Source organism: Bradyrhizobium ferriligni (assembly GCF_056837965.1).
The window spans coordinates 1-54,860 of record NZ_JBXEJO010000045.1 but is presented as its reverse complement, the minus strand read 5'-3'; the positions used below and the strand labels follow the sequence as shown (position 1 = coordinate 54,860).

Here is a 54,860-nt window from a genome sequence, read left to right as displayed (position 1 = left end):
CCTGTCTCGAACAGCGCGAGATCACCTTCCTCATAGGTCGGAATCTGGCCGAAGGGATGCAGCGCCAGATGCGCCGGCTGCTTCATCGCCTGGAACGAAACCAGGCGAACCTCGTAAGGTTGGCCGACTTCCTCGAGCGCCCAGCGAACGCGGGTATCGCGCGCCAGTCCCTTGCCGCCATCGGGCGAGCGTTCGAAGGCGGTAATGATGGGGGTCATCGCTTCTCTCCATGTCTTTGCGTCCCGAGGACGAGCGGGCGGCACGCGCCCCGACAGCCGATCCTGGAATCTTTTGGCCAAGCGTAGCCCGGATGATGCGAAGCGAAATCCGGGACCGGTCCTGCCAAAGGGGAGAACCCCGGATTTCGCTGCGCTCCATCCGGGCTACAGGCTCGCGCATGCGTGTCACGCAGTCGAGTTGCCTCGACGCAAATCAAATCCCTTCGCGCCACCTGCGACAAATCACCCCGACGGGTAAATCAGCAAAACGTTGTCCATCCCGCGATAAGAAAATATTCCGCTTGGCGTTTGACTGGTCATTGTTGAGCGATGCCAGAACGACGAGTCCTGTTCCCAACCCCGGCCGCGGCGTATGGGTCCCTGCTTTCGCAGGGACGGCAGCGTGCTTGCGGAAGGGTTGCGGCCACCGCATCGCGCGGCCGGACCGGACAGGAATCTTGATCGTGATGGCGGTGTGCGGTTTCTCCAACCACCCTATGCAAAAAAAGAAAGACTGCCGTGACCGGGGTCGTGACATGCCTGTGGTTCGAGCAGCGTCAGGCGCACGGCTGCGGAGTTTGCGCCGCAGCCGTTCCTGGTAGCGGTGTCCGCGGGGCATGTCTTCGCTGACCCTCGCTACGAGTTGCAGAACAAAGTCGGGTGAATGATGGGCAATCAAGGCCGCGGGTTGCGACGAATGCGATTGCTTCGTCAGATCAAGCAAAGCCACCTCGCTGAATTGATGGGTGTGGATCAGGCGACCGTGTCGCGCTGGGAGCGCGGCATTCTCGATCTGTCTGAAAGCCAGTGGATCTCGGCGCGCCGATTGCTCATGGGTCCGTTCGAGCCGGCCCAGGATGCCGCCCTGAAGCGTCTGGTCGAATCCTCGACGCGCAAGGTCCATCTGGTTTGCGACCTGACGCATCGGTTGCTTGCCGCGTCGGCGCCCAGGCAGGCCGAATGGCGAACCGGCTTGTCCGAATTCCTGGGCAAATCGCTACGTGGCTATGCCTCGCCGGAAATCCTCGCGGCTGACACCGCCCTCAATGATCTCGGCTGGTATGACGGGCAGCTGAGCTCGCTCGAGGTCAATACGGGTCCGAACTCCGATGCGGACCTCGTGATCCTTCCGGGGCGCATGCTGTGGGAGCGCCTCATGCTCGCCGACGGTGCCCCCGCACGGCTGGTCACCACCATTGCCTGAAGCTCGGGGAGGCTGCCTCAGCCGGATAACGCTCGCATATTTTATGCGTGGCGACCTTTCGACAAAGGCTGCTAGGTCGGGCTCGTATGGCAGATGAGCTTGGCAAGCGCATCCGTTTGGATGCGCGTGAAAAGACTCTGAAGTGGAACACGCCCGAGCCCAGAGATCGCGTTCAATGAATTCCGTTCCGTTGTTTGACATCAAGGCCGTTCCGAAGGCCGAGCTTCACGTGCATGTCGAGGGAACGCTGGAGCCGGGCATGCTGCTCGATTTTGCCCGCCGGAACGACGTGGCGATTCCGTACCGCTCGATGACCGACGTCCTCTCGGCGTATCGCTTCTCCGATCTCCAGTCATTTCTGAAAATCTACTGGGCCGGCCTGACCGTGCTTCGGACGGAGCGCGACTTCTATGAGCTGACGCGCGCGTACCTGACCCGCGCGCGGGAAGACAATGTCGTTCATGCGGAAATCTACGTCACCCCGGCCGACCATACCGAGCGCGGCGTGCCGTTCGATGCTGTCATGGACGGCATCAGCGCCGCTTATGCAGACGCGCGATGCGATATCACCGGAGGCATGATCCTGTGCGTTCGCCGGCATAAGCCTGTTGAAGAAGCTTTCGCCGCGATCGAGGCGGCGGGCCGCTGGCGCGACGGCGTGCTGGGCCTCGGACTCGGTGGACCGGAAAAAGGCTACCCGCCCAGGCCCTTCGACGAGGTCTTCGCCCGCGCCCGCGCGCTTGGCTGGAAGACGACCGCACATGCCGGTGAGGAAGGGCCGCCGGATTATGTGACCGAAGCGATCGACAGGCTGGGCGTCGACCGCATCGATCACGGCGTCCAGTGCGAGGCCGATCCGGCACTGATGCGGCGCCTTGCCGACGAGGGGACGCCGCTCACGGTATGCCCGCTGTCGAATGTGGCGCTGCGGATCTTCCCCGATCTCCAACGTCACAATCTGCGCCGGCTGCTCCACGCCGGCCTCTGCGTCACGATCAACTCCGACGACCCGGCGTATTTCGGAGGTCACGTCAACGAGAACTTCGTCCGCACGGCAGCGGCGTTGGGCCTGACTGCCGAGGAGCAATTAAGCCTCGCCGACAACAGCCTCAAGGCTGCGTTCATGGATGAAGCGCGGCGTCAGGACTATCGGCGCGTCATCAGGGATATGGCCGCTCGTCCACGCCGGTCACCTGCATGACGACTGACCGTTCCAGTCCCGGGCTAAGCGTCTGGCTCGCCGTCATCGTGCTCGGCGTTGCTTCGTTCACGATGGTCACGACCGAGTTCGCGCCGGTCGGGCTGTTGTCCCAGATCGCCCACGATCTTGGTCGAGACCAAGCCGCCGTCGGGCTCACGGTCACGCTCTATGCCTGGATCGGCGCTGCCAGCGGCCTGTTGTCCGCGGTTCTGCTACAACGTTTTCCCCGCAAGCCGCTGCTCGTTGTTCTGATGCTGGTACTGTCCGCGAGCAATCTTGCGGCGATGGTTTCCGACAGTTTCACGGGGTTGTTGCTGGCGCGGGCGGTCGGTGCCGTCGTTCACGGCTTCTTCTGGGCGATGGCGGCCGCGATCGCAACGCAGATTGCACCGTCTCATCGCATGGGTGTTGCGACAGCGATCGTGTTCGGCGGAATCTCGATGGCAACCGTCATCGGCGTGCCGCTCGTCAACCTCATCGGACAGAACAGCGGATGGCGCGCGGCATTCGGCGTGATCGGCGGCGTCGGATTGTGCACGTCCGTCCTGATGGTCGGGGTTCTTCCGCGGCTCCGAGCCGGATCGCCGGCGGGATGGCAAGCGCTGGCCGCGGTGGTTCGCCGACAGGACCTGCGCAGAATCTATTCCGTAACGGCGTTGATGGCGGCGGCGAATTTCGCAGCCTACACCTTCATCGAACCCTTCCTCGGCGAGATCGCGGATGTGCCGCCCTTCATGATCGGCGTGATGCTGTTCGGTTTTGGCGGAGCAGGATTTGTCGGCAACATCCTGACCGGTGTCCTGATCGATCGCTTCATGACATCCGTCATCACGTGGGGACTGCTTGCCCTCGCGGGCGCGCTCGTTGGGCTTGGATGGTTTGGCCCGCAACTCGGGACCGGCACGGTCGTTGCCTTGCTCGTCGTCTGGGGCGCCGCCGTCGCGGCGCTGTTCGCGGGCCTCCAGACCTGGATCTTGCGTGCGGCCGGTTCCATGGCAATGTCCGCGGCCGCGATCCACTCGGCCGTCATCAATTCGGCGATTGGCGTCGGAACCATTCTTGGTGCCCGGATGCTGAATCTCTCGGATCTATCCGGAGTGATGCTGATGGCGGGAGTGATCGTCATCGTGCCGCTCCTGATCATGCGCGTGAGCCGAAGTGGCGAAACATGATCCGCGATGGCGAAACAGTTTGTGGAACGATAACCTGCGCCGCGTCGAACCAGGACCATAATCACGCATTATGACCGCTTCACCCCGCTCGATCATCCCTGCAAGGAGACTGCCATGACTGATCTCGTCACATGCCTCTGGTTCGATCAGGGCCGGGCGCGCGAAGCCGCCGAGTTTTATGCCGCGACGTTTCCCGACAGCCATGTCGGCGCAGGCCATCAATCGCCGATACCGGGCATCGGGCAGGGCGAGGAGCTGACGGTCGAGTTCAGCGTGCTGGGCCGCCGCTTCGTGGGGCTGAACGGAGGCTCCAACTACACGCCGAACGAGGCGGTCAGTTTCATGGTGCTCACCGACAGCCAGGAGGAGACCGACCGCTACTGGAATGCGGTCACTTCTAGCGGCGGCAAGGAATTGCCATGCGGCTGGTGCCGGGATCGCTGGGGCTTTGCCTGGCAGATCACGCCGCGGCGGCTGCTCGAGCTCGTCAACAGCGCCGACCGCGCCGCCGGCAAGCGCGCGATGGAGGCGATGTTGACGATGAAGAACATCGACATCGCCGCGATCGAGCGCGCGGCGGCGGGGTAATCCGCGTGCCGGAATGATCTGGCCCGGGCTCGATAGTCAGGTGTCCGATCGAGCTGGTATCTGCGGCGCGCGGCCATTCGCGTTGCGGCGTGTGCTCGCCGCGACGGTCACCCCGGCGCAAACGCGGGATGTGCGTGGTGCTGTCGCGTGATACGAAATTCGCATTCGCAGCTCTGGAGCCAGCCTTGATGTCCGTCGCAGCCGCCGCCGCCAATCAACAGCAAAATCTCACCGCCGCCGAATCCGATCCGCAAACGCTTGGCTGGATGCAGGGCTTTCCGCCGCCGCAGGACAGGACCATCACCTTCCAGAACGGCTCGTTCCGCAGCTTCCCCGAATTGCGCTGGGCCTGGAGCAACATCCGCCAGCTGGTTCCGACCGTGAATGTCTGGCGCGGGGCAGGGCCGGCGTCGGTGCTGCCGCGCGAAGACCATGATATCGGCGCGTCGGCATCGGTGACGATGGACGGCCGCCCGATGACCTTCGCGCGCATGCTCGATGAGACCTATGCCGACGGCATCGCCGTGCTGCACCGGGGCAAGCTGATCTACGAGCGCTATTTCGGCGCCTTGAGGCCGCACAAGCCGCACATCGCGATGTCGGTGACGAAATCGTTCACCGGCACGCTCGCCGGCATCCTGATCGCGGAGGGCAAGATCGATCCGCAGGCCCCGATCACCGATTATGTGCCGGAGCTGAAGGCAAGTGCATTCGGCGATGCCCGCGTGCACGAGGCGATGGATATGACCACCGGCCTCAAATACACCGAGGTTTATACCGACAAGAATTCCGACGTGTGGGGGCTGCGGCGCGCCAACGGCATGGCGCCGATCGAGCCGGGCTATGAGGGCGCGACCAATATCTTCGACTTCCTCTGCGCGCAGCAGAAGCAGGGCGAGCACGGCAAGGCATTCGCCTACAAGACCGTCAACACCGACGTGCTGGCCTGGATCTGCCGCCGTGCCAGCGGCATGACCTTGTCGGATTTGCTCTCCGAGCGGATCTGGGCGCCGATGGGTGCCGAGGAGGATGCGCATTATCACGTCGATCGCATCGGCACCGAAAGCGGCGGCGGCGGATTGTCGACGACGCTGCGCGACCTTGCCCGGTTCGGCGAGACGATCCGCAATCACGGCCGCTTCAACGGCCGCCAGATCGTGCCGTCTCAAGTGGTCGAGGACATCGCGCGCGGCGGCGATCCCGAGAAATTCAAGCCTGCCGGCTACACCACGCTGCCAGGGGCGTCCTACCGCAATCAATGGTGGGTGACGCACAATGCGCACGGCGCCTTCATGGCGCGCGGCGTTTATGGCCAGGGCCTCTATATCGATCCGAAAGCCGAGATGGTGATCGCGCGCTACGCCTCGCACCCGGCTGCCGGCAACGCCGCGAACGATCCCGTGACGCTGCCGGCCTACATCGCGCTGGCGAAGGATCTGATGGCGGGAGGGTAGGACGAAGACAGGTTGGTTCGCTTGCGCAAGACGCGTAGCCCGGATGAGCGCAGCGATATCCGGGGCTTTTCCGTCTGCTGATCGCGGCTTGTCCCCCATGTCGCTTCGCTCATGCGGGCGACGATCACGTCCGCGAGATTTTGTCGTATCGCTTGATCAGGCGCTCCCGCTTGATGCGGGACAACCGCCTGATCCAGAACATGCCGTCGAGCTGATCGATCTCGTGCTGATGGCACACGGCGCGCAGGCCGTCGGCTTCTTCGGTCTGCATGTTGCCGTCGAGATCCTGATAGCGGATGCGGACGCGGGCGTGGCGCTCGACCTCGTCATTGACCCCGGGCATCGAGACGCTGCCCTCCTTGTGCAGGATCATCTCGGGCGAGGTCCGGATGATCTCCGGATTGACATAGGTCCGGGGCCCTTCGCGGGCATCGAGCTCGAGCACCACGACGCGCAGGGACACACCGATATGCGGCGCGGTGATGCCGATGCCCGGCGCCGCATGCATGGTGTCGAGCAGGTCCCGCGCCAGTTCGCGCAGCGCCTCGTCGAACATGGTCACCGGATCGGCCGGCAGCGCAAGGCGCGGATCGGGATAGCGCACGATGGGGTGAATGGTCATGCCCGTGTTCTTAGGCCAGCGCATCGCGCCGGACAACATGCTGATGCCGGGCACCGCGTGCGGCGCGCCGTTCAGAGATGCTTTTCGAAGAACAGATCGGGGTAGGGGTCGTCATTGAAGCGCGGGATCTCGGTCCAGCCCGTTCTCCGATAAAGCTGGCCGGCTTCCGGCAGCGCGCTGTTGGTGTCGAGCCGCAACACCGCGATGCCGAGCTCGCGTGCGGCCTTTTCGGCTGCGTCCATCAGGCGGCGGCCAAGGCCGAGGCCGCGTGCGCCAGGTGCGACCCAGAGCCGCTTGATCTCCGCGAACGCGCTGCTGCTGCCCTTCAGCCCGACGCAGCCGATCGGCAGCCCATCCGACATCGCCACGATGAAGCTGCCGCGCGGGCGCACCATGTCCTTGGCCTCGGGGTCGCGCGACAGCTTGACGTCAAAGCCCGTCTCGAAGCGCCGTGCGAGCTCGGCGTAATATTCGCCGAGGCAGTAGCGCGCCTCGTCGCTGCGCGGATCCATCTCATCGAGGGCGGTGCCGTCGCGGCCGAGCGCCGAGGCGATCAGGTCCATCGCCGCCAGCAGCGCGTCGCGTTGGCTGTGGTGGGCGAGAAAGTCCTTGGCCTGCCGGTTGGAGATCGCCTCATAGGCGCTGAACTCGCGCTTGCCCGTCGCCGTCAGCCGTGCGATGCGGCGGCGCGCATCGTCGCCATGCGCCGTGGTCTCGATCAGTCCCTCGTCCTCGAGGCTGCGCAGCAGGCGGCTCATCAGGCCGGAATCGAGGCCGAGATAATCCCTGATCTCGCCGACATCGGCGCGGCCATGCCCGATCGCGTTCAGCACGCGCGCCGCGCCGAGCGGCCGGCCGCGCCCGAGGAACGAGGTGTCGAGCGCGCCGACGGCGGAGGTCACGGCACGGTTGAAGCGGCGGACGCGGGAAACGGGGTCGAGCATATATCTGACTTTAGTCAGATATCGTCGCCACGTCAATTGGCCGGCGATCCGGACCGAATGAAGCTTAGCGCCTAAGTGCTGCGATAGGCGACGCGGATTAGCCTGGGACGCAGCGGAACGAAATCGCCGCTGCGTCGTCTCGTGTCGTTTCTGCGGTCACGCCGCGGCCATCTTGGCCTTGATCACGTGCGGATCGACGAAACCGCCAAAGCCGACCGCGATCCGGTTCCAGCCGTTGATGATGTTGATCAGCAAGGTCACCTTGACCTGCTCCTCCGGCGTGAAATGCGCCTTCAGCGTCTCGTAGGCCGCGACATGGGTATGCTGCTCGCAGATCCGCGTCAGGGCCTCGGTCCAGCCGAGCGCGGCGCGCTCGCGGTCGGTGTAGCAGGGCGCTTCGCGCCAGGCCGACAGCAGGTAGATGCGCTGCTCGGTCTCACCCTCATCGCGGGCGAACGTCGTGTGCAAATTGATGCAATTGGCGCAGCCGTTGATCTCCGAGGCGCGGATCTTCACGAGCTCGGCGAGCTTCGGCTCGAGGGTGGAGGTGATCGCAAGCGACGCGTCGAACCAGATCTTCATGATCTTGGGGGCGGCGGCGAGCGGATCAAGTCTGACAGTCATGGTCGGTTTCCCTGGTTTGGTTGACGACATCATGACGAACGAGGAACGGCGAATGTGACATGCCGGCGCGATATTTTTTATCTGCCACGGCAGGGGCGGCTCTTACAGGAAGCCGGCGATCGGGCGGATGGTCTCGTCGGCCAGCGTTCTGACCTCCTTGGCGGGAAGGCCGACGGGCGCGCGCGGTCTTGCTGCGCGCTGTTGCGAATGGAATGACGCGATGATCGCGATCATCAGCGGCGCTACCGGGGCGCGAGATCGCTCGCCGCTTGCCGGAGTTCTTGCAGCAGCTCTGTTTCCCATTGCGAAGGATCCGTCAGGAACCGCGCGAGATTGTCGAAACAATAATATCCGAACTCCGACCTTGATCGGGCGGCGGACGTTGCGGCTGCACGCGCCAGCAATCGCGCGGCATACTGCTGCGGCGTCATCAGGCTCGCCGCGTGCTCGGCCATCTTCGCCATGCGCCAAAGCACCGAGTGGTCGATGGCATTGCCGAGGTCGCTGAAATAGAATCGTTCCGCGAGCTCCAGGCGAGCGCTCGCGCTGCCAGCGTTCTCCAGCATCAGCGGAGCGATCTTCTCGAAGAAGAAGTTCTCGTGATCGGTATCGACCAGCCCGTAGTAGCGCAGCAGAACCTCGTTGCTCGACTTGTCGAGACGCGCGAGACACCACGCGGCGTAGCCGAACAGTGCGGTCGGGATGTCGTCTCCGTAAGGGTCGTACCAGGCGTTGGTGTGCGGTCCGATGTGTGCGCACACCGTATCGATCAGCCTTCGGATCGCAGGCGCGGCGCCGGGGCAATGCCTGGCGACATGGGTGAAGAACTTCTTCTCGTTGAGCCGCTTGCCGTCGCAACGGAACACCGCCTGCAGGTGGTTGTCGTGCGGCCGCTCGTTGATATCGGGACCGATCTGCGCCGTCAGCGCATCGATGGCCGCGATACAGTCGGGCTCGCTCATCGAGGCGAGATCGACGGTGTAGGTGCTGTACCGCTTGGCGAGCGCCTCGGCCTTCTTGGCCCGCGCGGCATCCTCTTCTTGCGACTCGGGTGGAGCGGGCCTGAAATGATCCTCCTTTACGGGCACGACCCGGGCGCGGTGCACCGGATCGCCCGGCGCTCCGGAGACCGTCACCATCCCCTCCGTGAACCGCATATCGAGACGCCGGTCGTGCAGGGGCGTCGCCCTCGACCAGCCGCGGGCGCGCGCCAGCCAAGGACGGTCGTCCATCCCGAACCGCTCCAGCATGATCTTGGGCGAAACCGTCCCGTCCACACCGACGCAGGCGACGAACTCATGCCGCTTCAACCAGAAAGCCTGGCTATCGCCTTGCCAGCCGATCACGTCGCGCTCAGAGAGTTCGAAGTCGCGGAGATTGCTGCTGACATTGGCGTAGTGGCCGTTCGGATCCGGCCACAGATCGGGGTGCGATTTCGCGTTGATCTCGTTGGTCGTCAGCGAGGCCTCGCGATCGAGCAACTGCGACACCTTGCGGTAGATCTCGCCGCGTCGTGGCGGCAATCCCTGCTTCCGCCTGTCGAGGTCGAGCTGGGTCGTGTCGGGCAGCCCTTCCGCCTGCATCCACATCGGCGCGACGGAGTGCAGCCGCCGCAGCGGAAAGGCCTGCCAGATCTCGACGGCAAAGCTGAAATACTCCCGCTGCGCCGTGGTGTCTCTGCCCAGCAACCGGGAGACGAGCGAGCTTTCCTCGGTGATCATGGGAAGCCGGGAATTGTCGCCGCGCAGCCAATAGCGCCCGCACGGGCTCGAGCGGATCAGAAACGACTTGGCGCGCGATCCCTCGCAGCTCGACACCTCGTGATGGCCCGTCTGCGGATCGATGCGCAGCAGCAGTGCAACGATTCCATTGTCGTGCCGGAACGCCGAAACCAGAATTCGGCCATCCTGGTCCAGAACCGGCGGGCACAGCGAGTTGCCGCTCGGCATGCCCTGAACCGAGCGGACGATCGCCCTGCGCGCGAGGTCGATGACATGCAGGTCCGTCGCGCGCGGCGTGATAAAGCAGGAGATAGACGAACCGGCCATCCCTGCTCTGGAGAAATCCGTAGCTCAGATAGTCGTCGCGCGCGTCCTTTCCGTCGTGTCCGCGCGCCCAGGGCGTCTGCAGCCGATCGACGAGTCGGCGACGCGCGAGATCATAGAAGACGAATCCCGCGTCGGTGTTGAAGAACCACGCGATGCCATCCGGCAGCAGCCCGGCATTTCGCGCGAGCCGCTTGCCGAGGGCAGGACGCATGATCCAGTCATCCTGGCCGTCGACCTGGATTGCGTAGTACTCGGTGTTGCCGATTCTGCGGATGGAATTCACGATCGGGTAACCCTGCGAAGCCGCCCCGTGTCCCGAGGTGCCTCATTATGCGCGAGCCGGACAACATCCGATTAATGCGATCGGGAAACATGAGGTTGACCGGCCGGCGACCGCCGGCGCGGGACAACTTGCCGCATCCCTCTTGCTCTGCGCCGACAAGGCGGTTAGGCGCGCGCCAGCACCAGCACGTTGCCGGCAAGGATCGCGGCGGCGCCGGCGAGCACCGGCCAGCCGAGCGCAAGGTGCTCGAACAGCGCCGACAGCACGAGCGCGACGAGCGGCACCAGCGCGAGCGTATAGGCCGCGCGCCCGGGACCGAGCCGGCGCACCAGCTCGAAATAGAGCATGAAGGTGATGCAGGAGGCGGCAATCGCAAGATAGAGGAAGCTCGCCACGTAGGAGAGCGAGATGTCGGCGGCAAACGGCGTGCCGGTCGCGACGGCCCACAGCGCGCTCGCTGCGGCTCCGACGAACGCGCCCCAGCCGAGCACCGAGACGACGGGCAGTCCGGCGCGCTGGTTGCGCGCACCGACCGTTGTCCCGGCGCCGGTTGCGATGGCCGCGGTGAGCGCCCAGGCGAAACCCGCAAGCGGCGTGGCTCCGTGCGCGGCCGCGCCGGGCAGGAAGATGATCGCGAGGCCAAGAATGCCGCACAGCGCACCCCACACGAATCCGGAGGAGATCGGCACGCCGAGCACGGCGCGCGCGATCACGGCCGCGAACAGCGACGATGTCGACAGGACGAGCGCCGCAAGCCCGCTCGGCATTCGGGCGGTCGCCTCATAGAAGGCGATGAAGGCAATGGCGAAGAACAGCAGGCCCTGCAATGCGACCGCCGGTCGATCCTTTCGCGGGATCGCGAGCGGCACGCCGCGCAGCCGGCCGTAGCCGAGCAGGATGACGCCCGCGAGCATCATGCGCAGCGCGACCGACCACGGCGCGGGCGTTACGCCGGCCTGCATCGCCGTTGCCAGCGCGCCGCCGCCCCAGAGCAGCGCGGTCAGCGCGAACAGCAGGGCTGTCATGGCGCGCTGGCGTCATCGCGCAGTGCGCGCCAACCCTCGGCATCGATCCGCGCGCTTTCCCCCTCAAGCCGGGTGAGGGCGGAATCGAGCGTGGCGCGTTCGCTCTCCGACAGCCGCGCCAGCAGTCGCGTCTCGATCGCGCTGCCGAGTGCGGCGATCCGGTTGAACGCGGCCCGGCCGCTGCGGGTGATGCTGACGGCGGCGAAGCGCCGGTCGGACTTGCCGGGCCGCCGCACCGCAAAGCCGAGATCTGCGAGCTGGCCGATGCCGCGACTGACCGCAAACGGGTCGAGGGCGCAGGCGCGGCCGATCTCGGAGGCGTTGGCGGCGTCGCGCTCGGCGATGACGGCGAGGATACGCCAGCCGGCCTGGCTCAATCCGAACGTCTCGCCGTAGAAGCGCTCGAGCGGTCGGGCGACCTGCGCCGCGACCAGGAACAGGCGGTAGGGCAGCCAGGCACTGAGCTTCAGCCCATCGTCGGACGCAGGCGCAGTCTGTTTCATGGGGCGAGAGGCTCGCACACATAATTGCAAAGTGCAAGCATATCGCAATGTTGCGACCCGGATCGCATGCGTGAAAATCCCGACACACTTGTCACTCCCACTCACTGCTGCCGCGGCGCCAGATTGGGGCATGACCAACGGCGAACGGCGGGCGGCGATGGAACCGCGCTGAGGTCCCGGAGTTCGTCCAAATCGGAGATGGAGAGACCATCATGAATAAATCAGCTGAAAACGATCGCGGCGGACTGACGGCGATGCAGACACCGCCGGTGGTGTCGCGGGAGGCGTGGGAGGCGGCGCGCCTCGAGATGCTGGTGAAGGAAAAGGCCCAGCTGCGGGCACGCGACGCGCTTGCGGCGGAGCGGCGGCGAATGCCCTGGATGGCGGTCGAGAAGCCGTATGTCTTCGAAGGACCGAACGGCAAGGCGAGCCTGCTCGACCTGTTCGAGGGCCGCCGGCAGCTGATCATCTACCGCGCCTTCTTCGAGCCCGGCGTGTTCGGCTGGCCGGACCATGGCTGCCGCGGCTGTTCGCTCGGCGCCGATCAGGTCAGTCATCTCGCCCACCTGAACCAGCGCGACACCACGCTCGCCTACGCCTCGCGCGCGCCGCAGGCCGACATCGCGCGGCTGAAGGCGCGGATGGAGTGGGACATGCCGTGGTACACGATCACCGACAGTTTTGACGCCGACTTCGGCGTCGCCGAGTGGCACGGCCACAACGTGTTCATCCGCGACGGCGAGCGGATCTTCCGCACCTATCTCGTCAACAGTCGCGGCGACGAAGCGATGGGTACGGTGTGGAGCTATCTCGACATCACGCCGCTCGGCCGCCAGGAACTCTGGGAGGACTCGCCGAAGGGTTATCCGCAGGGCCCGACCTACAAATGGTGGAACTGGCACGACAATTACGACGCCGAGGCGGCGCCGAACGCAAAATGGGCGGCGGTGACCGATGCCGGCGAGGCCGCGTTCCGCAAGATCGCGGAGCAAGAGCGCAAGGCGACGTAACGGGTAGAGCAGAGCGCACGCGCGGCGTGCTTCCGAGAGCTTCGGTTTTGATGGCATCAGAACCGAAGCTCTCGCTTCTTGTCTTGCCTGCTTTCCCGACGCGGACCGACGTCCGCTTCGCTCGACGCTCTAGCGGCCGTTGTCCCTGGCCGAGAGTGCCTTCAGCGCCGACAAGGTCTGCCGCAGCCCGCGATCGAGGCGCTTGTCGCGGCGAATCACCACCGCGAGCCGGCGGTAGAGCTTAGGTGACAGCGACCGGACGATCAGGTCGCGTTGCTTGGTGCTGGCGGGAACGGCCATGCCGGGCAGCACCGCGCAGCCTAGCCCGGCGCGCACCATCTCCTTGATCGCCTCGACGCTGCCGAGCGACATCAGCGGCTTCAGCGAAACGCCGCCGCGGGCCAGCCACTCGTCGGCGGTGCGCCGGGTGTTGCCGCCCGGCTCGAACAGCAGCACGGGCCTCGTCGCCAGCACCTCCGGCGTGATCCGCGCGGGCAGTTGCATGTCGCGGGGCGCGATCAGCACGAACTCGTCGTTCACGACCGGCGTGATCTCGAAGCTGCGCCCCGACACCGGCAGCGTGACAAGCGCGATGTCGATGGTGTTGTCCTCGACCGCCCGGGCGATCTCCGCGGTGTTGCCGGTCGTGACCGTGATCTCCAGCGAGGGCAGCGCGGCGCGCAGCTCCTTCAGGATCGGCGGCAGCAGGAAGATGCAGGCGGTCGCACCGGTGCCGAGCCGCACGCGGCCTGCCGTTCCGGTTGTCTGCTGTGCAACGGCGTCGACCGCCGATGCCACCGCCGCATTGATCTGATGCGCGTGCGAGAGCAGCGCGACGCCGGCGGCCGTCGGTCTCGCCCGTCGTCCGACCCGCTCGATCAAGGTCGCATTCAGGCTGCGCTCGAGCTGGCGCACCTGCAGGCTCACCGCGGGCTGCGTGAGCTGTAGCCGCTCGGCCGCCGCCGAGAAGCTGCCGCAGTCGATCACGACAGCGAAGCTTTCGAGATAATCGAGGTTGAGGTTCTTCATCAAAGAATCTCTTATGCCACGCATAAGCTATCAAAGCTTCACTTATATAACGCCGCGGCGCATAGTCCGGCAAGCGACGGCTTCGGCAGACCGGGAGCAGGCATTGTCCGGCCTCAAGTCCATTGGCGGTGTCATCGTCGAGCTGGGGCGCTATCTTGCGGTCTCTTCGCATTCGCGCATCCGCCGCCGGCAGGCGCTGCGTGAGCTCGACGATCGCCTGCTGGCGGATGTCGGACTGTCGCGCAGCGATGTCGAGATGAGCCCGTGGCGCCTGCAGCATGCGCCGACGCGCCGTCGAAGCACAGGGATGATGCCGCAAGACGAGGCAAGGATGAGCGACAACGAAGACACCGTGATCCGCGACGCCACAGAGGTCGACATGGCGGAGGTGCAGCGCATCTACGCGCACCACGTGCTCAACGGGCTGGCGACCTTCGAGGAAGTGCCGCCGACACTCGACGAGATGCTCGGGCGCCGTGCCGCCGTGCTGGCCGCGGGGCTGCCGTATCTGGTGGCCGATATCGACGGACGGGTGGCCGGCTACTCCTACGCGACAGCGTACCGACCACGGCCGGCCTATCGCAACACCATTGAAGACTCGGTCTACGTGTCGGAAGCCCTGCGTGGCCGCCGCGTCGGCGCGGCGCTGCTGCGGGCGCTGATCGAACGGTCGGAGGCGGGCCCCTGGCGGCAAATGATCGCCGTGATCGGCAACAGCGGCAACGCCGGATCGATCGCGCTGCACCGTCGCATGGGCTTCGAGATGGTCGGGACGCTGAGGTCGGTGGGCTTCAAGCTCGGGCAATGGGTCGACACCGTGCTGATGCAGCGGCCGCTGGGGCCGGGCGCTGCCACGCTGCCGTCAGACAGGGAAACGGCCCGGTGATCGCACGCCGGGTCGTGATTGCCCTCGGGCTGGCTCAACTGATCTCGTGGGGCGCGACCTACTATCTGATCGGCGGGTTCGGCGAGCAGATCGCCGCGGATCTCGGCTGGAGCCGCGACATCGTCTACGGCGGATTTGCCGCGGCGCTCTTGGTGATGGGCGTGACATCGCCCCTTGCGGGCAGGTGGGTGGACAGAAGCGGCGGCCGGCAGGTCATGGTCGCGGGCGCGGTGATCAACGCGCTCGGTTGCGCCGGTCTTGCGGTCTCGCACCAGATCGGCAGCTATTTCGCATCGTGGATCGTTCTTGGCCTCGGCATGCGGCTGACGCTGTACGATGCCGCCTTCGCGGCGCTGGCCCGGATCGGCGGGCCGGAGGCGCGCCGCGCGATGTCCGGGATCACCTTGCTTGGTGGTCTGGCCGCCACCGTGTTCTGGCCGCTCGGCCACACGCTCTCGGACCATTTCGGCTGGCGCATCGCGGTGCTGGCCTATGCCGGCATTGCGCTGTTGGCGATCCCGCTGCATCTGCTGATTCCGAACCAGCGATTTGCCGGAGTGCCGGGCTCTGCCGCGGTGGCATCGAGGCAACCGCGCGCGGCGGGGCGGCGGCAGCTTGCGGCTGCGAGCGGGCTCTATGCCGTGATCATGACCGGCGCGAACTTTTTGAACGCCGGCATGTCCGCGCACATGATCGCAGTGCTCACCGGCCTCGGGCTCACCGTCACCGTTGCGGTGTGGATCGCAACGCTGCGGGGGATCGGGCAATCCGCCGCGCGTCTCTGCGAAGTCCTGTTCGGCGGACGGATCGATCCACTCGGGCTCAACCTGATGGCCTGCCTGATCATGCCGCTCTCCTTCATCGCCGGCCTGTTCAGCGGATCAGCGCGGGAGATGGGGATCGCGTTCGCGCTGCTCTACGGCGCCTGCAACGGCATTCTGACCATCACCAGGGGAACGCTGCCGCTGATCCTGTTCGATCATCGCAGCTATGGCACGCTGGTCGGCCGGCTCATTGTCCCGAGCTTCATCCTGCCCGCGGCGGCGCCGCTGATCTATGCAATCGTGATCGACCGGTTCGGCGATGCGAGCGCGCTCTATCTCTCCACCGGTCTTGCCCTGGTGACGCTGCTTGCCGCCATCCTGCTCAAGCTGCTGTTTCCGCCGCCGCACGCGGCCGCGAAGCAATAGCCGTGTCGGCGGTGTCGATCTCAACTCGCCGGCTCGCGCGGCAGCCACAGCGAGAGCCAGCCGCCGAGCGCCAGCAGCGCGACATTGCAGCCGAGCGCGATCGTGAAGGCGTGCGCGTAATCGTCGGCTTGTGGATGCGGCCCGAGCAGGCTGTAGAAGACGCCGCCGATCACCGCGACACCGAGTGCCGCGCCGATCTGGAAGGTCGAGATCATCATCCCCGATGCCAGCCCGGCATGGCGCGGATCGATGCTGCCGATCACGGCCTTGATCACCGACGGCATCACGGTGCCGAAGCCGAGCCCGCCGCAGATCAGACCGAATTCGAGGCTTTGCGGAAGCGCACCGCCGACCGACAGCATCACGACACCGAAGCCGACAACCTGGAGCGTAAAGCCCAGCGTCAGCGTGCGGGCACCGAGCCCTTGCATCACCAGCGATGATACCAGCGAGCTGACGAAGAAGCCGGCGGCAAAGGGCAGTGTGGCAAGGCCGGCTTCCAGCGGAGATTGGTGCAGGCCATTTTGCAGGTAGACCGCGAAGGTCAAATAGAACGACGACAGCATGTAGAAGGCGAGCGCCATCACCAGCCCGATCACGAAATCGCTGTTGCGCAGCAGATGCAGCGCGACCAGCGGGTCGCCGCCACGGGCTTCGAGCCGCGCCTCGAAGCGGACGAAGCCGGCGAGCATCAGCGGAGAGGCCAGCAGCATCGCGACGATCCAGACAGGCCAGCCGGATTCCCGGCCCTCGATCAGCGGATAGACCAGGAGGCCGAGCGTGAGCGACAGCAGGATGACGCCGCCGACGTCGAGCCGCTGCGCGTGCGCGGCGCGCGAGTCGGCGAGGTACAGCAGGCCGCCGACGAAGGCGGCAAGGCCGATCGGCACGTTGATCAGGAAGATCGCCTGCCAGGCCAGTCCGAACGGATGCGCCGACACGAGCACGCCGCCCAGCAGCTGGCCGCAGATATTGGCAAGGCCGAAGGTCGCGCCATAGAAGCCGAGCGCGCGGCCTTGTTCGGCCGCCGGAAACAGCACGCGGATCGAGGCGAGCACCTGCGGGGCCATCACGGTGGCGGTGAGGCCCTGCAGGATCCGTCCGGCGACCAGCATGGTGGGTGACCACGCGATGCCGCACAGCACGGATGCGATCGTGAAGCCGGCGACGCCGGTCAGGAACATCTGCCGCCGCCCCAAGAGGTCGCCGAGCCGGCCGCCGGTGATCAGGAACACGGCGTAGGTCGCGGCATAGGCCGAGATCACGAACTGCACCTCGCTTGGGCTGGCGCCGAGATTGTCGCGAATGGCGGGCAGCGCGAGGTTGACGACATTGAAATCGAGGATCGGCAGGAAGGCGCCGGTGAGCAGCACCGGCAGCGCCAGCCATCGCCGCGGGTCGACCGTCGCCGGCCGCGCGGCGTGCAATTGCAACGTCTCGGTGGTCTCGCTTGTCACCTGCCAGCTCCTCTGCGTTGCCGGCGCGGCACACGAGGTGCGCCCGTCGGCCGAACTTTTCGGGAAGATGGCCTGTTTGTCTGTGATAAGGTATTCGCCAACTCTGCTAATTGAGTTTGCAAAAATGAACAGTCCGCTTGACTGGAATGACCTTCGCCTTGTCCTCGCGGTCGCGCGGGAAGGCAGCCTCTCGGGGGCGGCGCGCCGGCTCGGCGTCACGCATTCCACCGTGTTTCGCCGCCTCGGCACGATCGAGGATGCGATCGGAACGCGGCTGTTCGAGCGTTTCCGCGACGGTTACGCACCGACACCGGCCGGCGAGATCGCGGCGGCGTCGGCAGCCCGGCTCGAGGACGAGGTGCTTGCACTCGAGCGCAAGCTGGCGGGACGGGATCTCAGGCCGTCGGGGCCGGTGCGGATCACGACGACGGACACGCTCGGCGCGGTGCTGATGCGGCATCTGCCGGCGATGCGCGCCGCGCATCCGGAGATCCAGCCGGAGATCATCATCTCGAATGCGATGGCGAACCTGACGCGCCGCGAGGCCGAGATCGCGATCCGGCCGACGCCGGCACCATCCGAACTGCTGGTCGGACGGCGCATTGCCGATATTGCCCATGCGGTCTACGGATCGCGCGCCTATCTTGCCCGCCGCGGCGACAGGGATCTGTCGGTGCACGACTGGATCGGGCTCGACGATGCGCTGGCGGGGACCGTCATCGCCGGCTGGATGCGCGAGAACCTGCGTTCGGCGCGGACCGTCTGCCGGGTCGATGCGCTTCCGGCGCTGTGCGATGCCGCGGTAGCGGGCCTGGGACTTGCCCTGCTGCCCTGCTATGTCGGCGATCTCGCGCCCACGCTGCGCCGCCTGACGCCGAAAGCACTCGCAGAGCCGCGCTCGGCGCTGTGGCTATTGACCCATGACGATCTCAAGCGCACCGCGCGCATCCGCGCGACGCTCGATTTTCTCGCCAGGGCGCTCACCTCGGAGCGTGCGCTGTTCGAGGGAAAGCGCGCCGGAGGCGCGCGCCGTTAGTCGGCCGGCGCGCAGATCGTTCAGGAGCCGACAACTTCCGTGACGGTATGGATTTCCTCTGCCGCGCGGTTCGCAGGCATCCGATGGTGCTCGCGAAAGGCACCAACAATCGTCTTCAGGACCGCGCGTGATTTTGCATCTGACAGCGCCGACAGCGGCATGATCTCGGACGGCGGGAGGGCAGGCAGGCCGAGCCGCCGGCTGACCTCGATCGTCCCGACCGGGGCGAGCCGGCGGGAGAACACCGACGTAGCGAGGCCTGCGGCAACCGCGTCGGCGACGGCAAAGGATCCGCAGCCGAGGAAAGTTTCCGTCCACGGGATGCCCGCCGCTGCCAGCGCGCGCGTCGCGATGTTGAGCACGCCGCAGGACGGCGAGGAGGCGGCGAGCCGCAGCGGCTCGCCCGCGTGATGGACGAAGTCCGGCGTGGCGAACCAGCCGTAGTGATCCGTCGCCAATATCTCGCCGTCGCGGCGGTCGTCCTCGCGGCGGACGATGGCGGCGTCGATCTCGCCGCGATCGAAGGCGCTCAGCAGGTCGCGGGAGTCCTCGAGCCGGACCTCGATGGTGAGCGCCGGGTCGTGCGCGTGCAGTTGCGCCAGCAAGGTCGGGACCTCCGCGCCTCCGACATGGGTGGCAATGCCGAGCGAGAAGCGACGCGGCCGCGCGGGCGACAACGCCGCGACGGCGCGATCATGCGCGGCGAGCAATTCTTGCGCGGGGGCGAGGAAAGCCGCGCCCTGTGCCGACAGGCGCACCAGGCGCGGTGTCCGTTCGATCAGCCTGTGGCCGAGCTGGCTTTCCAGCCGCTTCAACTTGACGCTGATCGCGCCCTGCGTGGTGCCGAGCGTTTCGGCGGCGCGGGTAAAGCTCTTGAGATCGGCGATGGTCACGAATGTCTTCACGGCGTCGACGTCGAGCGTGGTCATGTCAGTCATCCGGATTTGTTGTCTCTGAAATATCTAGTCATCCAATTCACCAATGCTCAAGCCGTGACTAGCTTTGCGCTGTGAAGCGCTGCGGCCACCCGATTCCTGCCGCTGCCGCCTCAATACATCGTGAGTCGATCGACCGACGCTGCTGCCAGCACCCTGGCAACAGCGTGCGGTATGCCGTTGGCTTGCCACAACAAAAGGCCTGATCATGTCTACTGAACTGAGCCGCCGCGGCGCTGTCGTGCTGTCCGCCGTATGCCTTGCCTGTCTGATGTTCGGATTGGAGATTTCCAGCATCCCCGCGATCCTGCCGACGCTGGAGCGGGTGCTGCATGCCGACTTCAAGGCGCTGCAATGGATCATGAACGCCTACACGATCGCGGTCACCACGGTGCTGATGGCGATCGGGACGGTGGCGGACCGCTACGGTCGCAAGCGCATCTTCCTGGTCGCGATCGCGGCGTTCGGCGTCACCTCGCTGATCTGCGGCATTGCCTCGAGCGTCGAAATGCTGATCCTCGCCCGGTTCCTGCAGGGCCTGAGCGGCGGCGCGCTCTTGATCTGCCAGATCGCCGTGCTCTCGCACGAATTCCAGGGCGGCCGGCTGCGCGCCGTGGCCTGGGGCTGGTGGGGCGTCATCTTCGGCATCGGCCTCGGCTTCGGCCCGATCATCGGCGGCGCCGTCGTCGCGGTGCTGAGCTGGGAGTGGGTATTCCTCGTCCACGTGCTGTTCGCGGCCGTTGCGTTCGTGCTCACGATCGGCGGCGTGCATGAATCGAAGGATCCGAAGGCGAGTAGCCTCGACGTCGCCGGTATCGTGACGATGTCACTCGCGGTGTTCTGTCTCGCCTTCTACATCACGCAGGGGCCGGATCTCGGCTTCGTCAGTCCGAAGGGGCTTGCGATCCTCGGCGTCTCCGCCGTGAGCTTCGCAGCGTTCCTGATTGCCGAGAAGATCAGCCGGCGGCCGATGTTCGACTTTTCGGTGTTCCGGATTCCAGCTTTCTCCGGCTCGATCGTCGGCTCGGCGGCGATGAACCTCAGCTACTGGCCGTTCATGATCTATCTGCCGATCTGGTTTCATGCCGGCCTTGGCTATGACAGCGTCTCCGCCGGCCTTGCGCTGCTTGCCTATACGCTGCCGACACTGGTGATGCCGCCGTTCGCCGAGCGGCTCTCGCTGCGCTATCAGCCGGGCCTGATCATTCCGGCGGGGCTGTTCACCATCGGCGCCGGATTCATGCTGATGAAGTTCGGCAGCGCCGCCGCGGAGGCGAACTGGTTGACGATGCTGCCGGGCTGCCTGCTCGCCGGAATCGGTCTCGGCATCACCAACACGCCGGTCACCAACACGACGACCGGCTCGGTCTCGAGCGACCGCGCCGGCATGGCCTCGGGCATCGACATGAGCGCGCGAATGGTTTCGCTTTCAGTCAACATCGCGCTGATGGGCTTTATCCTGGCGAGCGGCGTGCTGGCGCATCTGAAGGCGGTGCTGCCGGCGCTGGACGGCGCGCAACTTCGGGCAATCGCCGAGCGGATCGCGGCAGGTGATGCCGCATCGGCGCCGGAGCTGACCGGCCCTGTCGTGCATCAGGCGCTGGCGAGCGGCTTTGGCTGGGTGATGCTCTATGGCGGCATCGGGGTGTGGATCATGGCCGCGTTGAGCTTCCTGATCTTCAACGTGCGGCCGGTACGGCAGGCCGAGGCTCAGGGCACGAAGTGAAGCCGATGTCGCTGTGCCTGCCCAGGCGCAGGGGCGGGCAGGCGGTATCGGTCACTTCACGAGGGTCAGCAGCGGCTTGTCCTTCTCGACGATGTAGGTCGCAAGCTCGCTGGCGGTGACGTCGCCGACATTCCTCGCCGCATGGACCGTGCCGGCGGGAATGAAGAGCACGTCGCCGGCCTGCAGCCTTGCCGGCGGCCTGCCGTCGACGTCGTATTCGAGCGTGCCGGCGAGCACATAAATGATTTCTTCGCCCGGATGCGTATGGCGGCCGAAAGCCTTGCCCGGCGCGATGTCGACACGCACCTGCACGGCTTCACGCCCGGAGGCGCTGAGGTCGTGGCGCTGCAGGTCGGTTCGCGTGAAGCCGGCCGGTTGCTGCGCCTGTGCGCTCGGTATGGTCAGGAGGCTGGCGGTGAACAAGGCCGTCCTTGCGAGGAGGCGCGTTGCCTTCATCAGCTTGCTGGTCATCTTGAACTCCAGGATTGGCTTGCGTCCCTGTCCGATCGCGAGCCGGCAAGCGGCCGGCCCGCGTCGGAGATCGTCATGTGCTCGTTTCAGACGAGGGTGGTCGTGACATCGATGTTGCCGTGAACAGCCTTGGAGTAGGGGCAGATGCCGTGCGCGGCTTCGATCAGCTGCTGCGCGACCTCGCTCTCGACGCCGGGGATGTGGACGTTGAGGCGGGCGCTCAGGAAGAAGGCGCTGCCGGCCTGGTTCAGATCGATCTCGGCGTCGACCTCGGGCTCGCTTGCGAGCTTGACCTTGCGCTGACCGGCGGCGAGCTGGATCGCGCCGATGTAGCAGGCAGACCAGGCGGCCGCGAACAGGTTTTCCGCGGCGGGGTGCGGCTGCGGCAGCTTGACGTCGAGGAAGCCGTCGCGCGAGCGGGCGGCGCTGTTCGGGCCGGCGGTGACGTGGGTCTTTCCGGTGACGAGAACCTTTGCATTGGCGGTCATGGCGAGCTCCTTTGGGATATATAGATCGTATCCGATCTAATCGTGTACGCGTCGAAATAGGCCCCGGGCTTGATCGTGTCAAGCACTTCCGATTTAATCGGATGCGATTTATATTGACCGCGACATCACAAACTCCGGAGACATCCGTGACCCGCTCCTCCAAGGCCGAGACCAAGGCCCGAAAACTCTCGAATTTTCTGTGCTTTGCGGTCTATTCGGCCAATCTGGCCTTCGGCCGCGCCTACAAGCCGATCCTGGATGCGGTCGGCCTGACCTACACCCAGTACATCGCCATGGTGGCGCTGTCGGAGGCGGACGAGCAGACCGTCAGCGCGCTCGGCGAAAAGCTGTTTCTGGAATCCAACACGCTGACGCCGATCCTCAAGAAGCTGGAGCAGATTGGCTACATCAGCCGCGTCAGAGATCCCGCCGATGAGCGGCAGGTTCGCGTGAGCCTGACGCCGGCCGGCCGACGCCTGCTCGACAAGGATATCAATGTGTCCCTGGTCGAAGCCACCGGGCTCGGCGACGAATTTCCCGTCGTGCAGAAGACCGTCGCGAGGCTGCGCGACAATCTGCTGCGCAACACGCGCGCCGATCCGAAGAAGGGCTGATCCTGCGGGCCAAATTGTAACGCGCTGTATCCGCGCCGCGCCGTTCCGACTGAAGCAGTCTGGGTCTGATCAAAAGCGGCCGGGTGGCAGGGGCAAGCGCTTCTGAATCTTGCTCTAGCCGGACACGAGCTCAGGAAGCACGGGTCGAGACGCGCTCGTCCCGCTTCGATCCGATCCGAGGTGCACGGGCCCCGGCAATTTGATGCGGACAAGAAGGCCGTGCGGCGCGTTGTCCTGCAGCGAAAGCTCGCCGCCATGCCCGCACACCATGGCCTGCGCGATCGAAAGGCCAAGTCCGAACCCGCTTTTCTCGTCCATGGTGCGGGCCTCGTCCCCCCGGACGAATGGCTTCAGCATTTCGGCCCGGCGGTGCTCCGGAATCCCCGGACCGTCGTCCGAGACGTCGATGATGGCCTGATCGGCTGATGCGGTCAGCTTGATCTCGACTTCGCTACCGAAGCGCAGCGCGTTCTCCACCAGGTTTGTCACGGTGCGGCTGATTTCGCTCGGACGGATCAGGAGCGAAGCCCTGGTCGGGCCCTGGTAGCGCACGACGTGACCGTAATCGGAGAATTGTTCGCAGATCGTCTGCAGCAGGGCAGCGACGTTCACAAGCGTCGGCTTCGCCGCGCCGCCGCCGCTGAGGAATGACAGCACCGATTCCAGCATGGCCTGCATCTGGTCGAGGTCGTGCAGGGTCTCCGCGCGCTGGGCGTCGTTCTCGATGTATTCGGACCTGAGCCGCAGCCGGGTGATCGGCGTGCGCAGGTCGTGACTGATGGCGGCGAGCATGCGCGTGCGGTCATTCATCAGCGTGGTGATGCGTTCGCGCATGCGATTGAGCGCGACCGCCGCGGCGCGGATTTCCTCCGGGCCGGTCTCCGGAAGCGGCGCGGCCGCCTGGCTGATGCTGAAATTCTCGGCGGCGCGGGCAAACGCGGAGAGCGGCGCACTGAGCGCGCGGCCGGCCCAGACGCCGAGCAGCGTGACGCTGACGAACAGGAACAGGAATGTGCTGACCCAGAATCCGCCGAAGAACGGCGGCATTTTCGTCGGGCCGATCGTTGCTTCGAACAGCGCTCCGTCCGGCAACCGAACCACCGCCGGCGCGGTCTTCGAGGAAAATTCATCGACATCGTCGACGCCAGGTGCCTCGGACGAAGCATCGTCAGACGAGCCCGGACCTGCGTCGCGCAATGTGAGGTGCAGCCGGGGAAAGGCGCGATCGGCAGCGCGCAACAGCGTTGCGCGATCGGCCGCAGGGGCCTCGGCCAGAAGCCTGGCAACCAGCTGGAACTGATGGATCGGCCTGTCCGCGAACGATCTCGGCTTCTGGCTGACGAAATAGAGCCCGATCAGCGCATGGATGAGCACCAGCGAAAGCAGGATCAGCGCGGCGATCTGGCCACTGATCCGGTGGAAGCTGAAAAGCGCGGCGATCCTGCGGGTCCAGCTCATGCGTCCTCCACATGCGGCGTGAAGATGTAGCCGCCGGTGCGCACCGTCCGGATCACCGACGATCCTTCGCTCGTATCGAGCTTGCGGCGAAGCCGGCTGACCAGCACATCGATGCTGCGCCCGAACGGACTGGCCGGCCGGCTGCGCGTCATGGTCAAGAGGCCGTCCCGCGTCAGGATCCGGCCGGGTCGCTCGCAAAACACCTGCAGCAGGTCGAACTCCGCGCTGGTCAACGGGACCTGGGCGCCGTCGGGATCGCGCAGTTCGCGCAGGCGCAGATCGATGGTCCAGTCCTGGAAGCGCAGGCGCGCGGCGCTCTGGCCCGAGCGCCCGGCAAGGCCGGCCTGGGCCTGGCGGCGCAGCACGGCGTTGATCCGCGCCAGCAGCTCGCGCGGATTGAACGGCTTGGCGAGATAATCATCCGCGCCCATCTCGAGCCCGAGGATCCGGTCGAGGTCCTCGCCCTTTGCCGTGAGCATGATGATCGGGATCGTCGAGTCGCCGCGCAGGCGTCGACACAGGGTTAGTCCATCCTCTCCGGGCAGCATCAGATCGAGGACGACGAGATCGAGCGAATGCCCGGCAAGGTAACGATCCATTTCCCTGCCGTTCGAGGCGGTGGCCACCAGGCAGGATTGGTCGCGCAGGTAGCGGGCAATCAAGTCTCTGGTTTGCAGATCGTCTTCGACGATCAGGATCTTCGGAGTGTTTGCAAGCATGATCCGCGACCGGGTCCTCATCATGACGTTACTGACGCGCGTTCCAGCGCTCAGCCACCAATTGACCAGCATACGTGTCGCTTGTGGGCGGCATTGCGCCTTTTCGTAAGCATAGTGTTTCTGAACTGTAAGCGTCGCGCGCAGCCCGAAACAATCCGCGATGCCGGCCGCGTCGTGTCGCGCTAACAGTCCCAAACCACTGGAAATAATCCCGCAATCCTGCAGCCACACCGCAGCCATCACCGTCCCGTCACAACGGGCTTCTTGTTCGCGAGGTGTGGAATGAAGACGTGGCGGGGCTTTGTCGCGGCGATCGTGCTGTCGGGGTTTTCGATCCCGGGGACGCCGGTGATATGGCCATTGGTGGCTCCGGTGGCGGCCCAATCGGTTGATGCGATCACGGTCGAAGGCAACCGGAGGGTAGAGGCGGAGACCATCCGCTCCTATTTCAGGCCCGGGCCCGGCGGCCGTCTCGATCAGGCTGCCATCGACGACGCCCTCAAGGAGCTGGTCGGGACCGGGTTGTTCCAGGACGTCAAGATCAATCAGGCGGGCGGCCGGATCGTCGTTTTGGTGATCGAGAATCCGGTGATCGACCGCGTCGCGTTCGAGGGCAACAAGAAGATCAAGGACGAGCAGCTCTCGGCCGAAATGCAGTCCAAGCCGCGGGGTACCCTGTCGCGGCCGATGGTGCAGTCAGATGCGCTGCGGATCGCCGAGATTTATCGGCGCTCAGGCCGCTACGACGTGCACGTCACGCCGGAAATCATCGAACGCTCGAACAACCGCGTCGATCTCGTCTTCACCGTCGACGAGGGAGCGAAGACCGGCATCAAGACCATCGAGTTCATGGGCAACAACAGTTTCTCGGCGGCGCGCTTGAAGGACGTGATCAAGACCCATGAGACGAACTTCCTGAGCTTTCTCGGCAATGCCGACATCTATGACCCGGATCGGGTCGAGGCCGACCGCGACCTGATCCGCCGCTTCTACCTGAAGCACGGCTACGCTGACGTCCAGGTCGTGGCTGCACTCGCCGAGTATGATCCGGAGCGCAAGGGCTTTCAGGTGACGTTCAAGATCGATGAGGGGCAGCAGTACCGCGTCGCGACGGTCAGTTTCCGCTCGAACATAGCGGGCTTCGATCCGACGACGCTGCGTTCATTGTCGCGCGTCGGCGAAGGCTCGCTCTACAATGTCGAGGCGGTCGAGAAGTCGGTCGAGGACATGCAGATCGAAGCGTCGCGCCGCGGCTACGCCTTCGCGGTGGTCCGTCCGGACGGCACCCGGAATTTCGAGGCCCACACGGTGGGCATCGTGTTTCGCGTGGAGGAGGGGCCGCGCACCTATATCGAGCGGATCGACATTCGCGGCAACGGCCGCACCCGGGACTACGTGATCCGGCGCGAGTTCGATCTCTCCGAGGGCGATGCGTATAACCGTGCGCTGGTCGATCGCGCCGAGCGGCGGCTGAAGAATCTCGACTACTTCAAGACCGTCAAGATCACCACCGAGCCCGGCTCAACGAGCGATCGCGTGGTGTTGGTCGTCGACCTGGAGGAAAAGTCGACCGGCGACTTCTCGGTGTCGGGCGGTTATTCCACGACCGACGGCGCGCTTGCCGAGGTCAGCATCTCGGAGCGAAATCTGCTCGGCCGTGGCCTGTTCGCCAAGGCGACGGTCAGCTACGGCCAGTATTCGCGCGGCCTGTCGCTGTCCTTTGTCGAGCCGTATTTGCTCGACTATCGCGTCGCGCTCGGGCTCGATGCGTATTACAAGGAGCAGCTGCCGACGGACTACACGACCTATGGCGTGAAGACGATCGGGTTCTCGCCGCGGCTCGGCCTGGCCTTGCGCGAAGACCTGACCCTCCAGCTGCGATATTCGCTCTATCAGCAGGAAATCTCGCTCGATAGCGCCTACGCGAACTGCAACAACAATCCGGCCAACCCGTCGCTCGCGTTCAATCCAACACCCGCCTACATCCAGAGTGTGCTCGGCGGCGTCGATCCCACGAACTCGGTCTCGTCGGGGCTTTATGGATATGGCTGCTACGGCGACGGAGAATCCACCTTGCCGGTGCGCAAGGAACTGGCCGCAGGGGCGACCTGGACCTCGCAGATCGGCTACACGCTGACCTACAACACCCTCGACAACAACAAGAACCCGACCGACGGCCTGCTGATCGACTTCAAGCAGGATTTTGCCGGCGTCGGCGGCGACGTGACATATCTGAAGAGCGCGGTCGACGCGAAATACTATACGCCGCTGGTGTCCGACCTGATCGGACTGATCCACCTGCAGGGCGGCCTGCTCACCAAGGTCGGCGACAATGACCTGCGCATGCTGGACCATTTCCAGATGGGGCCGAATCTCGTACGCGGCTTTGCCACCAACGGCATCGGCCCGCGCGACATCACCTATGCGAGCTTAGGTGCGGTCGGGGATGCGCTCGGCGGCACCAAATATTGGGGCGCGTCGATGGAGCTGCAGATGCCGTTCTGGTTCCTGCCCTCCGAGGTTGGGTTGAAGGGGGCTGTCTATGCGGACGCCGGCTCGCTCTGGGGTTATGAAGGTCCGACGTCATGGGCCGCAACCGGCGAGGTGAATACCGCTGCTTGCAAATGCGGCCTCCAATACGACGATGGGAACGTGGTGCGAACCTCGGTCGGTGTCGGCCTGATCTGGGCCTCGCCGTTCGGCCCGCTGCGCTTCGATTACGCCGTGCCGATCACGAAGGGTAAATACGACATCGTGCAGGAGTTCCGGTTCGGAGGCGGGACGTCGTTCTGAGCCCAGTCGGACTGCGTCGCGGGTGACGGTAAGTTCCTGGCGTGACGCCTGCCATGCCGTCCTGCGACTTGCGGTATCAGGCGAAGCGGGGCAGGCTGCATTGGTTCAGTTCCGATCCGAGGCCATCCATGTCACGCGTGTCCATCAAGACCAGGAACGACCTGCCGGGCGAGCTCAAGCCGCTGTGGGACAAGATGACCACTTATGGCGCGTTCGAGCACCAGGCCGGCGTCATGGCGCAGCGCCCGCCGACCTTCAAGCACATGTGGTCGCTGCTGGTCGATCTCGCCGACGAGGCGGTGGTCTCGAAGCGGCATCTCGAGCTCGCGCTGGTGACGGTGTCGCTGCTCAACAAGTGCGACTATTGCGTGTCGCACCATGCGCCGAAGCTCGCGATCCAGGGTGTTTCGGAGGCGGGCGCCGAGCGGCTGCTCGACTATCGGGATCATCCCGAGCTCGATGCGCTCGACAAGCTCGTGGTCGAATATGCGATCGCCGTCACCAACAACTGGAACAAGACCCGCGACGAGATCTTCGCACGCCTGCGCGAACATTTCTCGGAAGCGCAGATCGTCGAGCTGACCTGGCGGATCGCGCTATGCGGCGCCTTCAATCGCTTCAACGACATCTTGCAGCTCGATGTCGAACAGGGCGTTCCGCAGCGCGAGGCCGCGGAGTGACGGCCTGATCAGGTCACCGATGCGGCGCCGCCGCCGAGCGTCGTGAGCACGAAATCGGCCCGCTCTGCGGGCGATGTCTTCGGCAGGCCGATGACGTCGTAGCCGAGCATCGGAAGTGTCTCCATCAGACGCTGATACTCCGCCGTCGCTTCCTCGAAGCCGTGCCGGCGCTCGGAATCGGTGACGTAGATCTCGGGCCATGGCGGCGTCATGAACACGTGCCGGTGGTAGCGATGTGCTGAGCAGATCGGGTGCAGCACCGGCTCGCCTGTCAACGCCTCCAGTGCCGCCGCCGCGTCGACGAGGCCGCGATCGAAGAACACCCATCCCGATTGAGCCTTGGCCATCGCCAGATCTTTCAGCGCGACGTCGACGGCGCGACACAGGAATGCCGCCGCATCGGCCCAGGGCAGGGCGTTGCCGCCTGACGCGAGCTCATCGGCGATGATGCGGCGGCCGGGCTCTTCGACGACCGGATAGCCGCGTGCACAGAGTTCGGCCAGCAGCGTCGATTTTCCTCCGCCGGAGCAGCCGGAGATCAGGACGAAGCGGCTTTGCAAAGGGTGTCCTTTCATCAATCGTCACACCGCGCGAACGAGCACGCCGCGAAGGCGGGTTGCCCGATAGACCAGAAATCTTGAGGAGGAAGGCGCGCGGAAATGTCTCAACGCGCGGAGTGAGCATAGCCTCGAATGTGACGCAAATGGGGGCGCGCTTGACGAATTCTTCAGTGCCACGCCGATAAGATCGATCAAACTGGATGCTTCCTGTCTGAAGGAAAGACGCACATGGCATCACGCTCGATCATCTGCACGACGCTCGCGCTTCTGCTCTGCGGTGCGATGCTTCAGCCGGCGCGCGCTGCCGAACCCGGCGAACCGATCCGCGTCGGCGCGGTGCTGCCGTTTTCGGGCGGGGTCGAGCTCTACGGCCAGCAGGCGAAACTTGGGCTCGATCTCGCCGCCAGGGACATCAACGCGGCCGGCGGCATTCTTGGCCGGCCGGTCGAGGTGATCTATGCCGACGACAAGACACGGCCGGGTTCGGCCGCTGAGGCGATGCGCTCGCTGGTCGAGAAGCAGGGGCTGCTGGCGGTGGTCGGTCCGATCACGTCGCAGAACCTGAATGCGCTGGTGCCGATTGCCGAGAGCTCGAAGACGCCGCTGCTCTACGCCACCAACTACGAAGGCGGCAAATGCAGCCGCTATTTGTTTTCGTTCGGCGCGGTGCCGAACCAGGAGCTCGGCCAGCTGCTGCCCTACATGACCCGGACTTTCGGCGACTCCTACTTCCTGCTCGGCGCCGACCGGGTCTGGCCGCATCAGATGTTCGGCATCGCGCAGCCTCTGATCGAGAAGCTCGGCGGCAAGGTGGTCGCGACGAAATACACGCTGGGGACCGAGACCGACTTTTCACCGCTGATCAAGGAGATCGCGGCGAGCAAGGCCAAGGTGCTGTTGTTCGCGCTGAAGGGCGACGGGATGGATTTCATCCGGCAGGCCGACGAAGCCGGGCTATTGAAGGACATCACCGTCGCGTTCCTCGGATTGTCGGAAGTCGACCTCGGCATCTTCCGCGGCAAGGGGCAGAACATGGTGACCGTGGTGCCGGCGGTCGCGGCGAGCGAGGATCCTGCCGTCAAGGCGTTCGTCGCGAAAGCCCGCGCCGCCGCGGAGCCGGGTGTCGCGGTGTCGAACTATGTGATGACGCATTACAACACGCTGATCGCGCTGAAGGCGGCGGCGGAGAAGGCCGGCAAGCTCGACAAGGAGGCGATCATCGACGCGATGGCGGGCCTCGCCGTTCCGTCGCCGACCGGTCCTATCACGCTCGGTCAGGATCATCACGCGGCGATGAGCATGTTCATCGCCAGGACGCAGGGTTCGGAACTCGTGCAGGTCCGCGCGCTCGGCGAGATCGCGCCGGAGCCGGGGTGCAGTCTGGCTGGCCGCTGACCAGCCGGAATATCTCGGTAGCCGCGCAAGACGCCATGCTCGCAAAAAAGTGAGCTGGCGCGCTCGTCAGCTGTCGGTTTCGCATCGTCCCGCTCGTCTTCCAGCCAGAAATAGCTGAACGGGAGTTCCGGAATGAGCAATTCGACCTATCGCTGGGTGATCGTCGCGGCTGGCGGCCTGCTCGGCTGCGTCGCGATCGGCGGCATGTTTTCGCTGCCGGTGTTTCTCCAGCCCATGGCGCACGAGACCGGCTGGTCGGTGACCGGCATCTCCAGCGCGATGACGATCGGCTTCCTCGCGATGGCCTTCACCAGCATGATCTGGGGCACGCTGTCCGATCGGTTCGGGCCGCTCCCGGTGGTGCTGACCGGATCGGTCGTGCTGGCGGCAAGCCTTGCGCTGGCCAGCCAGGCGACATCGCTGCTGGCCTTTCAGTTCGTGTTCGGCGCGCTGGTGGGCGCGGCCACGGCGGCGATCTTCGCCCCGATGATGGCCTGCGTCACCGGCTGGTTCGACACCCATCGAAGCCTCGCCGTCTCGCTGGTGTCGGCCGGCATGGGCATGGCGCCGATGACGATGTCGCCGCTCGCGGCCTGGCTGATCTCCCACCACGACTGGCGCACCGCGATGCTGATCGTCTCGGGCGTGGTTGGCGCGATCATGATCCCGGTCTCGTTCCTGGTGCGCCGCCCGCCGGCGCTGCAGGGCGACCACGTTGAAGCGGTCACCGAGAACGGCGAACCGCCGATGTCGCTGGCGCAGGCGCTGCGCTCGCCGCAATTCATCATCCTGATCGCGACCAATTTCTTCTGCTGCGCCACCCATTCGGGCCCGATCATCCATACCGTGAGTTACGCGGTCACCTGCGGCATTCCGATGGTCGCCGCGGTGACGATCTACAGCATCGAAGGGCTCGCCGGGATGGGCGGCCGCATCGCCTTCGGCCTGCTCGGCGACCGCTTCGGCGCCAAGCGCGTGCTGGTGCTCGGCCTGCTGGCGCAGGCGTTCGGCGCGCTCGGCTACGTCTTCGTGCGCGAGCTCGCCGCGTTCTACGCGGTCGCGGCGATCTTCGGCTTCATCTATGCCGGTACCATGCCGCTGTATTCCGTGCTGATCCGCGAGAATTTTCCGCTGCGGATGATGGGCACCGTGATCGGCGGCACCGCGATGGCCGGCAGCCTCGGCATGGCGACCGGGCCTTTGGCCGGCGGGCTGATCTACGACACTTTTGCGAGCTACACGTGGCTCTATCTCGGCTCCTGGGCCGTCGGCATCGGCGCGTTCCTGATCATGATGACCTTCCGCCCGATCCCGGCGGCGCGGCCCGCGGAGGTGCCTGCGCCTGCATGAGGTTTGACCTAGGTCATGCAGCGCGCCGCTCGGACAGACGCATTGTTCTTGCCGAGCGGCGGGCAAAGGGGCAACGTTGTGGCGTCATTGCATCGGTCGGGCGACCAAGGCTGAATGCCATGATTGTTGGCACGACGCCAGACGCATGAGAGCCCACTATGTACCGTGATCTCCAATGGTCCCCGGCCGAAGAGAAGATTGCGCGCAAGGCCTATGATTCTGCGCTGGAGTGCGCACTCGCCAAGGTGATGGTCGAATTCAAGAGCAGGGCCGTTGCGGCGGCGACGCCGTCGGAGATGTGGGAAGTTGGCGCCTATCTGCACCAGCAAAGGAGGGAGCTCGATGAGATGTTCGACTATCGATACTCGCAACTCCCGCTTGTCTTCGCGCGGCTCATCCGAGAACAGCATCTCGACGAGGCGCTGCTCGCGGGTTTGTCGGACGGGAAGCGCCAGGTGATCCGCTCTATTCTTTCTCTGGCCGAAAGGTAATCGCAAATCGCTTCACGCGCGGCTGCGCTTCGGCCGCCGGATGGCACGCACCTTGTTGTTGGCGGAGCCGCTTCCGCAGAAGAAGCGGTCGCCGCCGTCGGACTCCAGCCCGGAGACGAATACGCCCTGCGGCATCTCCAGCTTTTCCATGACTTCACCGGTCTGCGGGTCGATGCGCCGCACGTCGCTTTCATCGCCTTCCCAGGTGCCGTGCCAGAGTTCGCCATCGACCCAGGAGACGCCGGTGACGAACCGGTTGCTTTCGATGGTGCGCAGAACCTTGCCGGTTTCCGGATCGATCTGAACGATGGTGCGATCGCGATACTGGCCGACCCACAGCGAGCCCTCGGCCCAGGCGAGGCCCGAGTCGCGGCCGCCGCCGGGCGACGGGATGGTGGACACCACGCGCCCGCTGTTCGGCTCGATCTTCAGAATGCGGTCCTCGGCGATCTGATAGAGGTACTTGCCGTCGAAGGCGGTGCCGGCATGGGCCGCGATATCGAGGGTGCGTGTGGTGTTGCCGCTGTCGGGATCGAAGGCCACCAGGCGGTCGCCGGCCGCGAACCAGACCTGCTCGCCGTCGAAGCTGACGCCGCCGACGTTCTCGACGCCGTCGAAGGGACCGTATTCCCGGATGATCTCGGCCGTGGCCTTTTTCATGCTGCGCTCCTGTCGCCTGGAGCTTCGGTTCTGATTGAATCAGAATCGAGGCTCCAGATTTCCTGTTTTGACGCGTCTTCTTCACGCGAACGGGTATCCGCTTCGCTCGAAAACGCTCTGATGTCGCCCTGATGCTAGCCGTTCGGCAGCGGGGCAGGGAGTAACAACGTCGTCGTGAATCCTGGCACCGGCGGGGTCATCCAGCGCCGGGCGCGGGCACGGCCGACCGACTGCACCTTGCCGGTGGCGGCCAACGCGTCGAGCGCGCGCTGCACGGTGCGCTGGCTCGCCCCCAGCGCGACCGACAACGCCGAGCTCGACCAGGCCTCGCCGTCGGCGAGAAAGGCCAGCACCGCCGCATGCTCCTCCTCGACCGGCAGCGCCAAAACGCTCACCTCGCGCCGGCCATGTGGTTCCAGCACAAAGCCGTCAGGCGTGGCGCTGAGATCGGCGAGCGGCCGCAACGCGCGGCGCAGCCGTCCGATCTCGACGCGTAGCCGCGCACGGTGCGATTCATCGGCGTGCTTGCCGCGAAACGCCCGCGCGATCAGCGTGCCGCGCGACACGTCCTGCGGCCACGCTTCGCCGAGCGCGCGCGCGAGCGCGAACAGCACCGGCCGCCGGGTCAGCGAGACCGTCGTGCTGGTATCGCGCACGACATAGCGGCAGGCATCGACGACGAGGGCCTTCGACGCCATCAGGGCCTCGACCTCCTCGAGCAGCAGCGGCCGCTCGCTGCCGCGCGCGATCAGACGCGCCGCGGGCGTGGCGAGCAGGCGCGCGGTGCTTTCGACCTCGGCCGCGAGCTCGGCGATGCCGGCGCAGCGCGCGGCTTCCCTCGCGCGGGCCAGCGCTTCGCGTGCCGGTTTGGTCCGCAGCCGCCGCATCGCGATTCCGGCGACAACCAGCTCATGGCCGACCCGCAGCGCCGGCGGGAACGGCGCCGGGTCGAGGCCGTCAAGCATGCGCTCGGCCGCATCAAGGCTCCCGATCAGCAGCAGGCGGCGGATTTCGAGATAGCCGGCGTGGGCGGCGTTGAGTGCATCGCCTCGTGCCGCGAGCGTTGCGCGTGCCGCGGCGAGGCTCTTGCCGGGAAAGGAAAGGTCGCGCGACACCAGCGCGATCTCGGCCTCCGCCACCACGCAGCGCGCCCGCGCGACGGCTTCGCGCGGGCCGAATGCGCGGCCGGCGCGCCGCAACAGCTCCTTGGCGCGGGCGAAATCGCCGAGCCGGGCCATCGCGATGCCGCGCAGCGCCAGCGCCGGCGCATCGTCGCGCAGGGCCACCCGTTTCAGTGCGCCGAGGGGATCACCCGCCGCGAGCGCGCGCGCCGCAGCTATGATCAGCGAGTCCATTCGAATCCCGACACACTTGTCACTCTCACTCTCCGAGGCCCGGTCCTAACCTAGCACATGACGACATGGATCATCTCCAGAGAGATCGAACGATGACCGGTACTGAAACACGAGAAGATTGGGTGAGGGGGCGGCTCGGTGGACGCGGGCCCATCGTGGCGCGCTTTCTGTCGCTGGCGGCGGCGCCGACCTTCGCCGTGATGGCGCTGATTGCCGCGATGGCGCCGGCCGACATGATCTGCGGCGCGATGCAGGGGCCGCTGTCATTGCAGGGCATGGTCCCGATGTACGCGCTGATGAGCGCATTTCATCTGGCGCCATGGCTGCGCCTGTTCAGATGACCGGCTCAAGTCTCCGGCAAAGTGAAGACCGCGCATGGCCGCGCAATGCCGCGCAATTCATGACTGCCGAGCGCGACCAGCGGCGTCTCGGTCTCGGCGGCGAGGGCGCCCGAAACCAGCACGGTCTGCTCGAGCGGCTTGCAGAGCCCTTCGAGCCGGCTCACCAGATTGACCGCGGCGCCGATCGCGGTGAAGTCGAGGCGGTCGGCGGCGCCGATATTGCCCCAGTGCACCTCGCCGAGATGCAGCGCCGCGCCGAATGGCAACGGCGGCAAGCCCTGCTTGCGTCGCTCTACATCGAGATGCGCCATGCCGACGCGCGCCGCCGATACCGCGCGCAATGCCGCATCGGATGCGCTGCGCGCGCTGGTCGTGACCGGAAAGATCGCAAGCAGGCCGTCGCCGATGAATTTCAGCACCTCGCCGCCGAAGGCGTGGATGGCGCCCGCGATGCGGTCGAACCAGGCATCGAGCGCCGCGATCACCTCGGCAGGCGGATGGCTTTCCGACAGCGCGGTGAAGCCGCGGAGGTCTGCGAACAGCAGCGCCGCCCGGATGGTTTCGCCGGTATTGCGCCGCAACGGCGATGCCAGCACGCGCGCCGCGCTGCGCCGGCCGAGATACGCCTCCAGCGCCGCCGTCAGTGTCGCGCGCGCCGCGAGCGCGGCGAGCGGCGCGGCCATGAACCGCGCCGCCTCGCGCAATTGATCCGCCTCGGCAGGTGTGAACGTGCGTGTCCCGATCCAGCCGAGGGTCGGACCATCCGGCCGCGTTCCAATCGTGCCCTCGTGGATCGGGCCGGGCGCGAGAGTTCCGAGCCAGCGCCGGCCGGCGTCGCCGGATCCCACCATATCGGGCATCGCAAAGGGTTGTTCCGGCGCGAATCCGAGCGCTTCGATGACCTCGCCATTGTCGGCACGCCACAGCCAGGTTCGTCTTGCAATCAGGGGGTGCGGAACCTCGAGCGTCAGAGCGCCGCCGGCAAGCGGCAGGCCATCCGTGATAAGATGGCTACCGAGGTCCGCCAGCAACCGGTTGGCGCCCGCGGTCTCGGCGGCGGCGTCGACCAGCCAGCTCAACGTCGAGGACAATTGCATCACACCATCATGGGGTTGACGCACCGCCCTTGTCACGAATTATCCCGGAGCACCGACTGTCAATGGAGCATGGATCGATGACTGAAGCCTTCATCGTTCAACGCGAGATCCAGATCGCAGCCCCGGCTGCAACCGTGTTCGCCTTCCTGACCGATCCGCAGAAGATCGTGAGCTGGATGGGGCTGGAAGCCGCGACCGAGACGCATCCCGGGGGCCTCTACTTCCTCAAGGGGCTCGGCAGCGATCGCAGCCGCGCCGCGCGCGGTGCGTTCCGCGAGGTCGTGCCGGTGCATCGTCTCGCCTACAGCTTCGGCTGGGAGGGCAGCGAGGAAGTGCCGCCGGGATCGAGCCTGATCGAGATCGACCTGATGGAGCAGGGCAACGGCACGCTGCTCCGCATGACCCATAGCGGCCTCCCGAACGCCGCGCAGTGCGATAGCCACGACAAGGGTTGGGCGCACTATATGGGCCGGCTCTCCCACGCGGCCGCCGGTCGGGATCCCGGCCCCGACCACGGACCGGCGTGAGGCAGCTAGGCCTTCTGCAGGAGTTTGTCGGCCACTATGTGTCACGGCCGACAACAAGGAAGGTGTGGAAGCAGGGCGGGCGCTGGTCAATGCCGTTTGGCCGACATATTCCGTCTGCTAATTGTGGATTGGTCCGGGACCGCCGCTCCTGTGGAAACCGCAATCCGTGATGCCTGACGTTCCGAATCTTTCCGAGCGACTGAGACAGAAGGACTTTCTCGGTTTCTTCAGCCGGTCGGCCGTGGACAAGGCCCTTGTTTACCGTGCCCAGGGCCGCGTCTCGGACGTGGAGATCAGCGAGGATCTTACCCGCGTGCATGCGCGGGTGAGTGGAACCGAACGCAAGCCTTATCGGGTCGAAATCGTGCTGGAGTTTGACGGCGATCGACTGGTCGACGTCGACGGCGATTGCAGCTGTCCAATGGCCGTGAACTGCAAGCATGTTGCCGCGACGCTCTTTGAAGCCTTGCACCGGCGGGCACCTTCGGCCGGTACGCCAATGCTGGCGTCGCGAGGCGCCGCGGGAAATGGGCAGCTGCGACCTGACGCGGCGCTGCCCTACCAAATCACGGAATGGATCGAGACGGTCGGCCGGTCGGTGCGGGACGCGGACTATCCGCCCGATGTCACGCAGCGATTGCTCTACTATCTGCAGCCCGCGTTGTCGGCAGGCTGCGTTCCCTGCATGGACGTGTCGCTGGTATCCGTGAAGATCCTGAAGACAGGCGAGTTCGGCAGCAAGGTGTCGCAGCCATCTTTGGCCGATTTTTCGGTCGATCGCGCTCCGAAATATTATCTCGGCTCCGACATTGACGTCCTCGTCAGGTTGTCCAGCGAGTTTCGGTCCGGCTACACGCTGGGCCGACGCGCGTATTCGGCCGACGTCCTGAAACGGATCGTCGCGACGGGGCGGGCGTTCTGGCGTGATCACAGCGGCGTGGCGCTGCAATGGAGCGATGCGCGCGACGGTCGCATCGCGTGGCGTCAGGTCAGCAAGGACGGGATCGGTCCGCTGTTGACCGTCGAAGGTGCAACGGCGCTCAACGCCGAGCCGCCGGTCTATGTCGACGCGGCTGCCGGATTGATCGGGCCGATCGGGTTGAATCTTCCGGAACGGCTGAGCAGCCGGCTTTTGTTGGCGCCTGCGATCCCGTATGCCCATGTCGCGCAAGTCGTGCAACATCTAGGCCAGAAATTGCCCGGCCTCGATCCTGGCTGGTTGCCGGAGCCTCCCGCCGCAGCGGTGAAGATCAACGTGGATCCGGAGCCGGTGCTTCGCCTTATGCTGGGGCGCAAGATGACCCATGCCTATTACTATGGCGGCGACCGTACGCCCGACCGCGTACCGGTGGCCCGCGTCAGCTTCCGCTACGGCCCGGTCGAAATCGAACAGTCGGAATCCGCGCATCGCGTGGAGTCGTTCTGCGACGGAAGCATTCACGTCGTTACGCGACGCAAGGCCAAAGAGAAGGAGATGGCTGCACGACTGACCAGTCTCGGCTTGGTCGACGCGAGATCGGCTTTCCCCCTGCTCGATGCCGTGCATACGAAGGACCTGGCCTTCGCGCAGCCGGCGGAATGGCTCGACTTCCTCAACGTCCAAGCCGCCGGTTTGCAAGCGGCTGGTTTCGAGATCCGCATCGACGACGATTTCCCGTACCGCCTGGCGACGTCGTCCGGGGTGTTCGATGCCGACTTCGAAAGCAGCGGCATCGACTGGTTCGAGCTAGCGCTCGGGATCGAGATTGATGGCGAACGCCGCGATCTTGCCCCGCTTCTGGCCACGCTAATATCGCAACCCGGATTCGCGCCAGAGACGGTCAAGCGGCTCGCGGACGATGGCGGCAGCGTCTACCTGCCGCTGGCCGACGGCCGCTATCTGGCGATGGCGGCCGATCGCTTCCTTCCGCTTGTACTGGCGCTCCATAGCTTGGCCTTGCGCGAAGCCTTCGTTGATGCGTCAGGGAAGATCCGGCTCTCGCGCGCCCAGATCGTGCCGCTGCTCGGTCTCGAAGCCGATCATTTCGTCTTCAGGGGAGCGGAAAATCTTCGTCGTATGGCGGGACTGCTCAGTGCCCGCGGATTGCCTTGTCCCGTCCTGCCATCCGATTTCAACACGGCCTTGAGACCCTACCAGACGCAAGGCGTGGCCTGGCTCGACCTGCTCAGGGAGAGCGGCTTGGGCGGCGTACTGGCCGACGACATGGGACTGGGCAAGACCGTTCAGATACTGGCGTTGTTGGCGCTGGAGAAGGCGCGCGGTCATCTGACGGATCCCGCGATCGTCATCGCTCCCACAAGCCTGATGACCAACTGGTTCAACGAGGCGCGCAAGTTCACGCCAGGCTTAAGGGTTCTCGTTCTGCATGGTCCTGACCGCAGGCAGAGTTTCGAAGCGATCGCCGATCACGATCTGGTTCTTACGACCTATCCGCTGATCGCGCGCGACCACGTGGTGCTGCTCGCGCGCGAATGGCACGTCGCAGTGCTTGACGAGGCTCAGACCATCAAGAATTCCAACACGGCGACGACGCGTCGGCTCCAGGGCATCCGCGCGCGGCATCGCTTCTGCTTGACCGGCACGCCGATGGAGAATCATCTCGGCGAACTCTGGTCGATCATGAGCTTTGCCAATCCAGGGTATCTCGGCGATCGGGCGACGTTCGTGCGCGACTGGCGGACGCCGATCGAGAAGCGCGCCGACCTCGGACGCGCCCGGGTGCTGACCCACCGCATCAAGCCATTCTTGTTGCGGCGGACCAAGCAGGAGGTGGCCGCCGAGTTGCCGCCGAAGAGCGAGTTTGCGGAGGGTGTCGTCCTCGAAGGCAGCCAGCGGGAGCTCTACGACGCCATCCGTCTGTCGATGTCGGACAAGGTCCGCAAGGCGATCCGGGAACGCGGCCTGGCCAAGAGCCATATCGTCGTGCTCGAAGCCCTTCTCAGGATGCGTCAGGCCTGCTGTGATCCCGCGCTGTTGAACCTCGGCGACGGCGTCCAGCGTCCGTCGGCAAAACTCGATCGGCTGATGGAGATGGTCGAAGAACTCCTGAGCGAGAAGCGCAAGATCATCGTATTCTCGCAGTTTACCTCCATGCTGGCGCTGATCCGCAAGCGCTGCGACGCGCTCGCGATCCGGTACAGCGTGCTAACCGGTGAAACGAAGGACCGCAGGAGCGCGATCGACGGGTTTCAGAACGGTGCCAGCGACCTCTTCCTGATCAGCCTGAAGGCCGGCGGTGTCGGACTCAACCTGACGGCCGCGGACACCGTGATCATCTTCGATCCCTGGTGGAATCCCGCGGTCGAGGAGCAGGCCATCGATCGTGCTCATCGCATCGGTCAGGACAAGGCCGTTTTTGTCTATCGGCTGGTGGCTACCGGTACGATCGAAGAGAAAATGGACGAACTCAAGGCCCGCAAGCGCGCGCTGGCCGACAGCATTTTCGATTCCCAGGGACGCGTCGGCGCTGCGCTCACGGAAGAGGACGTGCAGGCGCTGTTTGTGGATTGAACATAGCCTGGTCCGGATTTGGCGGCGGCTTTGGCCGAACTGGCCGCGTCATGTCGGCCATTTCGAGCCGAGGATGATCGAGCAGAAGTTCATCCTGGTGTAGTTCATGTCCTTCAGCGCCAGCACGTCGGCCTTGACGTTGCCGAAGGTCGTCAGCGGCTTCCTGATAGTGCCGGCGGCGAAATGATCGATGATGTTCTCCTTGAAGTTCGCCTCGCGCGGATGGTGCGCGCAGACATGGTCGCGGTGCTCGTGCGAGAAATCGTCATAGGCGATGCCGAGCACGTCCATCTCGACGCCGGCGGTGACCAGCGCAATGGTCGGACGCATATGCTCGGGGACACCGGGTGTGGTGTGCAGGGCGATTGAGGTCCAGACATCCTCGATGTCGCGCTCCGGAACGCCATAGCCCTTGAGGAAGTCGCGCGCGGCGTTGGCGCCGTCGACCTCGAAGCGCAGATCGGGGCTCGCGTGAGCAGCGGTGAGGCCCATGTCGTGAAACATGGCGCCGATATAGAGCAGCTCGGGGTCGAATTTCAGCTTGCGGCGGTTGCCGGTCAGCGCGCCCCAGAAGAACACGCGGCGGCTATGATTGTAGAGCAGGTCGTCCTCGGTATCGCGCACCAGCTGGGTGGCGGCGCGGGCCATCGCGCTGTCGGGTACGCGGATGCCGGCGATGATCTCGGTCATTTAAAGACGCTCCTCGATGTGGCAAGACGATGCCGTGGCGTGCGAACACGCGAGCCCGGCGCTTGTCTCTGCGGTGTGTGCGGATCACCGGATGGCGCGTTCCGTGGGGTGTTTGTCGCCCGCTTCGGCCCGATCCCGCAACGATCGCACGCCGCCGAATCGGGCCAACCAGACGTCGTTTCGCGCCAGCGGGCAGGGAGAAGGCATGGCGGTTCAAAGGGTCGCGATCGCGATTCACGAAGGGGTTCAGGCGCTCGATGTCGCGGGTCCCGTCGACGTGTTCGCGGAGACGAACGGCTTTGTGCCGGCGGGCGATGGCTATGAGACCGTGCTGGTCGGCGCCGGCTGCGAACCGCTGCGCGCGTCGAATGGCATGAAGATATCGGCCGACCTCAGCTTCGCCGAGGCACAGGAGAAGTTCGATATCCTGCTCGTGGCGGGCGGGCCGGCATTGCCCGACGCCGCGCCGGACCCCGAACTGACACAGTGGCTGCGCGGGGCGCCCGGGCGCGCCGAACTCTACGGTTCGATCTGCACCGGCGCCTTCGCGCTCGGCCATGCCGGGCTGCTCGACGGCCACAAGGTGACGACGCATTGGCAGAACGCGCAGCGGCTAGCGGCGCGCTTTCCGGCGGCCGAGGTAATCTTCGACCGCATCTACATTCGCGACGGACATCTGATGACCTCGGCCGGCGTGACCGCGGGGATCGATCTCGGCCTTGCGCTGGTCGCCGAGCGGCACGGGCCGCAGGTTGCGGTCGCGGTGGCCAAGCGGCTGGTCGTGGTGGCGCAGCGCCAGGGCGGGCAGTCGCAGTTCAGTCCCTATCTCACCGCGCCGGTCGATGAGGATTCGCCGATTGCGCGCGCGCAGGCGCATGTGATGCAGCATGTCGGCGAGCGCCACACGCTGCAGTCGCTGGCGGAAGCCGTCGGCATGAGCGTGCGCAATTTCGGCCGCGCCTTTGCGCAGGAGACCGGCATCACGCCGCACGAATTCGTCGAGCGGGCGCGGGTCGACGCCGCGCGCCGGCTGCTCGAGGGCTCGGACCGGCCGCTGAAGGCGGTTGCTTTCGACTGCGGCTTCGGCTCGGCCGACCGGATGCGGATCGTGTTCACCGAGCGGCTAGGCGTGTCGCCCGCGCAGTACCGCGCGAGTTTTCGCAAACTGTGATGCGGTTCATCAACCGGAGGCTGTATCGGGGATAGGATCGACGTCACCGACGCCGGATCCTGCCGCACATCTTCTCCCGAGAGGCCGCCCATGGACGCGCTCACGCTCTTCATCATCCGTCATGCCGAGAAGCCGGGCGATTCCTGGCCGGGACCCGGTTTCACCGCGGATGGCGTCTCCGACACCGAGTCGCTTGTGCTCCGTGGGTGGGAGCGTGCGGGCGCGTGGACCGCGTTGTTCGGCACCGATCTCACCGGCGGTGACTATGCCAAGCCCGATGCAATCTATGCCGCGACACCGGGCACCACGGCCAATCAGCCGCCGTCGAGCCGTCCGGCCGAGACGATCTCGGCGCTCGCCGCGCGTCGCGGCCTGACCCCGAACGAAAGCTTTGGCAAGGGCGATGAGCCGAGGCTGGTGCCTGCGGTGCTGGCGCTGAAGGGCGTCGTGCTGCTGTGCTGGGAGCACAAGGCGATCATCTCCGATATCCTTCCGCTGATCCCGGTCAGCAAGGGCACTCCGCCGACCAAATGGGAGGGCAGCCGGTTCGACGTCGTGCTGCGCTTCGACCGCGCCAAGGGCGACGACAAGTTCGCCTTCAAGGAGCTGTTTCCGAAATTGCTGTCGGGCGATTCCGACAAGCCGCTGGGTGGCTGAATAGCGTCGCAGCTTGGCCGATCAATCGAGCCCGAGCGCCTTGCGCGACTTCCGCGTGAGCTTTCCGGCGATGAGCGCGTGCGCCTGATCGAGATAGGCCTTGAGCTCGGCATCGGGCAGGGCGTCGTTCCTCACCAGTTGCACCCATGTGGCGCGCGCCAAATACGGCGCGGGCCGCGCCAGGCCCTGCTCGATCAGCAGCTGATAGGCCATGTTCGAGGTCTTGAACATGAAGCCGCCTGTGCTCTCGATGTAGCCGCCGGCCAGCGCGAACATCTTGCCGCCGACCTTGAACACCGACGTGCCTTCCCATTGCACCACCTTGGTGGCGGCGGGCAGGCGCAGGCAATGAGCTTCGAAGGTTTTTGGGCGCATGGATCACGGGGTTGAGTGGAATGTTCACCGTCAACGTCGCATATTCGCGACATGGGCAGTACCCTTCCGAATTGGCTTAGGAACGTCAGCACAGCGCGCGTCGTGACGTATGGCGTTGTACTTCTGATGGCGGCGCTCTTCCTCTACGGCCTCATCAGATTCCCTGATGCTCCGCAGCACCTGTGCGCCAGCGGATATTGTGGAAAGCAGGGCCAACCACATACGCTCGCCGAGTACAGCGACTTCAAGGTCTGGGAGCGAACGCTGTTCATCTGTTGGCCGATCGGAATGGTCGCCCTGTTTCTCCTCCAACGTTGGACGAGGGGCGGCAAATGACCCCTCAGGAACCCTAAAGCCCCAAAGCTGCTCCCCGAGCTGCCGACCGCCCGGCGGCGGGCCACTCACGAAAATGTGGGTTGTTGCCATTCCATCTGTAGATATATCGTAAGATATGTTTTCAGTAAGGAATGCACAAATGAGACGATCGATGTTTCGCGACCGGGAGGATGACGGCTTCCGGTTTGGGTTCTTCGCCATGGGCCGGCACGGCCGAGGCGGCCACCGCTTTGGCCGCGGCGGCCATGGCTTCTTCGGGCGGGGTGGCGGCGGTGACTTTCCGGGATCGCGGCGGCTTTCGTCGCAGGATCTGCAACTGGTCATCCTCGCGCTGCTCGGCGAGCAGCCGGCGCACGGCTACGAGCTGATCAAGCGGATCGAGGAACGGTCGGACGGTTTCTACAGCCCGAGCCCGGGCGTGATCTATCCGGCGCTGACATTCCTCGAGGAGATCGGCCATGCCAGCGTCACCCAGGACGCGGCGCGCAAGCTCTACAGCATCACCGAGCAGGGCAGGGCGTATCTCGCCGAGAACCGCGCGACCGCGGATACCATTCTCGAAGCGCTGTCGCGGATCGGCCGCCGCATGGAGGAGGTGCGTGAAGCCTTCGCCGGCGTGAGCGATCTCGATGGCGAAGCGTCCGACGAGGTGCACCGCGCCCGTCACGCGCTGAAGAGCGCGCTGCGCCAGAAGCGCGGCTGTGATGCCGCCGAGGCGCGGCGGATCGCAAAGATCCTCGACCGCGCGGCCGCTGAGATCCTGCAGCAATGACGCCGTCGCAGCAAAGGAGACCCTTCATGTACAACGCCGAACCGCACAGCGCGATCCGTGATGCGCGGGTCACGGCCGTCATCGAGCGCCTGCAAGCCACCCGCCGGGCGCCGGTGCGCGGCAACCCGATGCAGAGCGGCAGCCGCGACCCGCACGACTATGCCGAGCAGGGATTCTCGATCCACCCGGAGCAGGGCGAGCTGATCTATCTGTTGTGTCGCGGCTTGCGCGCGAGGCGCGTCGCCGAGTTCGCGACCTCGGTCGGAATGTCGACGCTCTATTTCGCCGCGGCGATGCGCGACAATGGCGGCGGCACAGTGATCGGATCGGAGATCGTGCCGGCCAAGGTCGCAGCGGCGAAGCGCAATCTCGCGGACGCCGGCCTGGCCGATTACGCCGACATCCGCGAGGGCGATGCGCGCAAGACGCTGCGCGATCTCGGCGGTCCCGTCGACTTCATCCTGATCGACGGCTGGCCGGGCGACAAGGGGCCGACGCTGGCGCGCCAGGTGATCGAGATCGTCGCGCCGCAGCTGCGCGTCGGTGGCTACGTCATGAACGACAATGCCGAGGCGGATTTCCTGGAGTTCGTGCGCGATCCAAAAAACGGCTTCGTCTCGATCACGCTGCCGCTCAAGGGTGGCACCGAGCTCTGCCTGAAGGTGGCGTAGCGGGGATTCGCCTGCTGGCGTGATTGTGAGCCACAACCACAACACGCCATGCTGGATTTTGCCGGCGCTTCTTGCTCTGTTCGAGGAAAATCAGGAGCGAAGCGCCGCATGTCCGAAGCCCCGCCGATTCATCCGCTCGATCGCCCAATCTGGAGCGCCTTGACCACGAGACAACGCGATTTGGCGGAGGGCGGCGCTGACGCGCGGCGCTTCCCGCTCGAGATCGCACCCTTCGCCGACATGGTCGACATGTCGCCAAAGAGCTTTGCCGCGCTGGGTGCGCTGCTGTCGGGACCTGAGATCGCGGTGCTGTTCACGCCCGATCCTGTCCCGGTGCCGCCGGAGTTCAAGGTGCTGCTGGCCGAGACCGGCGAGCAGATGATCGGCACGCCCGCTGACCATTCGGTGCCCGGCGTCGAGATCGTCACGCTCGGCGCTGCCGATGTTCCTGCGATGATGACGCTGACCGAGCTGACAAAGCCCGGACCGTTCAGTGCGCGGACGCATGAGCTCGGCAGCTTTTTCGGCATCCGCGTTGGCGGCGAACTGGTCGCGATGACCGGCGAACGGATGAAGCCGGGGAACTACACCGAGATGACCGCCGTCTGCGTGCATCCGGAGCATCGCGGCCGCGGCTACGCGCAGGCGCTGCTGTCGGCGGTCGCCCGCCAGATCGTGGCGCGCGGCGAAATTCCATTCCTGCACGTATTCACCAGCAACGTCTCGGCGATCGCGCTCTATCGCCGCCAGGGCATGGAGATCCGCCGCCGCCTGCACATCACGGTGTTGCAGAAACAGGGATAGGGATGCTCGGTAAACTGGGTTGAGGGAAATCCCCCATTCCTCATCGCCGATCTCGTGCTTACCTTTGCCGGATCGCAACACGATGAGAGAGGATATCTCGATGTCCGAGCAATCCCAGGACAAGCGTCCCGTAGCCGATCCGGCGGAGAACAACGCTTTCTTTCCGTCGCCTTACTCGCTTGGGCAATTCACCTCGGCCAGGTCGGATCTCTCCGGCGCGGACTATCCCAACGCCTACAGGGGTGGCCGCTGGAAAATTCTGATGATCGCCGCGGACGAGCGCTATCTGCTGTTGCAGAACGGCACGATGTTCTCGACCGGCAACCATCCCGTCGAGACCTTGTTGCCGATGTATCATCTCGACAAGGCGGGCTTCGAATTCGACATCGCGACCGTGTCGGGCAATCCGGTCAAATTCGAGCTCTGGGCGTTTCCGAAGGAGGACGACGCGGTCAAGAGCATCTACCAGAAGTATCTCGCCAGGCTGAAGCAGCCGCTGAAGCTCTCCGACGTGATCGAAAAAAAACTCGGCAAGGATTCCGACTATATCGCGGTGTTCATTCCCGGCGGCCATGGTGCGCTGATCGGCTTGCCCGAAAGCACCGACGTGAAGGCCACCCTGAAATGGGCGCTCGACAACGACAAGCACATCATCTCGCTTTGCCATGGCCCGGCGGCGCTGCTGGCGTCTGCGGTCGGCGAAACCAAGGGCGACTATCCCTTCAAGGACTACAAGATCTGCGCATTTCCCGACGCCATCGATCGGACGACGCCCGATATCGGCTACATGCCGGGCGCGCTGACCTGGGCTTTCGGCGAACAGTTGCAGGCGCTTGGCGTCGAGATTCTGAACAAGGACATCACCGGCAAGACCCATCAGGATCGCAAGCTGATCACCGGTGACAGCCCCTTCGCCGCCAACAATGTCGGCAAGGCGGCGGCAAAGGCTCTGCTTGATACGTTTGGCGGGCGCTGAGCGGTCGGCGGCTCAACCTCCGGGCGGCGCGATCTCGCCGCGCTGCCGGCGGCGGGCCGATGTCGCGCGCCTTGCAGGCCGACCTCGCTTGAGGGAAAATCCTCAACACGCTGGGCCGCGCGCCTCCGGCCTTCCGCAAGACACGATGGCACCGCATGGACCGCTACATCGAAGCCGTGGTTGCGATCGAGGGGAGCGAGAGCTTGCCCGCGATCCAGGCGGCGGTGCGGTCTGCGAGCGTGCCGCTAGGTTACGACCGGTTCGTGATGTTCTCGGCATCGCCGGCACGTGAGGACCTGGTCGACAGGATCTACTGGGTCGAAGGCGACTGGTTCGGCACAGGCGTGACGGTCGATGCCGAAACCTATGTCCGACATTGTCCGGTGACGCGCAATTTCCTCAATGTGGACGAGGCGTTTTTCTGGACCAAGGTGCTGTCGGCGCGCGGCGAGAAGTACCGCGTGGTGCGCACGCCGCGCGGGCCCGGTTTCCATGGGCTGCAGGTTCCGGTGTTCGGGCGCACCGGCCTTGAAGGCGCGATGAGCTTCGCCGGGACGCGGATCGATGCGTCGCCGCGGACCCGTGCGGCGCTGACGATGATCGGCGCTGCCGCCTTCCGCGCCGCCCGCGGGCTGATGGAAGCGCACGAGCCGAACGGTGCGTCGAGCCTGTCGCCGCGCGAGCGCGAGGTGCTGCGCTGGATCTCCGCCGGACGGCGCCAGGCCGACATCGCGGCATCGCTCGGCCTTTCCGAACGCACGGTCGAGAACCATGTGCGGCGAGCGCGGCTTCGGCTCGGCGTCGCCACGACCGCGCAAGCCATCCGGCTCGCGATCCGCAGCGGTGAGATCGAGGACTGAGGCGCTTGCGGACGGCCGCCACGGAGCCGGGCCTGCGATAGCTGCGGCTCAGTGTTTCTTCGCCGTCTTCGCCCTGATCTTTGGCCTATGCGTGCCCGCAGCGATCCGCGTCAATGCATCGGCAAATGCACGTGCCGCAGGTCCCAGCGGTTCATCGAGCCGGTGGGCGAGATAGGCCTCCATCGCAAGCGCGGCGTTGCGGCCGAGTGCGCCGGTTTCGACCCGCACAAGGCGGCGCTCCTTCAGGTCGCGCGCCACCTGCCAGAGCGGCAGCCGCCCCCAGCCGAGCCCGGCCAGGATCATGGCGTGCTTGGTGTCCTGATTGCTCACTCTGCAAATCTGCGGCGAGAGCACGCCGAAGCTGCGGCCCTCCGACAGCGGGGTCGGATCCGACAGCACGATCTGCAGATGATCGGCGAGATCAGCCACACTCTTGCAGCCGCGGCGCGCGAGCGGATGGCTTGCGGAGGCGACGGCGACGATCTGCACCGCGCAGATTGCATCGAGCGCGAGGCGCGGATCGCGAAAATCCTCGCCGACCGTGACGGCGAGCGCGCTGCGCCGTTCGGTCAAGCCGGCGATCGGACCGCCCATCGGTTCGACCGCGAGCCGCACGCTGACGGACGGATAGGCCGCTCGCATTTCCGTCAGCGCCGCGCCGACGGCGGCGATCGGAAACAGCGTATCGACGACGAGCGAGAGTTCCGATTCCACCCCGTCGCCCAGGCCGCGCGCCCGCGCCCGCATCGCGTCGACACGGAGCAGCAGGTCGCGCGCGTTGCCCAGCAGGGCCTTGCCCTCGGCCGTCAGCGCCGGGCGATGGCTGGAGCGGTCGAACAGCGTGAGCCCGAGTTCGGCCTCGAGGTTGGCGATGGCATGGCTGACCGCGGATTGCACCCGCGCCAGCTTGGCCGCGGCGGCGCGAAAGCTGCCGCTCTCGGCGATGGCGACAAAGGTGCGGATCTGATCGAGCGTGAGGTTATCGAGCATGATCTATGAAATCGATCAATCGGATGCAAAACATATCACTCCTGTCGATGGTCGGGAAACGCTATCTCTGTGGGGTGAGCCAGGGGCGGAGTGGACGCATGACGATCGAGACGGCCGTGATGCAGCAGAGCGAGGCGAAGCGATGGGCGACGGTCGCCATCGTGATCGGTTGCGGTATCGGCGCGGCGCTGCAGGTCGGCAAGGTTCCGATTGCCGCCTCGATGCTGCAACAGAGCCTCGGCATTGACCTTGCCGTGGTCGGAACGATCGCCGGCATCTTTGCGGTCCTGGGGCTTGTCGGCAGTGTCCCGGCGGGCGTGGTGATTGCCGCGGTTGGCGCGCGCAGGGTGCTGCTGTGCGGGCTCGCGGCCATCACGCTGGGTGCGGCCTCGGGCGCGCTCGCGCCACAGCTCGCGGTGCTATTGGCATCGCGCCTGCTGGAGGGGCTCGGCTTCCTGCTGGTGATGGTCGCGGCTCCTGCATTGCTCGATCGTGTCGTCGATGTCAGCGCACGCGACGTCACCATGGCGGTGTGGAGCTGCGTGATGCCGTTCGGGATCGCGCTGGCGCTGGTCGCCGGCCCGATCTTCGATGGCTGGCGCACGATCTGGTGGGCCAGTGCTGCCTTTGTCGCCGTGCTGTTCATCCTTGCGAGCCTCATCGCGCCGGAAGTGGCATCGCGGACCGGCGCGGCGCGGAGCGGTTTGATGCAGGAAGCCACCGCGCTGGCGCGGCGCCGCACCCCGGCGCTTCTGATGGTGCTGTTTGCGCTCTACAGCCTGATGTTCTTTGCGTTGTTCAGCTTCCTGCCGATCCTGTTGTCCGAGCGGCTCGGCGTGTCCAGCCAAGGCGCCGGCGCGCTCAGTGCGTTGGCCGCGGCCGGCAACGTCGTCGGCAATCTCGCCGCCGGTCATCTGCTTGCGCGCGGCGTCAGCCGCAACCTGCTGATCGCCGTGGCGGCATTCGTGATGGGCGCGTCCGCGTTCGGAATCTTCCTGCCGGTGCTCGGCGGTTGGGGGGCATTCTGGCTGTGCCTGCTGTTCTCCGCGATCGGCGGCCTGATCCCGGCGACGTTGCTTGCAACCGCACCAGCCGCGGCGCGATCGGCGGCGATGGTGCCGGTGATGATGGGCCTGCTGATGACGGGCAGCAATTTCGGCCAGGTCACCGGTCCGATCGCGGTCGGCGCTGTGGTCTCGGCATGGGGCTGGGGCGCGGCTTGCGCGATGGTGGTGGCCGCGGCGATCCTTGCCGGTCTCGCGGCGTGGATGTTGGCGCGCGGCGATCACAAGCGCGTAAGCGAGGCGACGGACCCGGCTTGACGCCGCGCGCGCAGGAGCCGAAGGAGTGAAGGTCTCTCACGCCAACGACAACAGGAACCTTCATGACACGCGTGCGCTGTATCACCGAAATGGGCATGGGCGTCGACGTTCACGGCCGCGACGCCACCAAGGCCGCCAAGCGGGCCGTCTCGGACGCCATCCGCCATTCCAGCCTCGGCTTCTTCCGCATGCTCGGCAAGACCGCCAACGACATGTTCGTCGACGTCACAATCGCCGTGCCGAATCCCGAAGATGTCGATACCGCAGCGGTCGCGAAGGAATTGCCCTATGGCACCAAGACCGTGAAGGCGATCGCGGGCGGGCTTGAGATTGCGTCCGATCTCGGCAACGACCCGATCCTGATCGCGAACGCCGCCGTCATCGTCAGCTTCGACGACGGCAAGTGACGGAAGCGCGTCAGGCGACCGGCATGCCTGCGCTATTCGCTGCTTCTGAAATAGTCGGGCTTGCCGGTCGTCCACGTCTCGCCCCAATGCTGGCCGCCGCCATCGACGGTCAGCGTCTCGCCGGTGATGAACTTGCCGGAGGGCGCGGCGAGGTAGACGGCTGCCTCCGCAATGTCCCAGGGCGTGCCCGGGCGCATCATCGGATTGGAGCGCGGATAGGCGGCGCGCGCCGCTTCGCTATAGACGTTCCAGCCCTCGGTCTCGATCGCGCCGGGCGCGATGCAGTTGATGCGGATGTTCAGCGGCGCCCATTCGACCGCGAGCGCGCGCGACAGGCCGATCACACCGGAGCGTGCCGCGATCGAATGCGCAATGCCGTAGAGGCCGTGCGTCGTAACCACGACGATGTTGACGATGCTGCCGGGATGCTTGCGGTCGCGCCAGCGCTGCGCCGCGGCCTGCATCATGTACCAGGTGCCGTTGAGGTTGGTGTTGATGACCGCATTCCAGCCCTTGATCGAGACGTCGATCGCGGGTTGCGGGAACTGGCCGCCGGCGCTGTTGACGAGATGATCGACGCGGCCGTGCTCGGTCCACAGCGCCTCGAACATCGCATTGACCGCGTCGGGATCCTTGATGTCGGCGACATGCGCGGACGCCTTGAGCCCGCGATGGCCGAGATGATCGACCAGTGCGTCGAGCCTGTCGGCATTGCGGCCGGCGACCACGACATACGCGCCGAGCCGGGCGAACAGCCAGGCGATGGCGCGGCCGATGCCGCCGGCGCCGCCGGACACCACGGTCACCTGACCGGCGAGCGCATCGGCTGCGAACACGGTCGGGTGCGTTGCGAGTTCGTCGTCGGAGAGGCCGAGCGTTGCACCCGTTGTTGCGCCTGTCTGTTGATCGTTCATGGCCGGTTGCAGACCTTGCGGCTTTCACTGAGCTCCGTACATTAGCCATCCAACAACAACCATGCAAAGCAACAACCCTGCAAAGAATGTCGACATGACCGACTTGTCTGCCTTTCCCATCACAAAACGCTGGCCCGCCCAGCATCCGGACCGCCTGCAGCTCTATTCGCTGCCGACGCCGAACGGCGTGAAGGTCTCGATCATGCTGGAGGAGACCGGGCTGCCCTACGAGGTCCATCTCGTCGACTTCAACAAAGATGACCAGAAGACGCCGGAGTTCCTGTCGCTGAATCCGAACGGCAAGATCCCGGCGATCCTCGATCCCAACGGTCCGGGCGGCAAGCCGCTGCCATTGTTCGAATCCGGCGCCATCCTGCAATATCTCGCCGACAAGACCGGCAAGCTGTTGCCGGCGGACGCGGCGCGCCGCTATCAGGCCATCCAGTGGGTGCATTTCCAGATGGGCGGCATCGGGCCGATGTTCGGCCAGGTCGGGTTCTTCCACAAATTCGCCGGCAAGGACTACGAGGACAAGCGGCCGCTGCAGCGCTACGTCGCCGAGTCCAAGCGCCTGCTCGGCGTGATGGAGACGCATCTCGCCGGACGGCAGTGGTTCATGGACGATGAATACAGCATCGCCGACATCTCGATGCTCGGCTGGGTGCGCAATCTGATCGGCTTCTACGGCGCGCGCGAGCTCGTCGAATTCGAACAGTTCACGCAGGTCGCGGCCTGGCTGGAGCGCGGTCTCAAGCGGCCGGCGGTGGAGCGCGGCTTGAATATTCCGAAGCGCCCCTAACGCGCCGACTTCAGCAGCTCATAGACGACGGGATTGTCGGCACAGGCGGCAAAGCCGCACTCGAGCAGGGTAGAGAGCACATTCAGCGTGGTCAGCCCGATCACCAGCCACACCGCGCCTTGCGCGAACCTGCCGGGCGAGCTGCCCGGCGCCGCGCGGTGCTCGAATTGGCGGTCGAACAGCAGCATCGCCGCGAGCAGCACGATGGCGGCGATGAAGCCGATCAGCGCCCACGTATAATAGTGATAGCCGAGCAGCGCCGAACCGTAGCCGGCATCGCCGGGGAGGATGTGCAGCAGCACTTGCCGGGTCGAGACCGTGGCGCCGAGGACGGCTGTCAGCAGCGACAACGCATAATGACTCGGCCGCGGCCCGAAGCGGATATTGAGGATCGGCCCGACCGCCAGCAGGGCGAACAGGATGCGCTGCAACAGACAGAGCGGGCAGGGCAGCTCGTGGAGCAGCAGCTGCGCGGCAAAGGCGGCGGCCAGCACCAGCGCCAGCCCATAGAGCGCGACGGCATTGAGGGTGACGGCCTGCGTGTCGTTCATGGCTGGCCTCAGAACGACAAGGTCAGACGGTCGGTGGCGTGGCGCAGCAAGGTCGCGGCGCAGGCGATCAGGATCACCGCGAACAGGCCGATCGCGACGGGGCGTGGGCCACGCCAGGCCACCAGCATGGCGATGGTGATGGCGAGAAACAATGCGGTGAATTCCATCCCCAGCCTCCCGATGCGAGCCGGACGCAGTCTATGACAGATTCGTGTGCGCTCGCGACCGCGCGAATGGGCATTGTCGCTTGCGCGCGGCTCCGCCAAGATGGCATCACCAGTTGAGTTCATCCTAGCCGGGGCGCCTCATGACCACAGCCGCGATCAAGCCCGTTGCCCGTCCCCATCATCAGCCCTGGTACAAGATCCTCTACGTCCAGGTGCTGATCGCGATCGTGGCAGGTGTCCTGATCGGATATTTCTATCCGAATCTCGGCAAGGAATTGAAGCCGCTGGGCGACGGCTTCATCGCGCTGATCAAGATGATGATCGCGCCGGTCATCTTCTGCACCGTGGTGCATGGCATCTCCTCGATGGGCGATCTCAAGCGCGTCGGCCGGGTCGGGTTGAAGACGCTGATCTATTTCGAGGCGGTGTCGACGGTGGCGCTTGCGGTCGGCCTTCTGGTCGGCGAGCTGCTGCAGCCCGGCCACGGCTTCAACATCGATCCCTCCACGATCGACCCGAAATCGGTCTCCAACTACGTCACGCAGGCCAAAGAGCAGGGCATCGTCGCCCATCTGATGGCGATCATTCCGGACAGCTATCTCGGCGCAGTGGCGCGCGGCGACCTGTTGCAGGTGCTGCTGATCTCGATCCTCTCGGGCTTCGCCATCGCTCTCATGGGCAAGGTCGGCGAGCCGATTGCGTCCGCGATCGACACGGCCGCCAAGATGTTCTTCGGCATCATCCGGATCATCGTCCGCGTCGCGCCGCTCGGCGCATTCGGCGCGATGGCCTTCACAGTCGGCGCCTACGGCCTCGGCTCGCTGTTGAATCTGGCAGCGCTGATCGCGACCTTCTATCTCACCAGCATCCTGTTCGTGCTGATCGTGCTGGGCGCCATCGCACGGCTCGCCGGCTTCTCGATCATCCGCTTCATCGCCTACATCAAGGACGAGCTCCTGATCGTGCTCGGCACGTCGTCGTCGGAAACGGTGCTGCCGCAGATGATCCAGAAGATGGAGCATCTCGGCGCCTCGCGCTCGGTGGTCGGCCTCGTGGTGCCGACCGGCTACAGCTTCAATCTCGACGGCACCAATATCTACATGACGCTGGCGACGCTGTTCCTGGCGCAGGCCACCAACACGCATCTGACGATCTGGCAGGAGCTCGGCATTCTGGGCATCGCCATGATCACCTCGAAGGGCGCTTCCGGCGTCACCGGCGCGGGCTTCATCACGCTGGCCGCGACGCTGTCGATCGTGCCCGACATTCCGATCCAGTCGATCGCGATCCTGGTCGGCATCGACAAGTTCATGAGCGAGTGCCGCGCGCTGACCAATTTGATCGGCAACGGCGTCGCCTGCGTCGTGATCAGCCTCTCCGAAGGCGAGCTCGACAAGCAGGCGCTGCACGAGACGATGGCGCATCCGCTCGAGCTCGGCGAGGCGCTGGAGCCGGGCGGCTCCGGATAGAGCAACATGAAGTCATGGGGCCGTCGCAGGGGGCGCTGCCAAAATATCGAAAACAACCCCATGCAAAGGAGCCGGCGGCGGCCGGCGTTCGACCAGGCAACTTGACACGTCGGGCAACTCAGGGGTATTCTTCTAATATTCCGAAATTACGCAGGTGTCGCTCCGTCCCAAGTCGCTTCGTCCCAAGTCGCTTCGTCCCAAGGCTGTCGCATATGGCATTTGCGGGCTTCTGCAACTGACGCTTCCACGTCGCGGGCGGGAGAGGGAACGCGTCTTGTTCGCGGCCGCAGCCTGGGTCGTGAACCCATAAAGTTGGAAGCGTGCGCACGGTAGGATGACGACTATGCGCCAAGCCTTGAGTGCATGATGCGCCATCGATCGTCCGTTGCGCGGCTGGCTTGCCTCTGCGAGTTCCTACATCCAGCCCAATCCAGGAATGCTTAACTATGCTCACCGTCTATGGTGAAGGTCGCGGCTTCCGTGTTGTCTGGCTGCTCGAGGAATTGGGATTGGCCTATCGGCTGCGCCCGGTCGATCTGCTCGCAGCCGAGATTGATCGCGATTTCCTCGCGATCAACCCCGCCGGCTTCATTCCCGCGCTGCAGGACGGCGAGACGATCATGGTCGAATCGATCGCGATCCTTGAGTACCTGCTCGCCCGCCACGGCTCAGCTTCGCTCGCCGTCGCCCCGGACGATCCCGCCTTCGCTTCCTATCTGCAATTTCTCCACTTGGGCGAGGCCGGGCTCGCCGGGCCGATGAACGCCGTCATTGTCGGTCGCCAACTGGCGCCCGCAGCCGAGCGAGATGCCCGGGTTACCCGCTGGGCTCTCGAGACCTTCGAGAGCCGGCTGGGGTTGGTTATCCGCCGCCTCGCGGATTGCCCCTATCTCGCCGGCGACCGATTCACTGCTGCCGATATCTCGGTGAGCTACGCCCTCCTGCTCGGCATGCGAACCGGCAACTACGTCCCAGGTCCTACCGAGCGGGACTATCTCGCCCGCACGACGGCACGCCCTGCCTACGCGCGGGCGATGGAGAGCTGCCAGGCCACCAAGGCTTGGGCGGCGAGATCACCGGGATTGTAGTGCTCGGTTCAATCCGGCTGTGGCTCCGCCCTAACGAGTCTGCTGCCTGGCACTACTTTGGCAGAATTGGTTTGCGCCACTGTTTTTCAAGGATTTGCTTTCGGCAATACGGGCACTGCTGAGACGGCGGTCGAAGGATGAGATCAACGATGGCGTGACGTACGGCGGGCATGGTT

At 65.4% G+C, this 54,860-nt stretch carries 56 protein-coding genes and 1 pseudogene (1 of these 57 running past the window's edge); 32 read left to right on the top strand and 25 right to left on the bottom strand.

Annotated elements, in window-relative coordinates:
* A protein-coding gene (locus tag AC1VNY_RS25660; RefSeq protein WP_482407295.1) for a glutathione S-transferase family protein crosses the window boundary here: on the bottom strand, positions 1-218 show its beginning. 436 nt of this gene lie to the left of the window's left edge; the window shows 218 of its 654 coding nt (coding positions 1-218); the start codon lies at positions 216-218; its stop codon lies off the left edge, out of view.
* Positions 219-885: 667 nt separating this feature from the next.
* Here AC1VNY_RS25660 and AC1VNY_RS25655 point away from each other — a divergent pair.
* From AC1VNY_RS25655 to AC1VNY_RS25635, 5 genes are all read left to right on the top strand, one after another.
* Positions 886-1,422 (top strand): helix-turn-helix domain-containing protein, encoded by a 537-nt coding sequence (locus AC1VNY_RS25655; protein ID WP_482407294.1) that lies wholly within the window; start codon positions 886-888, stop codon positions 1,420-1,422.
* Positions 1,423-1,597: 175 nt separating this feature from the next.
* Positions 1,598-2,623 carry an adenosine deaminase gene (locus AC1VNY_RS25650; RefSeq protein WP_482407269.1) on the top strand — a complete coding sequence of 342 codons (1,026 nt, stop codon included), beginning with the start codon at positions 1,598-1,600 and terminating at the stop codon, positions 2,621-2,623.
* Positions 2,620-3,795, top strand: a complete 1,176-nt coding sequence (locus AC1VNY_RS25645) for an MFS transporter (RefSeq protein WP_482407268.1) — start codon at positions 2,620-2,622, stop codon at positions 3,793-3,795. Before AC1VNY_RS25650 ends, AC1VNY_RS25645 begins: the two co-directional genes overlap by 4 nt.
* A 114-nt stretch (positions 3,796-3,909) precedes the next feature.
* Positions 3,910-4,383, top strand: a complete 474-nt coding sequence (locus AC1VNY_RS25640; protein ID WP_482407267.1) for a VOC family protein — start codon at positions 3,910-3,912, stop codon at positions 4,381-4,383.
* Between the two features lie 188 nt (positions 4,384-4,571).
* Entirely contained in the window at positions 4,572-5,837 is a 1,266-nt protein-coding gene (locus AC1VNY_RS25635) for a serine hydrolase domain-containing protein (RefSeq protein ID WP_482407266.1), read from the top strand.
* Between the two features lie 124 nt (positions 5,838-5,961).
* Here the strand turns inward: AC1VNY_RS25635 and AC1VNY_RS25630 are convergent, their stop codons facing one another.
* From AC1VNY_RS25630 to AC1VNY_RS25600, 7 genes are all read right to left on the bottom strand, one after another.
* The gene (locus tag AC1VNY_RS25630) at positions 5,962-6,459 is read right to left on the bottom strand and encodes a peptide deformylase (protein WP_482407265.1); all 498 of its coding nucleotides are present in this window, start codon (positions 6,457-6,459) and stop codon (positions 5,962-5,964) included.
* A 71-nt stretch (positions 6,460-6,530) separates the two neighbouring features.
* Complete coding sequence (locus tag AC1VNY_RS25625; RefSeq protein WP_482407264.1) at positions 6,531-7,403, bottom strand: bifunctional helix-turn-helix transcriptional regulator/GNAT family N-acetyltransferase; 873 nt, start codon at positions 7,401-7,403, stop codon at positions 6,531-6,533.
* A gap of 156 nt (positions 7,404-7,559) precedes the next feature.
* Positions 7,560-8,027, bottom strand: coding sequence for a carboxymuconolactone decarboxylase family protein (locus AC1VNY_RS25620; RefSeq protein ID WP_482407263.1), 468 nt, complete (start codon positions 8,025-8,027; stop codon positions 7,560-7,562).
* A gap of 102 nt (positions 8,028-8,129) precedes the next feature.
* Entirely contained in the window at positions 8,130-8,261 is a 132-nt protein-coding gene (locus AC1VNY_RS25615; RefSeq protein ID WP_482407262.1) for a hypothetical protein, read from the bottom strand.
* An 8-nt stretch (positions 8,262-8,269) separates the two neighbouring features.
* Positions 8,270-10,075, bottom strand: a complete 1,806-nt coding sequence (locus tag AC1VNY_RS25610) for a hypothetical protein (RefSeq protein ID WP_482407261.1) — start codon at positions 10,073-10,075, stop codon at positions 8,270-8,272.
* A 447-nt stretch (positions 10,076-10,522) separates the two neighbouring features.
* Positions 10,523-11,383 carry a DMT family transporter gene (locus AC1VNY_RS25605; protein ID WP_482407260.1) on the bottom strand — a complete coding sequence of 287 codons (861 nt, stop codon included), beginning with the start codon at positions 11,381-11,383 and terminating at the stop codon, positions 10,523-10,525.
* Complete coding sequence (locus AC1VNY_RS25600; protein ID WP_482407259.1) at positions 11,380-11,886, bottom strand: MarR family winged helix-turn-helix transcriptional regulator; 507 nt, start codon at positions 11,884-11,886, stop codon at positions 11,380-11,382. The genes AC1VNY_RS25605 and AC1VNY_RS25600 overlap by 4 nt, the downstream gene beginning before the upstream one ends.
* A gap of 212 nt (positions 11,887-12,098) precedes the next feature.
* Between AC1VNY_RS25600 and AC1VNY_RS25595 the strand changes: the two genes are divergently transcribed.
* The gene (locus AC1VNY_RS25595; RefSeq protein ID WP_482407258.1) at positions 12,099-12,896 is read left to right on the top strand and encodes a DUF899 domain-containing protein; all 798 of its coding nucleotides are present in this window, start codon (positions 12,099-12,101) and stop codon (positions 12,894-12,896) included.
* 129 nt (positions 12,897-13,025) lie between these two features.
* Here the strand turns inward: AC1VNY_RS25595 and AC1VNY_RS25590 are convergent, their stop codons facing one another.
* Positions 13,026-13,925, bottom strand: coding sequence for a LysR family transcriptional regulator (locus AC1VNY_RS25590; RefSeq protein ID WP_482407257.1), 900 nt, complete (start codon positions 13,923-13,925; stop codon positions 13,026-13,028).
* Positions 13,926-13,938: 13 nt separating this feature from the next.
* On the opposite strand from AC1VNY_RS25590, the pseudogene AC1VNY_RS25585 reads away from it, so the two are divergent.
* From AC1VNY_RS25585 to AC1VNY_RS25575, 3 genes and pseudogenes are all read left to right on the top strand, one after another.
* A pseudogene (locus tag AC1VNY_RS25585) lies at positions 13,939-14,169 on the top strand (DUF1127 domain-containing protein); the annotation flags it as partial.
* Positions 14,170-14,232: 63 nt separating this feature from the next.
* Positions 14,233-14,811, top strand: coding sequence for a GNAT family N-acetyltransferase (locus AC1VNY_RS25580; RefSeq protein WP_482407293.1), 579 nt, complete (start codon positions 14,233-14,235; stop codon positions 14,809-14,811).
* Positions 14,808-16,001, top strand: a complete 1,194-nt coding sequence (locus AC1VNY_RS25575; RefSeq protein WP_482407256.1) for an MFS transporter — start codon at positions 14,808-14,810, stop codon at positions 15,999-16,001. The genes AC1VNY_RS25580 and AC1VNY_RS25575 overlap by 4 nt, the downstream gene beginning before the upstream one ends.
* A 20-nt stretch (positions 16,002-16,021) precedes the next feature.
* On the opposite strand, the gene AC1VNY_RS25570 is transcribed toward AC1VNY_RS25575, so the two are convergent.
* Complete coding sequence (locus AC1VNY_RS25570) at positions 16,022-17,458, bottom strand: MFS transporter (protein ID WP_482407255.1); 1,437 nt, start codon at positions 17,456-17,458, stop codon at positions 16,022-16,024.
* 124 nt (positions 17,459-17,582) lie between these two features.
* Between AC1VNY_RS25570 and AC1VNY_RS25565 the strand changes: the two genes are divergently transcribed.
* Entirely contained in the window at positions 17,583-18,494 is a 912-nt protein-coding gene (locus AC1VNY_RS25565) for a LysR family transcriptional regulator (RefSeq protein WP_482407254.1), read from the top strand.
* Positions 18,495-18,514: 20 nt separating this feature from the next.
* On the opposite strand, the gene AC1VNY_RS25560 is transcribed toward AC1VNY_RS25565, so the two are convergent.
* Positions 18,515-19,423: a LysR family transcriptional regulator gene (locus AC1VNY_RS25560; RefSeq protein WP_482407253.1), complete on the bottom strand. Its 909-nt coding sequence runs from the start codon at positions 19,421-19,423 to the stop codon at positions 18,515-18,517.
* A 214-nt stretch (positions 19,424-19,637) separates the two neighbouring features.
* Between AC1VNY_RS25560 and AC1VNY_RS25555 the strand changes: the two genes are divergently transcribed.
* The gene (locus tag AC1VNY_RS25555; RefSeq protein ID WP_482407252.1) at positions 19,638-21,155 is read left to right on the top strand and encodes an MFS transporter; all 1,518 of its coding nucleotides are present in this window, start codon (positions 19,638-19,640) and stop codon (positions 21,153-21,155) included.
* A 51-nt stretch (positions 21,156-21,206) separates the two neighbouring features.
* Here AC1VNY_RS25555 and AC1VNY_RS25550 read toward each other — a convergent pair whose 3' ends face one another.
* The gene (locus AC1VNY_RS25550) at positions 21,207-21,611 is read right to left on the bottom strand and encodes a cupin domain-containing protein (protein ID WP_482407292.1); all 405 of its coding nucleotides are present in this window, start codon (positions 21,609-21,611) and stop codon (positions 21,207-21,209) included.
* Positions 21,612-21,712: 101 nt separating this feature from the next.
* Positions 21,713-22,114: an Ohr family peroxiredoxin gene (locus AC1VNY_RS25545; RefSeq protein WP_482407251.1), complete on the bottom strand. Its 402-nt coding sequence runs from the start codon at positions 22,112-22,114 to the stop codon at positions 21,713-21,715.
* Between the two features lie 146 nt (positions 22,115-22,260).
* Between AC1VNY_RS25545 and AC1VNY_RS25540 the strand changes: the two genes are divergently transcribed.
* A complete protein-coding gene (locus AC1VNY_RS25540; protein WP_482407250.1) occupies positions 22,261-22,728 on the top strand; it encodes a MarR family winged helix-turn-helix transcriptional regulator in 468 nt (155 codons plus the stop codon).
* Positions 22,729-22,842: 114 nt separating this feature from the next.
* On the opposite strand, the gene AC1VNY_RS25535 is transcribed toward AC1VNY_RS25540, so the two are convergent.
* Both AC1VNY_RS25535 and AC1VNY_RS25530 read right to left on the bottom strand, forming a co-directional pair.
* Positions 22,843-24,186 (bottom strand): ATP-binding protein, encoded by a 1,344-nt coding sequence (locus AC1VNY_RS25535; protein ID WP_482407249.1) that lies wholly within the window; start codon positions 24,184-24,186, stop codon positions 22,843-22,845.
* A complete protein-coding gene (locus AC1VNY_RS25530; protein WP_026192667.1) occupies positions 24,183-24,905 on the bottom strand; it encodes a response regulator in 723 nt (240 codons plus the stop codon). Before AC1VNY_RS25530 ends, AC1VNY_RS25535 begins: the two co-directional genes overlap by 4 nt.
* Positions 24,906-25,187: 282 nt before the next feature.
* Here AC1VNY_RS25530 and bamA point away from each other — a divergent pair, with 282 nt between their 5' ends.
* Positions 25,188-27,698 carry an outer membrane protein assembly factor BamA gene (bamA, locus tag AC1VNY_RS25525; RefSeq protein ID WP_482407248.1) on the top strand — a complete coding sequence of 837 codons (2,511 nt, stop codon included), beginning with the start codon at positions 25,188-25,190 and terminating at the stop codon, positions 27,696-27,698.
* A gap of 128 nt (positions 27,699-27,826) precedes the next feature.
* A complete protein-coding gene (locus AC1VNY_RS25520; RefSeq protein WP_482407247.1) occupies positions 27,827-28,378 on the top strand; it encodes a carboxymuconolactone decarboxylase family protein in 552 nt (183 codons plus the stop codon).
* Between the two features lie 8 nt (positions 28,379-28,386).
* Here the strand turns inward: AC1VNY_RS25520 and AC1VNY_RS25515 are convergent, their stop codons facing one another.
* Positions 28,387-28,953, bottom strand: a complete 567-nt coding sequence (locus AC1VNY_RS25515) for an AAA family ATPase (protein WP_482407246.1) — start codon at positions 28,951-28,953, stop codon at positions 28,387-28,389.
* Between the two features lie 213 nt (positions 28,954-29,166).
* Between AC1VNY_RS25515 and AC1VNY_RS25510 the strand changes: the two genes are divergently transcribed.
* The 3 genes from AC1VNY_RS25510 (at position 29,167) to AC1VNY_RS25500 (ending at position 32,174) form a co-directional block, all read left to right on the top strand.
* The gene (locus AC1VNY_RS25510) at positions 29,167-30,333 is read left to right on the top strand and encodes an ABC transporter substrate-binding protein (protein ID WP_482407245.1); all 1,167 of its coding nucleotides are present in this window, start codon (positions 29,167-29,169) and stop codon (positions 30,331-30,333) included.
* Positions 30,334-30,465: 132 nt separating this feature from the next.
* Positions 30,466-31,683 (top strand): MFS transporter, encoded by a 1,218-nt coding sequence (locus tag AC1VNY_RS25505; protein ID WP_482407244.1) that lies wholly within the window; start codon positions 30,466-30,468, stop codon positions 31,681-31,683.
* A gap of 158 nt (positions 31,684-31,841) precedes the next feature.
* Positions 31,842-32,174: a hypothetical protein gene (locus tag AC1VNY_RS25500; RefSeq protein WP_482407243.1), complete on the top strand. Its 333-nt coding sequence runs from the start codon at positions 31,842-31,844 to the stop codon at positions 32,172-32,174.
* A gap of 12 nt (positions 32,175-32,186) precedes the next feature.
* Here the strand turns inward: AC1VNY_RS25500 and AC1VNY_RS25495 are convergent, their stop codons facing one another.
* Both AC1VNY_RS25495 and AC1VNY_RS25490 read right to left on the bottom strand, forming a co-directional pair.
* Entirely contained in the window at positions 32,187-32,834 is a 648-nt protein-coding gene (locus tag AC1VNY_RS25495; protein ID WP_482407242.1) for a Vgb family protein, read from the bottom strand.
* Between the two features lie 134 nt (positions 32,835-32,968).
* Positions 32,969-34,189, bottom strand: coding sequence for a helix-turn-helix domain-containing protein (locus AC1VNY_RS25490; protein ID WP_482407241.1), 1,221 nt, complete (start codon positions 34,187-34,189; stop codon positions 32,969-32,971).
* A 92-nt stretch (positions 34,190-34,281) separates the two neighbouring features.
* Here AC1VNY_RS25490 and AC1VNY_RS25485 point away from each other — a divergent pair, with 92 nt between their 5' ends.
* Positions 34,282-34,530, top strand: a complete 249-nt coding sequence (locus AC1VNY_RS25485; RefSeq protein ID WP_482407240.1) for a hypothetical protein — start codon at positions 34,282-34,284, stop codon at positions 34,528-34,530.
* Between the two features lie 5 nt (positions 34,531-34,535).
* On the opposite strand, the gene AC1VNY_RS25480 is transcribed toward AC1VNY_RS25485, so the two are convergent.
* On the bottom strand, positions 34,536-35,627 hold the full coding sequence (locus tag AC1VNY_RS25480; protein ID WP_482407239.1) for an adenylate/guanylate cyclase domain-containing protein: 1,092 nt from the start codon (positions 35,625-35,627) through the stop codon (positions 34,536-34,538).
* Positions 35,628-35,704: 77 nt separating this feature from the next.
* Between AC1VNY_RS25480 and AC1VNY_RS25475 the strand changes: the two genes are divergently transcribed.
* Together AC1VNY_RS25475 and AC1VNY_RS25470 are read left to right on the top strand one after the other, a co-directional pair.
* Positions 35,705-36,154 (top strand): SRPBCC family protein, encoded by a 450-nt coding sequence (locus AC1VNY_RS25475; protein WP_482407238.1) that lies wholly within the window; start codon positions 35,705-35,707, stop codon positions 36,152-36,154.
* Between the two features lie 169 nt (positions 36,155-36,323).
* Positions 36,324-39,665, top strand: coding sequence for a DEAD/DEAH box helicase (locus AC1VNY_RS25470; RefSeq protein ID WP_482407237.1), 3,342 nt, complete (start codon positions 36,324-36,326; stop codon positions 39,663-39,665).
* Positions 39,666-39,713: 48 nt separating this feature from the next.
* Here AC1VNY_RS25470 and AC1VNY_RS25465 read toward each other — a convergent pair whose 3' ends face one another.
* Positions 39,714-40,355 (bottom strand): HD domain-containing protein, encoded by a 642-nt coding sequence (locus AC1VNY_RS25465; RefSeq protein ID WP_069277781.1) that lies wholly within the window; start codon positions 40,353-40,355, stop codon positions 39,714-39,716.
* Positions 40,356-40,560: 205 nt separating this feature from the next.
* On the opposite strand from AC1VNY_RS25465, the gene AC1VNY_RS25460 reads away from it, so the two are divergent.
* On the top strand, positions 40,561-41,526 hold the full coding sequence (locus AC1VNY_RS25460; protein ID WP_482407236.1) for a GlxA family transcriptional regulator: 966 nt from the start codon (positions 40,561-40,563) through the stop codon (positions 41,524-41,526).
* Positions 41,527-41,616: 90 nt separating this feature from the next.
* Positions 41,617-42,183 carry a hypothetical protein gene (locus tag AC1VNY_RS25455; RefSeq protein ID WP_018271230.1) on the top strand — a complete coding sequence of 189 codons (567 nt, stop codon included), beginning with the start codon at positions 41,617-41,619 and terminating at the stop codon, positions 42,181-42,183.
* Positions 42,184-42,204: 21 nt separating this feature from the next.
* On the opposite strand, the gene AC1VNY_RS25450 is transcribed toward AC1VNY_RS25455, so the two are convergent.
* On the bottom strand, positions 42,205-42,558 hold the full coding sequence (locus AC1VNY_RS25450; RefSeq protein ID WP_482407235.1) for an MmcQ/YjbR family DNA-binding protein: 354 nt from the start codon (positions 42,556-42,558) through the stop codon (positions 42,205-42,207).
* A gap of 475 nt (positions 42,559-43,033) precedes the next feature.
* On the opposite strand from AC1VNY_RS25450, the gene AC1VNY_RS25445 reads away from it, so the two are divergent.
* The 5 genes from AC1VNY_RS25445 to AC1VNY_RS25425 all read left to right on the top strand — a co-directional run bounded on the left by AC1VNY_RS25445 (position 43,034) and on the right by AC1VNY_RS25425 (position 46,977).
* The gene (locus AC1VNY_RS25445; protein ID WP_482407234.1) at positions 43,034-43,666 is read left to right on the top strand and encodes a PadR family transcriptional regulator; all 633 of its coding nucleotides are present in this window, start codon (positions 43,034-43,036) and stop codon (positions 43,664-43,666) included.
* A gap of 26 nt (positions 43,667-43,692) precedes the next feature.
* Positions 43,693-44,337 carry an O-methyltransferase gene (locus AC1VNY_RS25440; protein ID WP_482407233.1) on the top strand — a complete coding sequence of 215 codons (645 nt, stop codon included), beginning with the start codon at positions 43,693-43,695 and terminating at the stop codon, positions 44,335-44,337.
* 108 nt (positions 44,338-44,445) lie between these two features.
* Complete coding sequence (locus AC1VNY_RS25435) at positions 44,446-45,141, top strand: GNAT family N-acetyltransferase (RefSeq protein ID WP_482407232.1); 696 nt, start codon at positions 44,446-44,448, stop codon at positions 45,139-45,141.
* Positions 45,142-45,241: 100 nt separating this feature from the next.
* Positions 45,242-46,117, top strand: coding sequence for a glyoxalase III HchA (gene hchA / locus AC1VNY_RS25430; RefSeq protein WP_482407231.1), 876 nt, complete (start codon positions 45,242-45,244; stop codon positions 46,115-46,117).
* A 155-nt stretch (positions 46,118-46,272) separates the two neighbouring features.
* Positions 46,273-46,977: a PA1136 family autoinducer-binding transcriptional regulator gene (locus AC1VNY_RS25425; protein ID WP_482407230.1), complete on the top strand. Its 705-nt coding sequence runs from the start codon at positions 46,273-46,275 to the stop codon at positions 46,975-46,977.
* 48 nt (positions 46,978-47,025) lie between these two features.
* Here AC1VNY_RS25425 and AC1VNY_RS25420 read toward each other — a convergent pair whose 3' ends face one another.
* Positions 47,026-47,967, bottom strand: coding sequence for a LysR family transcriptional regulator (locus tag AC1VNY_RS25420; protein ID WP_482407229.1), 942 nt, complete (start codon positions 47,965-47,967; stop codon positions 47,026-47,028).
* A gap of 98 nt (positions 47,968-48,065) precedes the next feature.
* Here AC1VNY_RS25420 and AC1VNY_RS25415 point away from each other — a divergent pair, with 98 nt between their 5' ends.
* Together AC1VNY_RS25415 and AC1VNY_RS25410 are read left to right on the top strand one after the other, a co-directional pair.
* Positions 48,066-49,289, top strand: coding sequence for an MFS transporter (locus tag AC1VNY_RS25415; RefSeq protein WP_482407228.1), 1,224 nt, complete (start codon positions 48,066-48,068; stop codon positions 49,287-49,289).
* A 62-nt stretch (positions 49,290-49,351) separates the two neighbouring features.
* Positions 49,352-49,696 carry a Lin0512 family protein gene (locus AC1VNY_RS25410; RefSeq protein WP_038375046.1) on the top strand — a complete coding sequence of 115 codons (345 nt, stop codon included), beginning with the start codon at positions 49,352-49,354 and terminating at the stop codon, positions 49,694-49,696.
* 32 nt (positions 49,697-49,728) lie between these two features.
* On the opposite strand, the gene AC1VNY_RS25405 is transcribed toward AC1VNY_RS25410, so the two are convergent.
* On the bottom strand, positions 49,729-50,610 hold the full coding sequence (locus AC1VNY_RS25405) for an SDR family oxidoreductase (protein ID WP_482407227.1): 882 nt from the start codon (positions 50,608-50,610) through the stop codon (positions 49,729-49,731).
* A gap of 94 nt (positions 50,611-50,704) precedes the next feature.
* Between AC1VNY_RS25405 and AC1VNY_RS25400 the strand changes: the two genes are divergently transcribed.
* The gene (locus tag AC1VNY_RS25400; protein ID WP_482407226.1) at positions 50,705-51,409 is read left to right on the top strand and encodes a glutathione S-transferase family protein; all 705 of its coding nucleotides are present in this window, start codon (positions 50,705-50,707) and stop codon (positions 51,407-51,409) included.
* Here the strand turns inward: AC1VNY_RS25400 and AC1VNY_RS25395 are convergent.
* Together AC1VNY_RS25395 and AC1VNY_RS25390 are read right to left on the bottom strand one after the other, a co-directional pair.
* Positions 51,406-51,960: a disulfide bond formation protein B gene (locus AC1VNY_RS25395; protein ID WP_482407225.1), complete on the bottom strand. Its 555-nt coding sequence runs from the start codon at positions 51,958-51,960 to the stop codon at positions 51,406-51,408. The genes AC1VNY_RS25400 and AC1VNY_RS25395 overlap by 4 nt on opposite strands.
* An 8-nt stretch (positions 51,961-51,968) precedes the next feature.
* Entirely contained in the window at positions 51,969-52,127 is a 159-nt protein-coding gene (locus tag AC1VNY_RS25390) for a DUF5993 family protein (protein ID WP_482407224.1), read from the bottom strand.
* 140 nt (positions 52,128-52,267) lie between these two features.
* Here AC1VNY_RS25390 and AC1VNY_RS25385 point away from each other — a divergent pair, with 140 nt between their 5' ends.
* On the top strand, positions 52,268-53,596 hold the full coding sequence (locus AC1VNY_RS25385; protein ID WP_028344753.1) for a dicarboxylate/amino acid:cation symporter: 1,329 nt from the start codon (positions 52,268-52,270) through the stop codon (positions 53,594-53,596).
* Between the two features lie 446 nt (positions 53,597-54,042).
* On the top strand, positions 54,043-54,684 hold the full coding sequence (locus tag AC1VNY_RS25380) for a glutathione S-transferase family protein (RefSeq protein ID WP_482407223.1): 642 nt from the start codon (positions 54,043-54,045) through the stop codon (positions 54,682-54,684).
* Positions 54,685-54,860 lie beyond the last annotated feature (176 nt).

Coding starts and splice junctions, on each gene's coding strand:
- AC1VNY_RS25485 (WP_482407240.1), top strand. CDS start 34,282: ATGACCGGTACTGAAACACGAGAAGATTGGGTGAGGGGGCGGCTCGGT.
- AC1VNY_RS25555 (WP_482407252.1), top strand. CDS start 19,638: ATGTCTACTGAACTGAGCCGCCGCGGCGCTGTCGTGCTGTCCGCCGTA.
- AC1VNY_RS25440 (WP_482407233.1), top strand. CDS start 43,693: ATGTACAACGCCGAACCGCACAGCGCGATCCGTGATGCGCGGGTCACG.
- AC1VNY_RS25515 (WP_482407246.1), bottom strand. CDS start 28,953: ATGAAAGGACACCCTTTGCAAAGCCGCTTCGTCCTGATCTCCGGCTGC.
- AC1VNY_RS25385 (WP_028344753.1), top strand. CDS start 52,268: ATGACCACAGCCGCGATCAAGCCCGTTGCCCGTCCCCATCATCAGCCC.
- AC1VNY_RS25520 (WP_482407247.1), top strand. CDS start 27,827: ATGTCACGCGTGTCCATCAAGACCAGGAACGACCTGCCGGGCGAGCTC.
- AC1VNY_RS25390 (WP_482407224.1), bottom strand. CDS start 52,127: ATGGAATTCACCGCATTGTTTCTCGCCATCACCATCGCCATGCTGGTG.
- AC1VNY_RS25400 (WP_482407226.1), top strand. CDS start 50,705: ATGACCGACTTGTCTGCCTTTCCCATCACAAAACGCTGGCCCGCCCAG.
- AC1VNY_RS25495 (WP_482407242.1), bottom strand. CDS start 32,834: ATGAAAAAGGCCACGGCCGAGATCATCCGGGAATACGGTCCCTTCGAC.
- AC1VNY_RS25600 (WP_482407259.1), bottom strand. CDS start 11,886: ATGAAACAGACTGCGCCTGCGTCCGACGATGGGCTGAAGCTCAGTGCC.
- AC1VNY_RS25650 (WP_482407269.1), top strand. CDS start 1,598: ATGAATTCCGTTCCGTTGTTTGACATCAAGGCCGTTCCGAAGGCCGAG.
- AC1VNY_RS25640 (WP_482407267.1), top strand. CDS start 3,910: ATGACTGATCTCGTCACATGCCTCTGGTTCGATCAGGGCCGGGCGCGC.
- AC1VNY_RS25455 (WP_018271230.1), top strand. CDS start 41,617: ATGGACGCGCTCACGCTCTTCATCATCCGTCATGCCGAGAAGCCGGGC.
- AC1VNY_RS25655 (WP_482407294.1), top strand. CDS start 886: ATGGGCAATCAAGGCCGCGGGTTGCGACGAATGCGATTGCTTCGTCAG.
- AC1VNY_RS25595 (WP_482407258.1), top strand. CDS start 12,099: ATGAATAAATCAGCTGAAAACGATCGCGGCGGACTGACGGCGATGCAG.
- AC1VNY_RS25465 (WP_069277781.1), bottom strand. CDS start 40,355: ATGACCGAGATCATCGCCGGCATCCGCGTACCCGACAGCGCGATGGCC.
- AC1VNY_RS25475 (WP_482407238.1), top strand. CDS start 35,705: ATGACTGAAGCCTTCATCGTTCAACGCGAGATCCAGATCGCAGCCCCG.
- AC1VNY_RS25500 (WP_482407243.1), top strand. CDS start 31,842: ATGTACCGTGATCTCCAATGGTCCCCGGCCGAAGAGAAGATTGCGCGC.
- AC1VNY_RS25435 (WP_482407232.1), top strand. CDS start 44,446: ATGTCCGAAGCCCCGCCGATTCATCCGCTCGATCGCCCAATCTGGAGC.
- AC1VNY_RS25395 (WP_482407225.1), bottom strand. CDS start 51,960: ATGAACGACACGCAGGCCGTCACCCTCAATGCCGTCGCGCTCTATGGG.
- AC1VNY_RS25610 (WP_482407261.1), bottom strand. CDS start 10,075: ATGGCCGGTTCGTCTATCTCCTGCTTTATCACGCCGCGCGCGACGGAC.
- AC1VNY_RS25420 (WP_482407229.1), bottom strand. CDS start 47,967: ATGCTCGATAACCTCACGCTCGATCAGATCCGCACCTTTGTCGCCATC.
- AC1VNY_RS25425 (WP_482407230.1), top strand. CDS start 46,273: ATGGACCGCTACATCGAAGCCGTGGTTGCGATCGAGGGGAGCGAGAGC.
- AC1VNY_RS25580 (WP_482407293.1), top strand. CDS start 14,233: ATGATGCCGCAAGACGAGGCAAGGATGAGCGACAACGAAGACACCGTG.
- AC1VNY_RS25545 (WP_482407251.1), bottom strand. CDS start 22,114: ATGACCGCCAATGCAAAGGTTCTCGTCACCGGAAAGACCCACGTCACC.
- AC1VNY_RS25530 (WP_026192667.1), bottom strand. CDS start 24,905: ATGCTTGCAAACACTCCGAAGATCCTGATCGTCGAAGACGATCTGCAA.
- AC1VNY_RS25445 (WP_482407234.1), top strand. CDS start 43,034: ATGAGACGATCGATGTTTCGCGACCGGGAGGATGACGGCTTCCGGTTT.
- AC1VNY_RS25460 (WP_482407236.1), top strand. CDS start 40,561: ATGGCGGTTCAAAGGGTCGCGATCGCGATTCACGAAGGGGTTCAGGCG.
- AC1VNY_RS25565 (WP_482407254.1), top strand. CDS start 17,583: ATGAACAGTCCGCTTGACTGGAATGACCTTCGCCTTGTCCTCGCGGTC.
- AC1VNY_RS25415 (WP_482407228.1), top strand. CDS start 48,066: ATGACGATCGAGACGGCCGTGATGCAGCAGAGCGAGGCGAAGCGATGG.
- AC1VNY_RS25645 (WP_482407268.1), top strand. CDS start 2,620: ATGACGACTGACCGTTCCAGTCCCGGGCTAAGCGTCTGGCTCGCCGTC.
- AC1VNY_RS25630 (WP_482407265.1), bottom strand. CDS start 6,459: ATGACCATTCACCCCATCGTGCGCTATCCCGATCCGCGCCTTGCGCTG.
- AC1VNY_RS25550 (WP_482407292.1), bottom strand. CDS start 21,611: ATGAAGGCAACGCGCCTCCTCGCAAGGACGGCCTTGTTCACCGCCAGC.
- AC1VNY_RS25535 (WP_482407249.1), bottom strand. CDS start 24,186: ATGAGCTGGACCCGCAGGATCGCCGCGCTTTTCAGCTTCCACCGGATC.
- AC1VNY_RS25450 (WP_482407235.1), bottom strand. CDS start 42,558: ATGCGCCCAAAAACCTTCGAAGCTCATTGCCTGCGCCTGCCCGCCGCC.
- AC1VNY_RS25620 (WP_482407263.1), bottom strand. CDS start 8,027: ATGACTGTCAGACTTGATCCGCTCGCCGCCGCCCCCAAGATCATGAAG.
- AC1VNY_RS25510 (WP_482407245.1), top strand. CDS start 29,167: ATGGCATCACGCTCGATCATCTGCACGACGCTCGCGCTTCTGCTCTGC.
- AC1VNY_RS25590 (WP_482407257.1), bottom strand. CDS start 13,925: ATGAAGAACCTCAACCTCGATTATCTCGAAAGCTTCGCTGTCGTGATC.
- AC1VNY_RS25490 (WP_482407241.1), bottom strand. CDS start 34,189: ATGGACTCGCTGATCATAGCTGCGGCGCGCGCGCTCGCGGCGGGTGAT.
- AC1VNY_RS25380 (WP_482407223.1), top strand. CDS start 54,043: ATGCTCACCGTCTATGGTGAAGGTCGCGGCTTCCGTGTTGTCTGGCTG.
- AC1VNY_RS25410 (WP_038375046.1), top strand. CDS start 49,352: ATGACACGCGTGCGCTGTATCACCGAAATGGGCATGGGCGTCGACGTT.
- AC1VNY_RS25505 (WP_482407244.1), top strand. CDS start 30,466: ATGAGCAATTCGACCTATCGCTGGGTGATCGTCGCGGCTGGCGGCCTG.
- bamA (WP_482407248.1), top strand. CDS start 25,188: ATGAAGACGTGGCGGGGCTTTGTCGCGGCGATCGTGCTGTCGGGGTTT.
- AC1VNY_RS25605 (WP_482407260.1), bottom strand. CDS start 11,383: ATGACAGCCCTGCTGTTCGCGCTGACCGCGCTGCTCTGGGGCGGCGGC.
- hchA (WP_482407231.1), top strand. CDS start 45,242: ATGTCCGAGCAATCCCAGGACAAGCGTCCCGTAGCCGATCCGGCGGAG.
- AC1VNY_RS25480 (WP_482407239.1), bottom strand. CDS start 35,627: ATGCAATTGTCCTCGACGTTGAGCTGGCTGGTCGACGCCGCCGCCGAG.
- AC1VNY_RS25635 (WP_482407266.1), top strand. CDS start 4,572: ATGTCCGTCGCAGCCGCCGCCGCCAATCAACAGCAAAATCTCACCGCC.
- AC1VNY_RS25625 (WP_482407264.1), bottom strand. CDS start 7,403: ATGCTCGACCCCGTTTCCCGCGTCCGCCGCTTCAACCGTGCCGTGACC.
- AC1VNY_RS25470 (WP_482407237.1), top strand. CDS start 36,324: ATGCCTGACGTTCCGAATCTTTCCGAGCGACTGAGACAGAAGGACTTT.
- AC1VNY_RS25615 (WP_482407262.1), bottom strand. CDS start 8,261: ATGATCGCGATCATCGCGTCATTCCATTCGCAACAGCGCGCAGCAAGA.
- AC1VNY_RS25560 (WP_482407253.1), bottom strand. CDS start 19,423: ATGACCACGCTCGACGTCGACGCCGTGAAGACATTCGTGACCATCGCC.
- AC1VNY_RS25405 (WP_482407227.1), bottom strand. CDS start 50,610: ATGAACGATCAACAGACAGGCGCAACAACGGGTGCAACGCTCGGCCTC.